This window comes from Ruegeria sp. CDSB029 (genome assembly GCF_059611125.1).
This window is the reverse complement of the sequence record NZ_JBXWOX010000024.1, coordinates 1-53030: the sequence shown is the minus strand read 5'-3', so window position 1 is coordinate 53030 and position 53030 is coordinate 1. Positions and strand designations below refer to the sequence as shown.

The window sequence follows — 53030 nt, the reverse complement described above, 5'->3', positions numbered from 1 at the left end:
ACTTTGACCTCTGGCTCTTTGACCGGGGCTAGAACACCGGCCTCAATGGCGGCCTGCACATGTTCCGCCGCAACATAAGCGGATGATGTTTTGATGTCGCCATTGTTGCCGACATAGAGGAACACGCCGGACAGCTTGCGCTGATCGTCAGAATAGAACGGTGCGGCATAGTCCTCGAGCGCTGCAAGCTCCTTCTCACCATCCACGTCCAGAGCCTCAGCCTCAGAGAGTTTGGCAAGTTCGTCATACCGTTCGGCCTGTTCTTCGCTGAGTTCCCGGCTCTCCATGTCCAGACGGTGCATGCCTTTGGTTCCCAAGAACCCATAAGGAATGTAGCTTTCATCATGGGTATCCACCCAGTCCCAGCCTTCCGCTTCGCGTAACTTTGCCGCTTCCGCCACCAGTTTCTCGGCAAACAGACGATCCAGTATTTCGCCTTCATTGAACAGGGTTTCATTGGCAAAGAGATCTGCGGTGACCGTGCCACCGGCTTCGACATAGGACTCCTGCCCGACAAACACGGCTTTGCGGTTGGTGCTACAAACAGCATGGGACGTCAGGGCCTGTTTGACATCATGCTCGCTGAACCACCGGCAGTCTTTGGCCCGTTCCAGAACCTCCAGAATTTTCTCTTCCTCGGTGCTGACGGTCATAGCCTTGGCCAGACCCATGCTGATCTCACCGGCTTTGAGCGCGTCCAGTACTGCAACGGGCAGATCAGCCAACGCGAGGCGGCGGCGCACATGGGCTTCGGTCACGCCAAAGGCGTTGCTGATCTTGGCGACCGACAAGGATTTCTCGGCCATCTTGCCATAGGCGCGGACCTCGTCCACGGGGTCCAGTTCCTCGCGGGCGGTGTTCTCGGCGTTGGCCCATTGTTCGGCCACAAACGGATTGTCGGTGATTTTGACCGGCACCTGTGCCAGATCGGCGCGTTCCGCCACAGCGATGTTGAGGGCGCGGAGACGGCGACCACCTGCGACGATGCCCACTTTCCCGTCACTGTCGCGCAACCCACTCAGGTTCTGGATCAAGCCACAGGTGACCAGACTGTCGGCCAGCAGGGCAATGCCTTCCTCACCAACATCCTGACGCGGGTTGATGTCAGACAGGTACAGATCGGACAGGGCAACAGTTTCGATGGTTTCCGGTGCGGTGAATGTTTCAAGTTTGCTCATGGGGCAAATCCTTGTTTCAGAGATTGAGATCGTGGTAAGGGTGCCCTACCCCCTTGGGGGTAGAGCGGAGCCGTTTAGATGGCTGCGTGTTGGATCAGGAAGCGGCGCGCGATGTGGAAATTGTCGCCCTTCCTGATTAGCTGCCACGCTTCTGCGATACGCTGCTGTAAGATTTCATTGCTCATGGATTTCACCTCCTTTCCGGTTTGGGATTGGGATCAGTATTCGCTCGGACACATGATCGTCAGAACGCGACGTGTGACCTTTGCATCAAACGGGCGCTCGGAGCCGTATTTGAACTCCGCGTCATAGAGATCGATCTTCCAGAACAGCTTCTGATCGCCGACCATCACGGTCCCAAAGGTGTGATCGCCATAGGGGTCATTGCCCTCGGCAAAATGCGTATCCGTAGCCACAGCCGCCAGTGCTGCCGCCTGAAACTCTGGCCCCTCACCCGACACGCCGGGGGTGACAAGCACCTGCCCCTGAATGCCTTTGGCATGCATTTCGATGGCGGCAACCGGGTCAATCAGCGCTTTACGGAACAGGTCATTCTGCTCCGCAATTGCTTCCGCCTGTTGGTCCGCGTTGTTCTCAATGCTGTGTGTTGTTTCAGGTTCCAAAACCGTCATTCCTTCATGCTGTGCCCTCCGGGGTTGATCCCCTTTGGTGCTGGTTTTGAGCAAAGCCCTGAAAGGGCGTCGTCTCTAAAACCTGCCACGTGGCGAACGCGGAGAGGGGCGAGACAGGACAAATCGACAAGAGTGGTGCGGCCCGCAGGCGCAGCCGAGGACACGGTCTGGTCTATTTGTCTTGTCCGAGGGGGGAGGCCGCGCCTTCCCCCTGACGTCGGGTGGCGTTTGGCTTGTCCAAATCCCGCCTGACCCATCAGGAAATGGCAAAGGATCTCTGATCCTGTGCGAAGCAAAAGGGACCGTCACCCGAATGGGCAGATCACCACGGCATGAGGCGACCATGACCCAAAGCCCCTGCCCCGGCTCGCAAGAGACGGGTCTGGGGCTACTGCGTCAGGGAGATTATGCTGGGGTGTTCTGGGTGGAAGCCGGCCCGCCGGCTGGAACCTAGAGCCCGCTCACGAGCCGACAGGCTTGGGATTTGCAACAGAAACAGACTGCAACCCGAAGTCACGCACCAACCGGAACATACCCTCGACGGAGCTTTTGTTTTTCGAGATTATGGAGCGCTTCACTAGCCTGGGCTTCGTCATCATACGTCACCATCATGGCTTGCCCGTTTGTGCCAATACGTCCCCAGGTACGAAGGACGGACACTTCCCCAAACAGCGTCGGCTGCAATTCTATTCCATAGAACCGCGCCATGTTAACGTCCGGGTCAACATGGATCAGGTGGACAGGTGTGGTGTCTGTCAGCTCCATAACGCGATTGTCGGTCAATTCAGCTCGTCTGTCCAATGACATTACCAGAACGATTTATAGGAAAAGATTCTGAGCCTGAATGGAAAAGGACATCGAATAGATCCGCTGTTATTGTCACACTCTCCTAACCAATATGCAGGTATGAGGATTGGCCATGTTTCGTCTTTTTCTTTTTACATTCGTGACAGGTCTTGCCACCAACGCGGGCATGGCGCAGACGCCACCTTCGGCCGGAGAGATCGCGGATTACGATGACCTCTTCGCAGCCGCTCACACCGGCAACGTAGAAATGATCCGGCAGCTGGTGGCGGCGGGGGCAAACGTCAACGAGCTTGACTCTCGAGGCCGCACGCCAGCCCATGTGGCAGCCTTTGCTTCAGAGGACGAAGCGTTGCGTGCGCTGGCTGACGCCGGCGCCGACATGAACGCGCTGGAAGGTCAGGCCTACGACGTGGTCACGATTGCGGCCGTGGCAAATGATCCGGAACTGATGACGCTCGCAATCGAGTTGGGCAACGATTCCGGCCTAACGACCAGTCCCTATGAAGGAACGGCTCTCATAGCGGCCGCGCATCTCGGTCATGTTGAAATTGTCCGACAGTTGATCGCCGCTGGCGCGCCTTTGGACCATGTGAACAATCTGCACTGGACAGCCGTTATCGAAGCCGTTGTGCTTGGTGACGGCGGCCCGGATCATCTTGCAGTTCTGGATGCGTTGTTGGCGGCGGGTGCTGACAGATCGCTTGCCGATCGAAACGGAACCACGCCACTCGAACACGCCGAACTACGCGGGTTTTCTGAGATGGCGAAGCGGCTACGAGAAAAGGACTGAGACCAATCCAACATGCTTTAGCGGTGAGTTTCACCTTAGAGGCACCGATGGCAGCCGGGTTGAGACCGACCTCAGATCAGGGTTTCCTCGTGATAGGGTGGTGGCAAAGAAAAATGCATCTCACGGATGTCGGCAAAATGGACAAGATTAAAAAACATGAGCAGGACTGCCATGGCCCACTCGGTTTCGCGAGGCGTGGTTTTCTCGCTGCGTCAGGCTTTTGTGCACTGGCAGTCGGATTGAGTGGCTCCGTCGTGGGCCAAACTTCTCCGAGCGCCGACGGCGTGATACCACAACCAAGTGATCCCAGCGGCGCCACATTCATGGAACGCGCTTTCGAAATGCGTCAGTACGCAATTGACCATGGAGATCAGGGGTTTGGTGCAATTATTGTGCGCGACAATGTCATTATTGGCCAATCATGGAGCAGGGTCATCTTGGATCAAGACCCCACTGGCCACGCTGAGATGGCGGCGATCAGGGACGCGGCGCGCCGTCTCAATGATCGGGATTTGAGCAGAGCGGTCATGTATTCATCGTCCAGGCCATGCCCCATGTGTGAAGCCGCGGCTTTTTGGGCCGGGGTTGATCACATGTTCTATGGCCGGGAAATAAGGAACGCAGGTTCTCCGAAGCTTTGCCGCTAGAAAGGTTATCAGCCATCAGCGAAGTTTCCTATCGCATGCGCTTTCCACAATGGGAAGTCTCGGCCCAAAGCCGCAGTTGACCACCACACTCGGTCGCTGCGCTGCAGCTCGTCAAACCTGCTGTTCGCTGCGCCTGCGAGTTATCCTGCAAAATGAATTCTCGCAACGCGCAACAAAGCCATATTTCCCTTTCCGGGGACCCGGAATGGGAGCCCGACCAAGTTGATCGTGGCCTGGCCAGCCTGACCGTAAACATCACGAGATAGAATTGAACTGGCCGCCTTCAGTTCGGGGCGGCCAGTTAATTTTTTTGCCTATCGGCACTCAGAACATGCCATTGTCATGTTTACTGGTCTTGGGAATGACCTGCAGCACATCCCAATGCTCGACAATCTTGCCTTTGTCATCCAGCCGGAAAATATCGATCCCGGCATATTCCAGATCGTCAGGCCAAATTTGATGGCAGTGCAGGACCACCAGATTACCCTCGGCGACAGAGCGTTTGATCTCGACACGCTTGCCAGGATAATCGCGTGCCATTTCCTCAAAATAGGAAATGAAGCCCTCTTTGCCCGACACAACTTCGGGATTGTGCTGGATGTAGTCGTCTCCGACATAGGTCTCAATCGCGTCACGCGGTTTGCAGTCGTTGAACATCATTTGGTAGAACGCTGCGACGTTGCGCTTGTTCGTTTCGAGATCTGGCATGGTAACTTCCTCAGAACGGGTAATGCTGGTGCGGATCCTCGATGGTCACCCAGCGGATTGACGTGAAAGCATCTACAGCGGCCTTACCTCCGAACCGACCATAACCAGAATCCTTGACGCCCCCAAAAGGCATCTGGGCTTCATCGCCCACAGTGGGGCCATTGATGTGGCAGATACCGCTTTCGATCCGATCCGCCACGGACATCGCGCGTTGGATGTTCGAGCTATAGACCGAAGCCGAAAGACCATATGCGGTATCGTTGGCTACGCGGATCGCTTCCTCGTCATCCTTTACGCGAATGATCGGTTTGACCGGGCCAAAGCTTTCTTCGGTGTAGATGATCATGTCGGATGACACGCCGTCGATCAGGGTTGCCTCGACAATCGAACCATTGCGACCGCCACCTGCGATGACATTCCCGCCCTTGGCGGTTGCGTCGACAATGATCTGGTCCATTTTTTCGGCTGCTTCAGGAGTCACAAGAGAGCCCAGCACAACCTGGTCACGCGGATTACCGGCGGGCAGTGCGTTTGCCTTTGCCGCGAAGGCCTCAATGAATTTGTCTGCTATGCCCTCATGCACGATGACGCGTTCTGTCGACATGCAAATCTGACCCTGGTTCATAAACGCACCAAAGGCGGCACCATTGACGGCACCTTCGATGTCGGCATCGTCCAGCACAATCATCGGTGCCTTGCCGCCCAGTTCCAGCAGAACCGGCTTCAGATTCTCGGCAGCCTTCTGCGCAATGATGCGCCCTACGCCGGTCGATCCTGTGAAGTTGATATGGCGAACTTCGGGTGCGGCGATCAACGCCGCTACGACGTCCGCAGCAACTTCAGGTGCGTTGGTGATGACATTCAGCACGCCATCCGGGAATCCCGCCTGACGGAACGCCTCACCGATTGCGAGATGAGTTGCGGGGCACATCTCGGATGCTTTTAGAATCGCGGTATTGCCGCAGGCAATAGCCATCGCGACGGCGCGGGTGCCCAGAATGATCGGCGCGTTCCAGGGCGCGATGCCAAGGCAGACACCCAGGGGTTTGCGTTGTGCCATGGAAAGGGTGCCCGGCTTATTGGCCGGGATGATCTCTCCGGTGATCTGCGTCGTCATCGAAGCCGCTTCGCGCAGCATGCCCGCCGCCAGCATACAATTGAACCCGGTCCAGGGGGCAGTTGCGCCCGTTTCCTTTGTTGCTGTTGCGATTACCTCGGGGGCCATGCCTTCGAGCGCATCCGCAGCTTTCAACAGCAACCCCCGGCGCTCAGCCGGGCTGGTTTTTGACCAGGCAGGAAAGGCGTCACCTGCAGCCTTGGCTGCCGCCTGTGCATCCGCAACTGAAGCCGCGGGAGCCGTGGTTGCAACTTCACCTGTCACCGGGTCGCGCCGCTCGTAGACACGCCCATCCTGTGCGGCGACGTCAGCGCCGCCGATCAACATCGAAATTTTCATTTTTTGTACTCCTGAAGTCTTACGAAATCCCGTTAGTTGTCGCGTCGATATGAGCGCGCATGCCGCCATCAGAGGCAATATTGATACCGCGCAACCACACCGAGCCGTCGGACAGCAAGAATGTGACGACCGGTGCAATGTCCTGAGGCGTTCCCGGGCGATCCATGATCTTCATATCTTCCTCGGCCCGTTCACCCAGAGTCTCGAGGAAATCGCAAAGGATCGGAGTGTCGACCGGCCCGGGGCTGACAGAGTTCATCCGGATACCGCGGTCGCGCCAGGTCCAGCGGTTTTCATGAGTCCAGGCCACCAGCGCCTGCTTGCTGAAAAAATAGCTGTTTTCGGTTGTGATTCCGTTGTCCGCGCAGAAATCGGCGATACCTGCATGGTCCAGATCGGCCACCGCCTGAATTTTTGCAACCTCACCTTCCCAGCCGATCCCGGCCAGTGAAGCCAAATTGACGATCGAGGCATTGTCGGCAAGGCTGTCAACCAGACCAAGCGTCAGCCGTTTCAGCGCCACCAGATTGACCGCGATCACCACCTCGACCGGTGCCGTCGGCGGGACACCAGCGATGTTTGCCAGCCCGTCCGCCTTGACGTCCTTCAGCGTTTCGATCAGCGCATCAAGCGCCGCTTCATCGGTCAGATCGACCTGGTGAAACGCGTCCACTTCGACCTTAGGTGTGTTGCGGTCGACGCCGATGACCGTTGCACCCTGGGCCTTTAGAACGCGGGCGGTTTCTTCACCGATGCCCGACGCTACGCCGGTGACGATAATCTTTTTTCCTGTCAACATCAGGTTATCTCCCGTTAAGATTTGCGATTGACGATATATCCGGTGGGGATGGCCTCCCCCGGCAGACGGGGGCCAATCCAGCCCCAAAGCCCTTTCGGCAGGAACAGGGCGAATAGCACTGCAATGGCCCCCAACCCGACAAGATACCAGGCACCGTAAGCGCCGAACCAGGTTTCGATCAGGAAGAACAGGACCGCGCCGATAATGGCGCCTTCGATCCGACCCAGACCGCCTACAAGCACCATGAACAGCATGTAGGCCGTCCAGTGCACGCCAAAGAACGCGCGCGGCTGAAAGTTCGAAGCGGAGGCCAGCCACAGCGCGCCTGCGGCGGCCGTGCCAGCGGCTGCCAGAACAAACACAACCCGTTTGGTGCGCATCACGTTGACGCCGATGGACCGCGCGCCAAGCTCGTCATCCCGAATGGCGGTGATTGCAGCGCCCATACGTGATCTGAGCAGCACGATCAGCGCGAAAAAAACGGTGATCGTCACGGCCAGCGCCAGCCAAAGCGTGATCGCAGAACGTGTCTGAATATCATAGACATTCATCTGGATCAGCGAGATCCCGGTTTCGCCTTGGATAAGCGGATCGAGGTTCACGCACAGATGCGCCAGCGATGACAGAACCCACATGCCAATTGCGAACTCGCCATCTTTCAGAGTGAGCATGAACAGCGATGTTACCCAGCCCAACCCTGCGCCAAGAGCAATGGATACCACGATAGCCAGATATGGGTCCAAACCTGCGTTCGACAGGCGAATGGTCGTATAAGCGGCAATGCCGAAAAACAGCGTCTGTCCGATAGAGACCAGCCCGGCAAAACCAGCAAGCGCGTTCCACATCACGGCCAGAAGGATGTAAACCAGCAGAGCCACGGCGCGACCCGCGCCCCCGACACCCAGTACAAAGGGAACGGCAGCTACTACGATTGCCGCGATGACCAGCAGCGCCATTGTCATTCGCGCTGTTGGACCGCCGCGCGTAACAGTCAGATGTGCAGAGGTCATGCCGTTGCTCCTTTTTGGTTCAGGCCCAACAGGGTTTTGAGATTGAATGAGCCACCACGAAGCCGGATAAACACGGCCGCCAGGAACGCGAGGTGTCCGCCGATCAGGAAACCCTGCGGGTGGATCATGGCCGCCAGAGATTGCGCAAAGGCCAGGATCATCGCGCCTGCCATGACGCGCCACAACGATCCCAGGCCACCGATAACAACGGCTTCAAAGGCAAACAGCAATTGAGCTGACCCCCCATAGGGTCCCCAGGCGCTGCGCAATCCCATTGCGGCAGCAGCTATCACACCCGTCGCAAGTGCGATGCCAGTCGCGATGGCAGCGGTTCGGGTGGTGTCAATGCCCAACAAGGATGCAGTTGCCCGATCCTGACTGACGGCCTGAATGCGGTGGCCAAGCGTGGTGTGGCGCAGCATCCATTCCAGCCCGGCGATCACCACAAAGGCGGCGATCAGGATGTAGACGCTGAGCTTGCCGATGAAGATGGATCCGGGAAGTTCAAAGGACGCCCAGCTTAGATCCCCGACCAGCGGTGCCAGCGAAAGGCTGTCGGCCCCGAACGTCTGAAATATCAGGTTTTCGAGAATGATGGACAATCCAAACGTGGCAAGGATCGGCAGAAGCTCGCCACCACCCGACGCACGTGACAGCACACCACGGTGCAGAACGATACCGATACCAAACATGACAACCGCCATGACGACGATCCCGACGGGCAACGGCAACCCAAAGCTATCGCCAAGAAGCCACAAGCCGTAAGCCGCGAGCACGATCAGCGCGCCATGGGCCAGATTGATGATGTTCATGACCGAGTACATAAAGGCCAGACCGGTGGCCAGAACGGCATAGTAACCACCCAGCAGGATGGCGGTGATCAATTGCGAGGTCATTGAGGGCCTCCTTGTTCATGGCCAAAGCTGGCTGACGCGAGCTGTTCCAGATCGGTGTCCTTGGGTTTGGTTTTCAGGGTGACATGGCCTTCGCACATCACGACCAGTTCGTCGGCCAGGGACAGCGCCCTGTTCAGGTCCTGCTCGACAATCAGCAGGGCCAGCCCCATCTCGCGCAGCCTCAGCAATGTTTCATAGGCGAATTCAACAGCTGCAGGTGAAAGGCCCAATGACACTTCGTCCAGCATAATTGCGACCGGGTCCCCCATCAGAGCCCGCCCGATGGCCACCGCTTGCTGCTCACCACCCGACAGTTTACCGGCCGGAGACCGGTCGAGCTTGGCAAGGTTGGGGAACGCTTCGTATACGGCCTCGATATTCCACGGCCCTTCCCGCGACGTGGAGGTCCCCAGCATCAGGTTTTCACGAACGCTCATTTTCGGGAACAGCCTGCGCCCTTCTGGTACCAGCGACAGGCCCGAACGGGCACGGTGATGGGCGGAAAGGTTCGACACATCCACGCCGGACAGAGCCACACGGCCCGATGCCGCCTTGTGATCACCCGCGACCGACCGCAAAAACGTGGTCTTTCCCGCCCCATTCGCGCCAAGCAGGAACATCATTTCGCCGGGGCGCACCGAAAGCGAGACGCCATGAACCGCTTTCAACTGCCCATGATTTGCATGGATATCTTCTATCTCAAGGGTACTCATGCGGCGGCTCCGAAATAAGCAACCTGAACTTCCGGAGCGTTGATCACATCCTGCGGATCGCCGTCGGCCAGCACTTGGCCTTCGGCCATGCAGACCAGCCGCGTGCAGGTTTCCAGAAGAAGGCGCATGATATGTTCGATCCACACGATTGTAACGCCACGCGCGTGGATGGACTTGACCAAAGCGACCAGCGCATCCCCTTCGGTGTCGGTCAAACCCCCACCGATCTCATCCAGCAACAGCACCTTGGGATCCGTGGCCAGAGCTCGGCTCAGTTCCAACCTTTTGCGATCCAGCAGCCCCAGCGTTTCAGCGGGCCGATTGGCGACATGGGCCAACCCGGTTTCTTCAAGCACCGCCCAGGCTTCGTCAATCGGATCTTCGGCATGGGTTGTGCGGCCGTGATTTACAGCCACCAGCACATTTTCAAAAACCGTCATATGACTGAAGGGCTTTGGAACCTGATGGGTTCGCGCCAATCCGCGATGACAGCGCTCAGCGGTGTCGAGTTGGGTGACGTCCTCTCCCATCAGGTACACACGACCACCCGTTGGGAGGAGAGCACCCGTGAGCAGGTTCATATACGTTGTCTTACCCGCGCCATTCGGACCGAGAATTCCAACAATCTCACCGCTCTCGAGATTGAGTGAAATGTCGTCGAGCACTTTGTATTCGCCAAAAGACATAGCAATGCCCTCCGAGCGCAGAATTGAGGAAGAGGACGTCATACCGGGCCTCACGCGTTATAGGGACGCAGTTCGCCCGTTACTGGAACATTGGTATCGGTGGCATTTTCGGTGATCACATAGTCAAAACTGTGCTGGCCACCGTCAGATGCCTGCCATTGCGTTCCAATGATCGGACCATTGGCAACGTTTTTAACCGGACCAGAGCCGAAATCGACCACGCCACCGATGCTGTCGGCCTTAAGGGTCGGCAGCGCCTCAGCGACCGCTTCCTTGTCCTTCGGATTGCCCGCTGCGGTCAGGGCCGCCATGGCAACGTCGATGGCCGACAGTGAGGCACCAAGCTGTTGGGTCCACTGCTTGCCGGTGGCTGCCTCGTAGCCATCGCACAATTCCGCCCCGGTCTGGCCAGTCGTCGGTGAGGTGTAGGGGAAGTCACGGTGCCAGTAGCAAGCCGAAGACATGTTGTTGCCCAGGCCGCCAAGTGCTTCGATGTCCGAAGGGAACAGACCCGTCTTGGCGAGCTGCACAATTTTGACCTGACGGTGCAGACCCTGCTGAGCTGCCTGCCTCCAGAATGCGGCAAAATCCGGTGGAATCGGGAAGGTATTAAAGATCTCCACGCCTTCTTCGCGGAACAAACGGATTTGCTGCGAATAATCGGTCGTGCCAGTTTCATATGCACCCGGGTCGATGATGGTGTAGCCCGCCTCGGTCAGTTTTGGGGCCAAGACAGCTCGAATAGCGTTGCCGTCGGCATCGTTGGGATACATCACGCCGACTTTCTTATTGGTTTCCATCAGATCCCATTGGGAAATATAGGCCTGGTAAAATTCATCCACGCCAAAGCCGAAATGGTAGGAATACTTGAATGGCGAGGGCTCGCCCGGTTTCGCACCGCGACCAAAGTACCATGCCTCCCAGGGCATCACAGTCGAAATACAGGGCACACCAGCCGCTTCACAGGCATCGGAAACCGGATTGATGGTCTCGGGCGTGGACACCGCGATCATGATGTCGACGCCGTCGTTATTGATCAGGTCTCGCGCCAGCTGGCCGGCGCGGGCCGGATCCGACTGAGTGTCACGATCAAGAATTTCGACGGCATAACCCTGACCATTGATTGTCACGCCGCTGGCCAGAGCGTTGCGGGCCTGTTCCAGAACATATCCGTCAGTCTGGCCAAATCCTGCAAGAGGTCCGGAAACCGGGCTGATAAACCCGACCTTCAGGGGTGTCGAAGATTGAGCCCGGGCCTGGCCCCGGCCCAGTGCAAAACTGCCCAAGGCTGCTCCTGCACCCATAAGCAGGTTGCGGCGTGAAAGGTCAAAGGTCATTGTGTTATCTCCCGTTTCCATAGAGATTTTGGTTCAAGGTGAACTCTTGCTGGTGATCCAACGGAGTTCTGTGAATTCATCCAGCGCCCAGCGTCCACCAAAGCGGCCATAGCCGCTTGACTTGACGCCACCGAACGGGGCGTGAGGATTGTCGTCGATCGTTGGGCTGTTGATGTGGCAGATGCCGGTATGAATACGCCTTGCGATGCTTTCCGCACGATTGATATCGCGGCCAAAAACTGCCGAAGACAGGCCATATTCACTGTCATTGGCGACGGTAACCGCCTCCAGATCGTTGCCGACGCGCGTCACTGAAAGGATCGGACCAAATACCTCTTCCCGGTAAAGCCGCATCTCGGGTTCGACATGGTCTACAAGCGCAGGCTCGAAAAAGGCGTCACGCGCTTGCCCGCCGCCTATCAATGTTGCGCCTTTTCCGATTGCATCGCCTATCAGCCCCGAAAGCCGCTCGGCCGCTGCGATGGAGATCACCGGACCAACCTGAGTGGTCTCATCTGTCGGATTTCCCAGTTTGAGTGCCCGGCGCCCTTGCTCAATCTTCTGAACCAACTCGTCCGCTACAGCCTCGTCGACGACAAGGCGTTCAGTGGACATGCAGACCTGCCCCTGATTGACATATGCGCCCCAAAGCGCTGCCTCTGCTGCGGCATCCAGATCGGCATCTTCCAGAACGATCATCGCCGCCTGCCCGCCCAGTTCCAGTAGGGACCGCTTGAGATGCTTTGCGCAGAGTTCGGCAACCCGCCGTCCAACCCGCGTCGAGCCCGTGAAGTTCACTCGGCGAACAACCGGTGAAGCAATTAGTGCCTCGACAATCTCTTCACTGTCATCAGGGCGGGTCAGCAGCACGCGCGCAACGTCCTGCGGAATACCGCCATCCCGCAGCGTGTCACCGAGCAGTCGAAACGTTCTGGGTGCAAATTCGCTGCCTTTCAGCAGAACTGTGTTGCCACACAGCAAAGGCGCTGCGATGGCTCTGACACCAAGGATCAAGGGTGCATTCCAGGGCGCGATCCCCAGGCACACGCCGCACGGCACTCTTTCAGCGCGGCTGGAATAACCTCTGTGGTCCGGAATAGGTTCCTGCTGGTTAAACCTGTCCTGATACGATGCAACTTCGCGCAGGATTTCGGCGGCGAATGCCACGTTATGGCGCGCCCATTCCGCCGGCATTCCCAGCTCCTCAGCCATCGCAACGCGAAAGAGCTCAACCTTTTCTTCGATTGCGCCGGCAACTGCTATCAGCAATTGCGCGCGCGCCTGGATCGGCTGTGCCGACCAGGCCGGAAAGGCAGAGGCAGCCTGCCCTGCAAACCTGCGGCAATCGCTTGCGGTGACAGCCTGCTCGGCACTTAACGTCTGTCCCGTTGCCGGGTTGACGTGTTCAATTACCGGTCCGTCTTCGAGGTTGATTGTGGTTGTGTCTGTGGTCATTCACACGTTACCGGGCATGTCCCGGCCTCCCTTGCTATTCATTATGAACGAAGTATAATCTCATTAAATGTAAAATTCTGGGCATTTATTGTCCATTTCTGGCGAAAACTGATGAATGAACGATACGCCACCGTGCAGGAAGAGCCTGAGGCCCTTCATGACCGCATGATTCGCCGCCGATTCCCGGATAGCTGTAGTGCCCTGCTGTTTCTCGAGCGCGGACGGCTGAGTTTTGAAGAGACTGGCACCGAGGTTTTAGCGCCCGCTCTTTGTTTCTGGCCGCAAAACGATCACACGGCGATCAATCTCGGCGCGGGTTCCCATGCATGGATTTTCGGGCTGAGTGGCACCATCATTCTGGACGCAATCGGGGCAAGGTCGGAATCGGTTCACCTCAGAATGCTGATTGAAAAACCATTTCAGGCGGAACTGTCCGATGCACGCATTTTGGGGCAGATTGTGGCGCTTTGCGAGTGGTTGGTGAGCGAAATCAACAACACCAAAAATCAGTCCCCAATGTCCATGGCCGCCTTTCTGAGGTTGATGCTCATCGGAGCCTTGCGGGTCCACAGCCCGCAATCACAAACCAACAAGGCTGAGCAAACCGATCTCTTGCGTCGGTTTCGGCATTTAGTCGAATTGCACTATCGCGATCATTGGCAGGTTGCGACTTATGCCGATGATCTCGGCATCGCATACGACCGGTTGCATCGTATCTGTAAACGCGAGACGGGCCGCAGTCCGGCTGAATTGGTGCATGAACGCCTGACCGCCGAAGCAAAGGCCCGACTGGAAAATTCAGGCTTTCCGCTGAAGAAAATTGCTGAGGATCTGGGTTTCCCGGATGCCAGTCGCTTTAGCCACTTTTTCAAGCGCCGCACGGATATGTCTCCTGGTGCCTACCGTGCGATTGTTTCTCGCCCTGATGGGGAAGATCTGGGCGAGCTGCGCCGGGGTTTTGCAGACTGGCCCTGAAAGCGCCTCTTCGCTTCAGGTCTCCAGTCCCATTCTGTCCAGGGCGTTATTGACCGCAATGCCGAATACCTGCGCCTGAGGGGAAAGCACCTCGTCAGGCCGGTGCATCAACCCCACCGGACCGCGCGTGATGGACGTGTCGAATGGCAATGCGACAAGTTTGCCATCCGCGATTTCGTTTGCGACTACCCCGGCCGATATGATCCAAATAGAGTCAGATCGACGGGTATAAACCCGGCCAAAAGCACCCGAAACGGTTTCAATGCGGTTATCGATATTTCCAACACCGTGCGCGATCAGAAACCTTTCCACCAAAGGTCGGATGGCCGATCCTTCAGGGGGATATATCACCTGCCAATCGCCAATTCGTTTTATGTCCGGAGCGTCAAGCAAGGGATGTCCTGCGCGCACTACAAATTGAACACGCTCTTCATAAAGCTGCGTAAACGATACGCCTTGCATTGTTTCCGGCCGCCCCAAGCGCCCGATTACCAAATCCAAGTCTCCAATACGAAGACGCTCCATCAGATACCCATGCGGCCCATCCATAATCCGCAGGGTCGTATTGGGCGCCAGCTCCGCGAAATCAGCGGCGACAACTGGCATCAGACGTGCGGCGACGGACGGCAAGGCTCCCACCGAAAGCCGGGTCTTGCCCTGCATCCCGACCTGCTCAACCCCGGTCAGACCCTGCTGTAGCGCCGCGAGCGACATTTCTGCAAAATGCAGAAACACTTCACCCTGACGCGTCAGTCCGACACCTGCGCGATTGCGCGTTAACAGCGTCGTTCCCATGATGTCTTCGAGTTCCTTTAACGTCTTGGATATAGCTGGTTGGGTCAGAAAAAGCTTCTCAGCCGCAATCTTGAAGCTTCTCTCCCGGCAGATTTCGATGAAACACTGAATGTGACGAAATTTGATACGGCGGTCGATCATTTACTTTCCTCTTTTGGAAACTAAATTCGATTTATCTTCATTTTACTTTGCAAATTCAAGCATTCAATATGCTGCCAAGAAATTTCACGGAGGAAACCATGCGTACTCAAGTCGTCATTATCGGCGGTGGCCCGTCCGGGCTTCTTCTTAGTCAGCTGCTACATCGCAAGGGTATCGATACGGTCGTATTGGAGCGGAAAACCAAGGACTATGTTCTGGGCCGTATCCGTGCCGGTATTTTGGAAGTCGGCTTTGTTGATCTGATGCGCGAGGCTGGTGTGGCCGAGCGTATGGACAAAGAGTGCTTTGTTCACAACGGCACTGTTATTTCGTACGGCGAGTCTAAGTTCAGCATTAACTTCAAGGAATTGACCGGTAGCCATGTCGTTGTTTACGGCCAAACGGAAGTTACGCGCGACCTGTACGAAGCGCGAGAGGCGGTGGACGGAAAGATTGTATTCAACACTGAAGACGTCCAGATTCATCAGACCGACAGTGATACGCCCTATGTCACCTATGTGGTGGACGGAACCGAACACCGCATCGATTGTGATTTTGTCGCCGGGTGCGACGGCTTCCACGGCGTCAGCCGACAAACCATTCCTCTGACCGTCCGCAAGGAGTACGAAAAACTCTATCCATTCGGCTGGCTGGGCGTTTTGTCGGAGACACCCCCGGTTAATCACGAACTGATCTATGCCGGTTCGAACCGTGGTTTCGCCCTGTGCTCAATGCGCAATGACAACCTTAGCCGCTACTACATCCAGTGCTCACTGTCCGATGCACCCGAGGATTGGACAGACGCCGCCTTCTGGGAGGAACTCAAACGGCGAATTCCGACCGAGTATGCAGAACAGTTGGTTACAGGTCCGTCAATCGAAAAGTCCATCGCACCATTACGCTCTTTCGTGACCGAGCCAATGCGGTGGGGGCGTTTGTTTCTTTGTGGTGACGCTGCCCATATCGTTCCGCCGACTGGGGCCAAAGGGTTGAATACCGCGGCAAGTGACATCCATTATCTCTACAATGGGCTTCTTCAGTATTTCGAAGAAGGCGACAGCGAAGGCATTGATCGCTACTCGGAAAAGGCATTGGCGCGCATCTGGAAGGCCGAGCGTTTCAGCTGGTCGACTACCAACTTGCTGCACCGCTTTCCGAAGCAGAACGATTTTGACCTAAAGATGCAACAGGCTGACATCGACTTCCTGAGGGAAAACCGCGAGGCCCAATCTGTTTTTGCCCAAAACTATGTGGGACTTCCCTACTGATGCAGGTTGCGTCGCTGGATAAGGTGCGTCTGCACTGGCGTGAGGATGGTGATCCCGACGGGTTTCCTGTCGTGTTCGCCAGCTCGCTCGGCACCGATTTGAGGTTATGGGACAAGGTAATCCCACTCTTGCCGAAAGGCCTTCGGCTGATCCGCTTTGACCATCGGGGGCATGGATTATCGGAATGTCCAACCGGACCTTACACAATGGATATTCTTGCGGATGACGCGGTGGCATTGCTGAATCATCTTGAAGTCCGGGATTGTGTCTTCGTTGGTCTGTCGATCGGTGGCATGATCGGGCAAGTGCTCGCTGCGCGACGTCCGGATGTTATCCGCGCACTTGTACTGTCCAACACCGCTGCGAAGATGGGTGAGGCGCAGATGTGGAAGAACCGCATTGCCACAATCGAGGAAGATGGCATCGGATCCATAGCCGATCAAATCATGGATCGCTGGTTTTGCCCGGAATTTCGCGCCACAAATGAAGTGATTGCCTGGCGAAACATGCTGACCCGAACCCCTGTCGCCGGTTATCTTGGGTGCTGCCACGCAATTGCAGGCACCGATTTGACGCAGTCGACAGCGAAAGTCTGCCTTCCTGTTTTGGGCATCGGCGGGTCCGAAGACGGAGCCAGCCCGCCGGATATAGTTCGGGCCACTACAGAGCTGATACCAGGTGCCCGATACGTAGAAATACCGGGGGCGGGGCATCTGCCTTGCGTGGAAAATCCCGCTGAATTTGCGAAACATTTGACGACATTCTTGAGGGAGCTTGTGGAATGAGCAACCGATACCAAAGAGGTATGGCCGAACGCCGGAAAGTGCTGGGCGACGCACATGTGGACCAGGCCGAAGCCACCAAGACAGAGTTCGAGGCGCCATTCCAGACCCTTATCACTGAAGGCGCGTGGGGAACGGTCTGGGCAAGCGATGGGATCAGCGACCGCGAACGGTCGATGATAACGCTGGCATTGCTGGCGGCTTTGGGAAATTTCGAGGAAATCCCAATGCACATCCGTGCTACGGCAAACACCGGTGCAAGCAAACAAGACGTTCTGGAAGCCTTTCAGCATGTGGCCATCTACGCGGGCGTTCCACGTGCCAATCACGCGCTGAAACTGGCCAAGAAAACTTACGATGAAATGGAACAAGATTGATGGGGAAGCGCGCTCAGACCCCCAATGTTTTAAAAGGAGTGATCCGACCATGTTGAACCCCGGTGAATTCTACCAACGCGACCGCGAGTGGCAGCCACCCGCTCTGACACCAGACTACAAAACTTCCGTAGCACGTTCGCCGCAATATTCGCTGATCAGCCTGCAAAATTCAGCAAGCGAGATCACTGGCCCGGTATTTGGCCACAATGATATCGACCCGATCGACAACGATCTTATCCTGAACTACGCCAAGCCAGGCGAAAGCCCGATCGGCGAGCGGATCATCGTGCATGGTCGCGTGCTGGATGAAAATGGCCGCCCTGTCCCGAACACGCTCGTCGAGGCCTGGCAAGCCAATGCCGGCGGGAGATATCGTCACAAGAAAGATACCTACCTTGCCCCGATAGACCCAAATTTCGGGGGCTGCGGCCGGACCCTGACCGACGAAAACGGATACTACTTTTTCCGAACAGTCAAACCCGGCGCCTATCCGTGGCGCAACTGGGTCAACAACTGGCGACCTGCACATATTCACATGTCCATCTTTGGCACCGGATTTGCACAGCGACTGATCACGCAGTGCTATTTCGAAGGCGATCCGCTGATTGACAAATGCCCCATCGTCAATGTCATTCCGGACAAGGTGGCTCGGGACCAGTTGGTCGCCGCGCTGGATCTGAACGCCACCATTCCGCTGGACACAATTGCCTACAAGTTCGACATCGTTTTGCGGGGGCGCCGTTCAACACTCTTTGAAAACCGTCTGGAGGGGAATTGATCCATGGTCCAGAAACTCGACTATCTGAAAGAAACACCGTCGCAGACAGCCGGTCCCTATGTGCATATCGGTCTCGCGCCTGGTGCCGCCGGTTTTAAGATCTACGATCAGGAACTGGGCTGGGACATCGCCGGGCCCAACGCCAACGGTGAACGCATCCGCGTCGAAGGCGTTGTGATCGACGGTACGGGATCACCAATCAAGGACGTGCTGATAGAGGCGTGGCAAGCAAATAGTGAAGGCGTTTATGCCCACCCCGAGCATCCCGGCGAAACCGAGGAAGGATTTCGTGGCTGGGGACGCATAATCACCGACTTTGAAACCGGTGAATGGGGATTTGATACGATCAAGCCCGGTCAGGTTCCTGGGCGATCGGGCACAGTCATGGCCCCGCATATCAATCTGTGGATCGTGGCACGTGGCATCAATGTTGGCCTCAATACACGCCTCTATTTCAGTGACGAAGAAGAAGCGAACGCCAAAGATCCGGTCATCAACCTGATCGAGTGGGAGAACCGCCGACAAACCCTTGTTGCTCAGCGTCGTGAAAGAGACGGTCAAATTGTCTATCGTTTTGATATTCGCCTGCAGGGCGAAAATGAGACGGTCTTTTTTGACATCTGAGCACCCGGCCTGCCCCACCCTTCTCTCCCCGGGGCAGGCCGCCCAAACAGAATAGGTCAGATCCATGACTAAGCCCTGTATTATTTGCGTCGCAATCACCGGCTCGTTGCCCACAAAGGAAAACAACCCAGCCGTTCCGATTTCGATCTCCGAGCAGGTCGAAAGCACGCAGGAAGCATTCGAAGCTGGTGCCAGCATCGTGCACGCACATGTGCGCAATGATGACCAGACGCCCAGCAGCGACCCGGATAAATTCGCCCAGCTCAAAGAAGGGCTGGAAAAACATTGCCCGGGTATGATCATCCAGTTCTCAACCGGCGGGCGTTCGGGCGCAGGCCGGACACGTGGAGGAATGCTGCCGTTACGCCCCGACATGGCTTCGCTCTCTGTAGGGTCCAACAATTTTCCCACCCGCGTCTATGAGAATCCACCGGATCTGGTCGACTGGCTGGCGGACGAGATGTGTACATACGGGATTACGCCGGAAGTCGAAGCGTTTGACCTTTCTCACATCCTACAAGCCATAAAAATGCATCAGGATGGCAAGTTGTTCGGCAAACTATACGTGCAGTTCGTAATGGGCGTGAAAAACGCAATGCCGGCAGATAAGGCGGTATTCGACTTTTATGTAAAAACCCTGAAGGATCGCGCGCCCCAGGCCGAATGGTGTGCTGCCGGGATCGGCCCGAACCAGATAGTTCTGAACGAGTGGGCCATAGCAGCAGGAGGCCATACGCGCACCGGCCTCGAAGACAATGTCCGCATCGACCGTAACACGCTGGCCCGCTCCAACGCCGTCCTGGTAAAGCGTGTCACCCAGTTGTGTGATAAATACGAGCGGCCTGTCGCCACATGGCAGCAGGCGAAGGAGATATTGCGACTGTCAACACCCGGAGTGTGATCCGATGAGCACCAAAAACATCCTTTGCGCCTATAACGGTTCGAACACCGCTGTCAGTAGCCTGCGCTATGCAATCAGGATTGCCAAACATCACAATGGCTGGCTGACCGGAATAGTGCGACACGGACGACCCGTGTTGGAAACCCGATTTGGAGGCCAGTTCCCAAAAGAGGTCATCGACATCATGCATGAAAATGATGCCAAGCGGATCCGGCAAGTTGCAAAAAGCTTTGAACGGGAAACATCGGTCGGCGGTATTTCAGAACGCTCGGATTTCATTGAAATCGAAGATGAAATGGATCTGGCTCTCGGTGAAGTCTCGCGTACCTTTGACCTGATCGTAACGGGCGTCCCGGAACGCGAAATGAAGGTGGAACACCTTGCAGCTCACCCCGACACGATTGCTTTGAGAAGTGGCCGACCGGTCCTGGTCGTTCCAGACGCTTATGCTCGAGAACGCCTGGCAGATCACGCATTGGTAGCCTGGGACGGCAAACGTTCGGCCGCCCGAGCGATTGGGGATGCAATGCCAATTCTCGAAGAAAAGGCCAGGGTCAGCATACTGTGTGTGGGCAAATCGGCACCTGCAAATACAGATCAGCTTTTGCGGAACCTCAGTCGCCACGGTATTCAATCAGAGTTACTCATCAGGGCAAAAACTCATTCAGTTGGGCAAACCGTTCTGGACACAATACGGGAAGTCGGCGCACAGTTGATCGTGATGGGTGCCTATGAACATAGTAAATTCTCGCATGACCTGTTCGGCGGTGCGACCACCGATGTGTTAGCTGGCACGCACGTGCCGGTTTTCATGTCGCACTAATCAACCATGAGTGATGTGTTTTCACACCCCTGGCTTGGCGGTTTGTTTGATGACCCGCAAACCCGCAATCTTCTGTCTGCTGAGGTGCGGTTCAGGCACATGTTGGAAACCGAAGCGGCCTATGCCAGTGCGCTGGGGCACGTCGGAAAAGTATCCGCAAGCGTGGCTGAACAAACGGCCAACCTTATCAAAGTACTGCAACCGGATTACCCAGCGCTACGCGATGGAACAGCACAGGATGGTGTTGTCGTACCGGCACTGGTTCGCATGCTTCGGGAACAGCTGCCGGAGGAATGCCAGGACTCCCTTCACCACGGCATGACTTCGCAAGATGTGATTGACACCGCATTGCTCCTGACGCTCAAAGATATCTTTCCCCTGTTCGCCCGGCGAATTTCAGATCTGATCGCAGGCCTGAAGTCGCTGGAAGAAACACAAGGTGCGAACAGGCTGATGGGCAGAACGAGGATGCAAGCCGCCTTGCCGATATCGGTGGCTGATCGCCTGCGCAGTTGGCGAAAGCCGTTTGATGATCACCTGGAACGGCTGACCCAGATGGAACCGAGGGTTCTCAGGTTGCAATTGGGTGGGGCCGTGGGGGATCGCGCGGCATTGGGAGGAGAGGCAGAGGTGATTTCCGCCCATATGGCGGCATCGCTCGGTTTACAGGATTCTCAGAGCTGCTGGCACAGCCGTCGTGACAGTATCGCTGAGTTTGCAGGATGGTTGTCGCTGGTTACAGGAAGCCTTGGCAAGATGGGTCAGGACGTTGCCCTTATGGCGCAACAGGGTGTGGATGAGGTGTCATTGGATGGCGGCGGCGGGTCATCGGCCATGCCGCACAAGCAGAACCCCGTAACAGCAGAGCTATTGGTGTCGCTTGCACGATTCAATGCGGTTCAGCTTTCGGGTATGCATCAGGCACTGATCCACGAGCAGGAACGGTCAGGTGCGGCCTGGTCTCTCGAATGGATGATCCTGCCGCAAATGATCATGTCCACAGGTCGGTCCCTGACGGCTGGAGCCGTATTGACCTCCCAGATATCGCGGCTTGGCAGCCAAGGTTAAGAAAAAGGTTGTGGGAATGTGCCACGTTTCACGCTCATATCACATTACTGCCCGGACCGCCTGGCTCGCAGTACGCACTTTGTCCTTGCGCCTCATGCGGGGCAAAATAGCCTAAATTGGGAAATCAACATTCGGCGACCGAGTTGAGAGAACTGAAGAAGAGGTACCATGATAACCAGCTGGGATCCTTTTCACTTTCATCCGGAATTGCGGTCAGAAATAACCGACCCGGAACAATCCTTTTTCCGTTCCTTCACCACCGAGGTTCTGGCCATAAAATCTCGGGAACTCGGACTGCCACAATGGTGGTTCCCGAACGAAGTGCGTGAAGCGAAGCGACTGGAAACCCTGGCCGGTCGAAGGTGCGGCGACCTCTGGGTTTTCGCTTATGGATCACTCATGTGGGACCCGGCATTCGAATTCGCAGAAGTTCGAAGGGCATATTTACCCTTCCATGCACGGAAATTCATTCTCAAGGACATTTACGGAGCGCGAGGCACGGTCGATGCGCCCGGTTTGATGGCCGCGCTGGATATAGGTTCCGGATGTAGTGGCCTGTTGTTCCGAATTTCCCAGAATAAAATTGACGAAGAGACCGAAGTAATCTGGCGGCGCGAACAGGTCGGACCTGCGTATCTACCGGCGTTTGTCACCGCTCAGGTTGATGGCATGGCGATTGAGGCGCTCACATTTTTGGCGGATCATGATGCAGAAGGGATCGAAACAAACATTTCCCGAGACGATCAGGTTCGATACGTGGCAACGGGGGCAGGGTTTGCCGGTTCGAGTATCGAATATCTAAGAGGAATTCAGAGGAAATTCACCCTTCTGGGTATCTACGACGAAGAAGTCGAAACCCTACTTCGTGATGCAGAAGCTCATTTGTCTTTCAACTAAGGCGACGTTTCGAATTGGGACGGTTTCACCATCCGAAACGCTGCCCCCGAACACATTGGTTCCCCCAACGTTAATCCCACCCACATTCGCGCGGGGGCATTCAGCACCCGAAATCCACTGGCGCAAAGGTCGTGTTACATCAACCCGAAAGCACACCCGGCAACCAAAGGGTCAGTGCGGGGAACGCGATCAACACGCCAACCCGCAGAATTTCCGCGCCGAAGAATGGAAGAACCCCGATAAATGTGTCACGCATCGGAACATCCGGGGATTGAGCGGAAATGATAAAGACATTCATTCCCACAGGTGGTGTTATCAATCCCAGTTCGACCACGATCAGGGCGAGGATTCCGAACCAAATCTTCAAATCCTCGGTGTCCATTCCAAAAGGCGACATCTCGGCTGTGACATAGTCGCCGCCATTGATCTCAACCAGCACCGGCCAGAAAAACGGAATGGCCAGCAGGATCATCGACAGGCTGTCCATCAGGCAGCCCAACAGGATCAGAGCCAGCAGCAGCACCAAGAGGGTCATCATTGGCGTTAATGTGGAGTTGGCCATCATTTCGGCCATGGCCTGCGGCACGCCCCCGCGCGACATGAATATCTTGAGCAGCTCGGCCCCAAGCAGGATGAGATAGATCATCCCGGCAGTGCGGGCGGTTTCCAACAGCGCCTCACGACCGTCGTTAAGTGTAAATTGACCGCGTACCAACCCGAACAGAGTGACCATAACCACACCAACGGCCGCCGCCGGGGTCGGGTTGAACAATCCCAAATAAATTCCGCCGATTACCACACCAAACACCAGCCCCACCGGCAACACGTTCAGTGTCGCAGAAATCAGTTCGACGCGTGAAGCAGCATCGCCTTTTGGGCCAGCGTCAGGTTTGACCAACACATAAATGAGAATAGTCAAAATGAAGAACGCAACCGCAATCAATCCAGGTATCAACGCCGCCATGAACATTGTGACCACGTTGGCCTCGACAATGATTGCGTAGATGATCAGTACCACCGAAGGCGGAATAAGGATGCCCAAAACCCCGCCGGCTGCTATGGTCCCGGTACCCAGCGTCGAGGAATAGTTGTACTTTTTCAGTTCTGGCAGCGCGACGCGACCCATGGTTGATGCGGTTGCCAGTGATGAACCGCAGACCGCGCCAAAACCTGCACAGCCGGCAATGGCGGACATGGCCACTCCCCCGCGCATCCATCCAAGCCAGGCATTCGCGGCACGGAACAAATCTGCACTCAAGCCCGAACGTGACGCGATTGCGCCCATCAGCACAAACAGAGGCACAACGGACAGGTCATAGATCGAGAATTGCCCGTAAGCGAGATCCTTAAGCTGACTCAGAACGATCATGGGACCATTCAACAGGGCAATTCCAACGCCGCCAACGACGATCATTGCATAGGCAATTGGCATACGAATGGCGATCAGAAACACAAGGGTTCCGAGCCCCATCAAGCCGATAGTAATGCTGTCCATTGTTTCAGACCTCGCTTCGGGTAAGCGTTCGCAGTGCTTCTCCCAGCGTGATCAACGCCGCCAGAAACAAAAGCGCCAGGGATATCAATGCGGGAAGGAACGCCCACCAGATTGGAATTTCCAGGATACCTGTGAATTCCTCATACTCACGATAATCCGATAGCCCCGCACTCATCCGCCAAATGAGAAGAGCAGCAAACAACAGTGCTATGATTGCAGCCACCACTGACATCAGCGCGACCGACCGGGGACCTGCACGCATCGTAAAAATATCCGCGGACACGTTGGCGCCGACCAACTGGCAATAGGGCAAGAAACAAAATGCTGCTATTGCGGCCCCCATCTCGGTCAGTTCGAAATCCCCTGGGAAGGGTTTATTGATTATCATCCCGGCCAGGATTGACCAGGCGTTTACCAGAACCACCCCGACCAAAACCAAGCCGCCAACCAGCGCCCAGCCAGTAATCAGGTGGCGCGCAAGATCCACAGACCTTGCGACACCAGATGTTTGCGTCCCAGACATTGTTCAGTTCGAGGCCATGTTTTCGGACACAAGCGCAACCGCGCGATCGTAAAGCGCCTGTCCGTCGATGCCTTTTTCATTCATTTCAGTGATCCAGCGTTCAACCACCGGTTCCATCGCAGTTTCGAACTCGGCCCATTCAGCGTCGCTTAGCTGAATATGTTCGTTGCCGGATTTTGTAGCAATTCCAATCCCGAATTCCTCGGCCCCGTCCCAGATGCGTCCCACTTCAGCATGCCATTCAGGGCCGGAAGCATCTATGAAAACCTGCTGGATATCTTCGGGCAAGCTCTCCCAGCGATCCTTATTCATCACAACGGAAAAGGACGTCGTGCCCAGACGTTTCCCGTCCGGTCCTTCGATCTGGTACCGAGTTTGCTCCTGCACTTTCAAGGGCGGGATAATTTCAAATGGGATGAGAGCGCCATCAATAACTTTTTTTGACAGCGCCACAGGAATTTCCCCAACCGATGTTTTAACCGGGCTTGCTCCCAGTGATTCAAGAACCCATGCACCGGTTCTGGAAGGAATGCGGATTTTCTTGCCGGCCACGTCCGCTGGCGTTCTCACGGGATCCGTTGCCATGTGCAAAGCGTTGCCGCCGTGTACATGCTGGAACAAGGCATGAAGTCCCTTGAAATCCTTGCTCAACTCGTCTGCGTACATCGCCTGCATTGCCTTATTTACCGCGGCGCTATCTCCCTGATGGACGCCCGGCAATTCAAACACTTCGGTGCGCGGAAACGAACCGGCGGCGTAGGCATTGACCATCCAAACCATATCCACGACCCCATCACGCGCTTGACGAGGAAGCTGCGGGGGCTTGCCACCAAGGGTCATCGAGGGGAAAATCTCGATTTTGATGCGCCCGTCGGACGCCTCCATGATGCGTTCGGCCCACGGTTCCAGCATTTGCGAATGTGCTGGAGCTTTGGGGCTCAGAAAGTGATGCAATTTGAACTCAAACTCTTCGGCAAAGCTCACTTGTGCTCCGGCGAGTGCAACAATCATGCCAGTAGCGGCGCCTTTAACAATCCCTGTGAATTTCATTGGACCTCCTCCGTCAAAATTCCAAGAAATGGATTAGCCTGGAACTCATCGGAGAGTTTAGTTACTGAATGTTGGCATTCAAAATGAATTCTGCGGCTTTTTAGTTTCCGTTATTAGCATGTTTGAGCAGATTGCCTGCAGCCAGACTGGTCCGTTGACAGGGATCTCGGGACAAATGGCAGCGGGATCTAAGAGGAAGCCGCCAATATGTCAGACAACGCGACATCTGCATCAGTTGGCAGCGATAGCGCGCCTGCCGACGCTTCGGGGTAATCACGATTGATGCGAATGAACCGGGCGTTTTGGAAATGAGTTCCTATTCTCTCCATCGGCCACCGAATAACGCTGGGTGTATTGAAACCTGCACCGATCTCAACCACCGCCAGCCTCCGGCCATTAACACTCTGCAACCAGTTGGCGAAGGTCTTTGATTGCGAAAAGTAGGGGGTCTCTATAAACCATCCACCCCCTCGCACGTTCATGAACACCGGCCCTCCGCAATTGGGGCACACCGCGAGAGACGATTTGTCCTCAACCTTTTGAGTTTGTCGGTTGACGGATGGCAGCATTGCGTCGACCAGAGGGACCCCATCCCAGGTTTGGTCTGTGCACGGCGTCAGACATTGGAACAATTCATAATCGCCCTGAGGTGTATAGATGCGCGCCGGATCAAACCCATTTTTATAGAAATACCGGTCGACATTTGAAGTCACGACAAAATAGTCCTTGTCGCCAACCAGCTTAAGTAAATCCCGATACACTTTTGTCTGGCGCGCCCTGTACACGTGGTCCAGAGCAACCGACAGGTAACCCCATTTGAGCGCTTCGTCTTTGAACGGGAAACCCATCATTTGATATTGATTGCGGGCACCGTACTGCAGCATTCCGGGGAACCGGTTGGCAAACGTAACTTCGTCGGTGTAGTCCAACCCGGCCGCAGCAGACATCCCCGCGCCAGCTCCGATCAGTATTGCATCGGAATCCCTTAGCGTTTGCGCGACCGTTTCGACGGTATTCAAAGCAGTTCCCATTGTCTCGCTTCCTGCTCATAAATCCTTGTGGCGGCGTTGCCAAAGGTATTGAAAATCACGTGACTTAGCCCTTTGGGGTTCCTGCCGAGCCAATCAATCACTGTTGCAAGCGCAATCTTTGCAGCGGCTTGGCCCGGGTATCCGAAAACACCAGTCGAAATGCCGCACAGGGCCACCGAACGGGCCCCGGCCTCGGAGGCCAAGGAAAGACAAGACTGATAGCAATCCGCCAATTGAGTTTCTTGTCTTGTCGTCGGTCGCGACCCGGATTGGACAATGGGACCCACGGTATGCAGGACGTATCGGGACGGCAGATTGTACGCGCGCGTAATTTTGGCGGCACCGGTCACCTCACCATGCCCCTGCAATTGCATTATCCGATGGCAATCTTCCCTCAGCTGCGGGCCAGCCGCACAATTAATCACATTGTCGATGCAGGCATGGAACGGCTGAAAGCATCCAAGCAATTCTGAATTGGCAGCATTTGTGATGGCATCGACGCGCAGCGTTGTTGTGTCACCGTCCCAAATGCTGATCCGCCCGCTGACATTGGAACCTCCGCCCAATCGCTGCAATGCTTCTGAGTCCGTTACGGTTTTCTTCGACAGCTCGTGCTGAAGCAGCCGGTCAGTCGTATCGAGCAAGTTTGACGGCAGGTTTCCCGGACTGCGAACCGTCAACGCTGCCTGCACCCACCTTCGGCGCACTTCAACGGGCTGAGGAACGGCATATCTTTCAAGAAATCGCGCGGATTGGCTATCGTGCTTAAGGGCGTCCACGACATCGTTTAACGCAACGTGTGGATTCCCAGTCGCGGGAACAAACGCTTCGTAAAGGCGTATCACTTGCTCATAAGCAGACAGTTTCAATTCATAACCCCGGGTGTTTTTTGGTGAGCTCAGCAGGCCAGTAAGCCTGCTGAGACTAAGTCGGGCGTTCAGAACTTGCCGTTATCGTGTGCCATCTCTGATGGGATTTCCGAGATCACGTCCCAATGTTCGACGATTTTGCCATCCTCAACACGGAATAGATCGAAAAACGCAGTCGGGGTTCCAGCCAGGGTGCCTTCCGACGCGGTAAAGACAAAGCTGCCTTCGGCAACGACCAGATGGGTCTCATCGTATTCCATGGTGACGCCCTGCTCGGCCCAGGCGGTCAGAGCTGCACCCAAACCATCCAGACCGTCAGCAATCTGGCTATTGTGTTGGGTATAGGTTTCCGTCGAAATGAAGTCGGTGATTTGATCACCTTTGCCATCACGCAGAATCGTGTTTACGAAATCGACTACCAACTCTTTGTTTGCTTCGGTCTTATTCAGATCGACGATCTCGACTGCACCATCGGTTTGCGTGTGACCAGATGGGTTGGGTTCGGTAACGGCCGCCAGATTGTCCCAATGCTCGACAACTTTGCCGTCCTCGACACGAAACACGTCAAATCCAACCAAAGCGTCGGCACCAAAGGCCTGAGCATTGGTATATGTGTTGTGCAAGACGACCAGATCACCCTCTGCCAATACTCGGTGCGTGGTTACCTCTATACCGCTTTCTTTCAGACCGGGGATAAAGCCCACAATTGGTGCCGCACCGGTCGGAACCGCCGGGTTGTGCTGGATATATCCCGACGCAAGAAGCTGCTCGGCGGCTTCGGGGTCGAAGTTGGTGAAAATGGCAGCGACGGCGTTCAGGACGATTTCTTTGGGGGTCATTTCCGGTTCCTTTGATTCTCGGTTGCGTTGTTGTGCGCTTTAGGTATCATTTCCGCACCAAGTATCAATTACGCACTATAAAGGAACCAGGTATGCTCCCGGTAACTGCGACGACCGACCAAGAAGGCAAATTGTGTCCGGTTCGAAATGTCCTCGCCAACGTGACAAGAAAATGGCAGACGTTGCTGCTGCTGGCGCTTGAAGATGGTCCGATGCGTTTTGGCGAGCTAAAACGGATAATTGGGGACATCACCCAAAGGGTACTGACTGAAAACCTGCGTTCAATGGAGCGCGATGGCTATATCACACGCACTGTGCATTCCGGACCACCCCTGGCAGTCACTTACGAACTGACAGAATTGGGCAAAGATCTGGTGGATGTCATGAAGCCCCTCGTTTTATGGGCTCAGGACCATTTCGAAAGGGTTGAAGAAGCTCGCGCCTTGTATGACGGCTGACATGCACTTGGTTAGTAGAAAACGAAACTACGCATCGAAATGCTTCCTATATCGATCGACTCGTTGGTGAACATGAGTTGATCTTTGACATCTGCGGCTCCGGCGATTGTCAAGGCCGGAACATAATGGTCTACAGTTGGATGTGCGCGGGACAAAAGAGCACCCAACGCACTTCGATCCGCCATGGCCCGGAAATTTCTGTTTTCCAGAAACGCGGAGACGCGCGTGTCGAACTCCGTCGCCCAGTCATATGGAGCGGCCCCCATCCGCATGTCGCGAAGGTTATGCACGATATTTCCGCTACCCAGGATCAGCACCCCCCGGTGACGCAATTCGGCAAGGGCCTGCCCAACCGACAAATGCCAATCCAAATCCCGTGTCATATCGATCGACAACTGAAAAACCGGTACGTCAGCGTTGGGATACAACCAGTTCAGAACCGACCAGGCTCCGTGATCCAGACCCCAGGTTTCGTCGCCTTCGGCATGGTGGCTGGCCAGCAGAGAGATCACCTCTGCCGCCATTTTCGGATCGCCACTTGCCGGATATTCCTGCTGGTACAATTCGTTCGGAAACCCGAAAAAGTCATGTATTGTGCGCGGTGCCGCTGACACGTCCACCAAGGTCGTGCCTCGTGTCATCCAATGGGCTGAGACCACCAGAATCGCCTGAGGCCGTGGCAGGGAATGACCAAGGGCGGCCCATTTGCGCGAATGAGACGTTTCCTCGATAGCATTCATTGGATTTCCGTGTCCCAGGAACACAACCGGCATTCGATCAGATGTCGCAAAAGCATCTTTCAGTCTTTCCAATTTCAGATCGATGCCCATAACGGGGCCTTTCTTGTTACGGTGGGGATTAGTGTGCCACCAATTCGGACGGCCCTCCGCCGAACTTATTGCGCTACTGTATAGCGCGTCATAGTCATGGAATCGGCGTCCAGCTTGGCAACAAAGTCCGCTGCTGCGGCAGCATCCATGAAGGATGCCATGGATGCGTCGGCCGCATCGGTGCTTTCCCAATAAACGACAACCAGCCACGCGCCATTCTCGCCTTTGGCAGACTGACGAGCCACAAAACCGGGTTGTTTCGAAACGTGCTGCTCTTCTACAGCTTGATCAAGCGCGGAAAACTCTTCGTAAGTAACGCCGTCCTTGAGATTGAAATTCACAATCTCAATTATTTTGGCGCCCCCCAGATCCTGGGCGTCAGCCGGAGCCGCCGAAAGCAGTGCTGACGCTATAAGTGCCGTAACCACTACAACTTGACGAATTTTCGAACCGAAGGCTGAATTGACTATAGTCATGGTCGTGTCCTTTCAATTGGAATATTTTCTGGCAAAGCCGCCAGATGACGAGGTAAACAAGAACAAGCGTCCTTCCCGTCCGACGAACTCGGCTAATTCTGCTTAGCTGACAGGATGGATTGTTCTAAGTCTTCTGGTCCTTTCGGGACAATTCCCGATGGATTGAGAGCGGATAGTGAATTGTAACCGCCCTTGATGTGATCGAGGTGTACGGTTTCAGCCACGCCTTCCACGTTCAACACATTGTGCATGTGCTCATGCAGATGCGGGTAGTCCGCCAAACGTTTCTTGTTGCATTTGAACAGACCGTAATATGCCGCGTCGAACCGAATTGACGTGACAAAAACCCGGATGTCCGTTTCGGTCAGAAAATTGCCAAACAGAAATTTGCGCCCGCCGGACAACTGTTCTTCAAGTTCGTCCATTTCACTAAAGAGCTGATCAAAAGCTTCTTCATAAGCCTCCTGGGACGAAGCGAAGCCACATTTGTAAACGCCGTTACTGTAGAATTTGTAAACCCGGGCATTCAGGCTATCGATGTCTTCTGCCAGATTTGCAGGATACAGGTCGGGAGTGCCGGGGGCGAATTCAGCAAAGGCACTGTTGAACATCCGCACGATATCTGCACTTTCATTGTTCACAGCCTGCCCAGTATTGGTGTCCCACAACAGCGGAACAGTCGCACGTCCTGTAAATCCAGCGTCAGCGCGCGAGTATATTTCGTGTAGGTACTTTGAGCCAAACAAGTGATCGTCTGTTGCTCCGGGGAAAGCACTAAAGGCCCACCCTTCGTCAGTCATTTTTGGTGAAACTATGGAAACGGAAATCAGATGCTCGAGCCCTTTGAGCTTTCTCGTTATCAGTGTCCGCGATGCCCAGGGACAGATATAGCCAACGTACAGATGATATCTTCCGGGTTCAGCTTTAAAACCACCTCTGCCGGTCGGGCCGGCACTACCATCCGGAGTGATCCAGTTTCGAAATGTCGAGGTCTGTCGGACAAAGCGCCCCTTTTCGTCCGCTTTTTGGACAGGATCCCAGGATTTTGACCATTTTCCGTTAATCATCATGACAGCACCTCCGTGGGGGTGAAACGCCGACACTAATCGCTGGCGCAATCAGTACGTTCAGGAGTTCTTTGCGCGCCGAGTTGTCAGGACGTATTTCCCCTCATCCAACAGAGCCACTCCCAGCATGACTGCTGCCCAGAACACAGGAAATTCCCAACCGCCACCTTCATTTGCAAACATCCAACCGTTTGAGCCATGCGCGGTAAAGGCCGCACCCAAAAGAATTGGAATCGTAACCAGTGCGGCGATCCGCGAATAAACACCGAGTATCAGCGCTGCCGCAGCACTCAGCTCAACAAGAATTACCACATATCCCAGAACTCCGGGCAATCCGAGCGAAGCGAAATAACCTGCAGTTCCCGCTGGTGTGAAAACCAAGACCTTCAGCAGTCCATGTGCCAAAAAAAGAATGCCAGTACTCAAGCGCAAAAGAAGTGCCGCCAGATCGGTTCCGTTTTCGAGTTTCATTTTCGTCTCCTGTTAAATCGATCACTTCGCCGGCATCTGTTGCTGGTTCACTTGCAGGAAGCAGCTGAACCGGCCGTAGCCATATTGGGTCGGCTATGAGTTAGACCCGCTTTAATTCCCAAAAAAGGTACCTATTGGCGAATAACTGTCACCGTAGTATTCACAATCATGGACTTGATCGATGGCATGAAAACTTTTGTGGCGACTGTGGAAAGCGGGTCCTTTACGGCTGGCGCGGAACGGCGCGGAATCTCAAAGAAACTGGCAAGCAAATACGTGGCTGAGTTAGAGACGCACATTGGTGTAAGGCTGCTGAACCGAACCACCCGAAGTCTGTCCCTAACGGAATTAGGCCAGCAGTATTACTCCGGATGCATCAATCTACTCACGTCATTGGAGAGCCTGGAGAATGATCTTAAAAGTGGAAGTAATCTACTGACGGGCACATTGCGCATTGCTGTACCGTTGGATTTTGGACGTGCTGTCATCGTTCCGATCGTAGATGAATTCAGCAGGCAAAATCCGGACGTCACCGTCGAGATCAACATGAGCGACCGCTTTGTCGACATCGTTAACGAGGGCTACGACCTCGCTATTCGGGCGGGCGTTCACCAGGATTCCTCGCTTGTATCCCGACTGCTGGGAAGGATGGACATCTGGCTGGTCGGAGCGCCGTCTCTGTTTGAAGGCAAGCCGCTTCCAATTGCCCCCACGGACCTAAATCAATTCCCGACCTTGCAAGATTTAAACTTTCGTGCCGGAGGCTTGTGGCGATTTCGCAAAGGCAAAAATGTAACGAAATTTGCGCCCAACCCCAGTATCCAGATCAACAGCGCCCAGTCCATCCGAGACTTGGCACTATCTGGCCGGGGTCTTGCATGTTGCCCGGATCTTTTTGTGGCCCGCGATGTGGAGGAAGGGCGATTGATACGTCTTCTGCCTGACTACAAACTTCAGACCAGCGAAATCAGAATTCTCTTTACCAGTGCCCGGCATGTTCAAAGAAAAACACGCGTGTTTGTCGATTTTCTGGTTCAGAGGTTTCCTGCCAGAGGTCTCATGAAATGACTGATTAGGTCAGGATTCCTAACCAGTAAAGGTTCTGTTGCGAAGTTTCTTGCTGAGTGCAGGTACCGCGCTGCCCCTGCGGGTTAAGCAGCCAATTCCGCAAATTGACGGAACGGACAGGTTCCAGGCGTGAACATGACCTTTCAGGTTGTTTGCAAACCCACGATGGCACACCGAGGCCAGTGGGGGCGTCTACATCATCAGAACCGCTCACTATACTGGGTTGTCCACAAATTTGAGTGTCCGCTTTACGCTGCCGATTCAACCGATCGCTGCAACACACTCTTCGAACTTCTCTGCCGGTGAGAAGTAATTCAAGGTCTTTCTGGGCCGCTCGTTGAGTTCGCGAGCGACGGCATCGAGATGCTGTTGGGTGTGCACGGAGAGGTCAGGTTCTCGATAGAATGCAGTGATTGCTGCAATCTTAGGAGAACGAGATGGATTACTTTGTTGGTTTGGACGTATCGCTGCGGTCGGTTGCTGTCTGTGTTATCGATGTGGATGGCCGAACGGTTTTTGAGCGTGCGGTCCCGTGTGAGATCGATGACATCACAGGTTGTCTGGCGGACTTCGCTGCCCGTGATCTTCGGATCGGGTTCGAAGCTGGCGCCATGAGCCAACACCTATTCTTTGGATTACGGGAGGCTGGGTTCAGCGTCGTCTGCATGGAGGCTCGGCAAGTGAATGCGGCGCTTTCGGCCATGCGCAACAAGACCGACAAATCAGATGCACGCGGGATCGCCAACGTGCTTCGGTCTGGCTGGTTCAATCCTGTCCACATGAAGAGCCGGGAGGCGCACGCCGTGCGTGCGCTGCTCAGCAGCCGCAAAGCAGTCCAGCGAAAATGCATCGATCTGGCAAACGAGATACGCGGGCTGTTCCGGATCTTTGGGTTGCGCCTGCCACCTCGTATCGACCAGGCGTCCTTTGATGAGAAGGTGCGTCCCATCATCAAAGCAGACCCAGACCTATCACATGCATTGCTGCTGCTTTTGGATGCCCGAGCGGTTCTCTTCTCCACCTACCGGGAACTGGATCGACGCGTGAAGCGGATCGCCAGCAATGATGAGACCTGTCTGCGCTTCATGGCAATCCCCGGCGTCGGGCCAATAGCAGCTCTGACCTTTAAAGCGGCAGTGGATGATCCCAAACGCTTCACCAGTTCAAGAACAGTCGCCGCGCACTTTGGCCTGACACCGAGGCGCTACCAGTCAGGGGAGATGGACAACCCCGGCCGTATCTCGAAGGCAGGCGACGCCGATGTTCGATCCGCGCTCTACGCTGCAGCGAACGCGATGATGATGCGATCGGTTGCCAGCTCAGAGATCAAGTCGTGGGGTTTGCGGCTGATGCGTCGGAAAGGCCGTCGGCGCGCCGTCGTCGCTGTCGCTCGAAAGCTCGCGGTCGTGATGCACCGCATGTGGGCCGACAACACCGAATTCCGTCAACGACCTTTGGAGGGTACCGCATGAACTGAACCTCCAAAGATCAATGACGGGATCGTCCCTCACCGGACGAGGTCCGCGGATGACGCCGAAAACGGCTGCTGCGCCACTTGAAGCGCGAGACTAAGCTGGGCGCTCCGCGACCGATCCGACACATGCATGCAGCGGTCCAACCGAACCGGACCAGTAATGACTGCGAAGAGAAGCTTGACCCGGATGAGAGACATGATCCCAAATGACGGAAACGAAACGATGAAATGAACTTGACCCGAACGCCCGATTAGAGAAACTGCCGTTCGTTCAAATCTTCAACATCTGGACTTCAGAGCAAAGCTGACTCATTGTGAACGCAGGTTTTGTTGCGAAGTTTCTTGCTCACCGAAAAGATCACGCTGTACCTGCGGGTTAAGCAGCCAGTTCCGCGAATTGACGAAACGGACAGATTCCGGGCGTTAGTTGACCTTTGCGGATCATGTGTGCCACTTCGATTCCGTCCAGCGTTGCCGCTGCTGAATCGAAGGCTTTGAACCCCAACATTGGTCGAGTGCGTCTCTTGATAAAACGATGGTCCTGTTCGACGATGTTATTGAGGTATTTCCGCCTGACCATCTCGATTGGTATCGGGCAACCAAAGCCTTTCAGCATCTTGTTGATTGCTTTGATACCAGCGGTGTTGGCGCCACTTTTGTCGATGACGATTTTTCGTGGAAGACCATTGCATTCCAACATTCGGGCAAAGAATTTCGTGGCGGCAGGTTTGTTACGACGTCGTGAAAGCATGAAATCAAGTGTCTTGCCGTGTTTGTCGACGGCTCGGTAGAGATAGGCCCACGCACCTTTTACTTTGATGTAAGTCTCGTCCATTCTCCAGGAACGGTCGCATGGCCCTTTGCGGCGACGTGCTGCTTCAGCGATTGCGCCGGAATACCGTGTTACCCAACGGTTCAGCGTGGTGTGATCCACTGAAACACCACGTTCTAACATGATTTCCTCAAGATCACGGTACGACACGCCGTATCGAACATAGAAGAAAACCGCGAACAGGATCACGTCCTTCGGATATTGCGCGCCTTTAAAGGAGATCATGAGCTGGCTTTCAACTAATTAGGATCGAAAGCCATTCACGCGCTAAACCCAAGTGCGTCAACAGTCAAAAGTTTGCAACAGAGCCAACCCCGCCTGGTTGATCACGCGGTCGAGCTCCTGGAACAGCGAATCGAGCGCATCAGCCTTGATCAACGCCTCGCGGAAATCCCATAGGGTATTCGCGTCAGGCACGGTGTCCGCGATCCCGAGCCCACAGAAACGCATCCAGCTGAGCCGGTCCCTGACCATGCGTTCGGTCGCCTCGAGGCTGAGGCCGTGCAGGCTTTGCAGCACCAGCATTCGGAACTTTAGCACAACGTCCAAAGCGGGACGCCCGCCCTTGGCGCTGCGTGCTTCGCCTGCCGCCCGTTCAAGGATTGGCCGGAAACGTTCGAAATCCACCGTGGCATTCAGCGTCTCAAGCGGGTCGCCGCCCGCCGAGATCTCCGCCAACCGGTCATCCACACTCCAGAACCCTGCTTGCTCGGCCATGAACCCCTCCTCCCGTCTTCAGAAGTGAATCATGACCGAAGCTCGTCAGCCAGAGGTTTTCGGAGCTGTCCAATTATCGAATCAAATAATGAGAAGGTCGGCACCCAAACAAGTATTGGTGTGATGGCACTGTACTGCTGGGGCGGCCAGATGCGACGTTCTGGGTAAGCGATTGACCAAAGTATCGAACCAAGCGTGGCCGCAGCAATTCCTAAACCCAAGAAAACCAAGTTAGTTTCCATCAGGTTCCTGCCTTCTCATGCCCATAGAGTTTCGCGCCCTCGTGCGCATTTTTCTGATCTTCCAATTCGAGCGTGGAGTGCCGGATACCGAACTCTTCGGCAAGGCGCTCCTTCACAACAGCTTTGATCTTTTCGCCGGACGCGTCATCAGCTGTCACGACATGGCAGTCCAATGCCGCTTCGTTCTCTTGCATCTGCCACAGATGAACGTGGTGGACATCATGGACCCCGTCGACCTCCCTGATTGCAGCAACAACGGCATCGTTGTCGATGTCGGGTGGGCTTCCGAGCATCAGGATACGAATGGGGCCACCAATTTCAGTGACGGCGAGATAAAGTATGTAGAGCGCGATGCCGATGGTGATCGCCGGATCGACCCACCACATATTATAGAGCAGGATGAGCGAGCCGCCGATGATCACCGCAACAGAGGCCAACGCGTCTGACAGATTGTGCAGGAAAAGCGCCCGGATGTTCACGCTGCCCTTTTGCATCGAATACGTCAGCAGCGCTGTCAGCGTGTCGACAACCAGCGCCACCGAGCCCAGGATCACCACGGTCCAACCGGCCACTTCGGTTGGCTCGATCATGCGCATTCCGCCCTCGTAGATGAGATAGACACCAACGAGGATGAGGGTGGTGTAGTTGATCAAGGCAGCGACGACTTCGATCCGGCCATAGCCGAAGGTCATGCGTTCGTCGGCGGGGCGTCTGGCGATCTTTCGCGCAGCAAAGGCGATCACTAAGGATGCCATGTCCGAGAAATTGTGCAGCGCATCCGCAATGAGAGCGAGGCTGCCGGACAAGATCCCGCCGATGATCTGCGCAACGGTTAATAGCGCGTTGGCCCAGATCGCGATGGAGACACGGCGGTCCCCCGAAGCGGGATCGATATGCGCGTGGCCGTGATCATGAGGCATGACGGGATTCTTCGTGTTTATGGTTGGGCAACGCCAAGCCAGGAATTTGCGGTACGCTACCGGACCGAATATGGCGCACGCGGGCATTCATCCAATGGCGGATGATATGACGATACGGCAAGTCCTTTACCAAACTAAACGACTGCCGATGGTTGACGTAAAAATCGTCGGGCGCGTTGAAGGTACCGAAGTCCTGAACGATGCCTGTTTCCTGGATATAGGTGTCGCCACCTGTCCACTCCACTGGCGGGGCCTGCAGGGAATCAGTCCCTGCCCCGTATCCGCAAAGGCTGGTGGTCCCGGAAAATGTGGATTGGAGAGATGACAGGAACGCAGCGTCGAGAATAAACCCCTCGAGGTTTACCCAACCTGTCTCGGTCTCCACCTCGACCCAGGAATGAATGATCTCTTCCGGTGCGAGGGGAAAGACCAGTTCCGGAACGACACCGCGTTGCAGCGCCTTGTGAATAGTGAAGCCGTGAAGACGGCAGCGGACACCAACCGCGCGCAACAGCGCCATCAAAAGCGTGCCTTTGGTGTTGCATTGACCAAAGCCATCAGCGAGCACCTCGGCGGCTGAGATATCGTCTGAGCGGTTGTAACCAAAGGCAATTTCATTGCGCACGAAATCGTAGACAGCCCCGATCCGATCATGTGTCGACGGGGTGTTCCAAGCTCTAGCCTTGACCAGTCGTGCAATTGACGGATGGTCGAAGTTCAGGATTGGGGTTGGTGCAAGTAACGGTTCAGCGATTGTCATCGGCACTCTCCTTGATTCGATTTAGGAGAGTTGTAATTGCTATAGTTACTGTAGCTTCAAGTACCAAATTTGCTAGCTAATCCAGCGTCAATGTCAGGCAGTGCCCTACGGAAAACCCGCGCGCATGTATGCAATTATTTTCCAGACGTCGTCTTCGCTTAGTACTTCTTCAAAAGCTGGCATATCAGTTCCAAAACGCTCACCGCCTTCGAAGATCGCCCAGAGAAGGTACTCGTCTCCCGCCATAGGCATTTGCACGAATCTTTGCAGAAGAGCCGGGGACGGAACCAAAGAGCGTCCGGCCTCACCATCTCCGAGGCCTTTTGCGCCATGGCAACTTGCACAGGAATTCGAATAGAGCGCCTTACCGTCCGCGATGATCTGTGCCGTGCCCCGCACCGTACTGCGGGCACCGCGATAGGCTGTGGGAACCCCTTCGTTCATGTACGTCCAATGCCGCTGCATGCGCATTTGTTGTCCGGGCCCCATGTTGCCCCAACCCCAACCTTGCATGTGATCGGACCCCATTTGGCCGGAACTCATCCGACCGTGCCCCCACCAGCCGCCATTATTCTGTTGGGCCAATGCGCCAATTGACCCGACACTAATTGCCGCGACTACGGCGAGACTAAGAAATGTTCTCTGCTTCATGGCGGGTCGCTCCTATGGTTGGTAATTCCTCTCGACAAAACTGACACCGAAACTGATCTACGTCATTGAGACAGATCAACTGCGGGCAAAGAGCGAATGCACAGCGTTGCAGAGTTTAGGCGCCAATCTCATCGTGATCAGTCAGACACTCCGAGTGATCGCGCAAAACCTCGAGAACCTTACAGTCGGCCGTATTGCCCCCGCTGCATTCGTGGATCATGCGCTTCAGCTCGGTGCGCAGCGCCTTCAAGCGGTCCATCCGCAACTCGACCTGCTTGAGTTGCCGGCGCGCGATGGAATCGGCCTCATGGCATGAGCGATCCGGATTGTCGCTGAGATCGAGAAGTTCGCGGATCGCTTCGAGGGGAAACCCTAACTGTCGCGCATGCCGAATAAAGGACAGGCGGTCGACTTCAGCATCGCCGTAGCGCCTCTGTCCCCCCTCTGTCCGACCGGGCTCAGGCATCAACCCGATTTGTTCATAGTACCGGATGGTCTGAACCTTCGTTCCGGTCTTCTTTCCCAGGTTTCCGATTGTCAGCATGCAACCTCCATATCTATAGTTTTGGTAGCTATAGCTATTGGTATGCGCAAGCCAGTCTTGCAATCACGGGTCCGTGACGCACCGTCTCTGTGTAAAGAAACAGCTTGAACCTCTAGCTACTAGAACATTTACAAGGCTCAAAAAATGGATGGAGTCAGGCGCAATTCTAGCAATGAGATTATCAGTATTTCAGAAAGTACTATGGGTCCTCGCCGCGATCGCGATCGTGGGGTTCGTCTGGCTACAAGTTTCTTCCAAAGGCGAACAGCGAACGGGTGAGCCTGCGTTCCGCGCAGATTTTGAACTGACCGATCACCATGGCATGGTGCAGACGGACGAAGATTTCGCGGGACGCTGGATGCTCGTTTTCTTCGGATTTGCGAATTGCCCCGATGTGTGCCCAACGACCCTAGCCGAAGTTGCCGCCGTAATGGATGCACTCGGTTCAGATGCGACCCAAGTCCAGCCGCTCTTCATTTCGATTGATCCGGAACGTGACACGCCGCAAAAACTAGCGGAATTTGTCCCAGCGTTTGACGCAAACATAATTGGGCTGACCGGTACACCCGATCAGATCAAACGCACGTCTGAGAGTTTCCGCGTTTACTTTGAGAAGATCGAGGAAGCCGCCTCCCCTTACGGCTATACGATGGGGCATTCCTCCCAGCTCTTTCTCTTTGACCCGCAAGGCGGATATGTCGGGGCCTGGACATACGGCACGCCAGCGGAGGAGATCCTTTCCGATCTAAAGGCGCGGATGTCGATATGAGCCGGGTGATGTCAAAAGTTACGGCTTTGACCGCCGCCTGGATCGTCGCTTTGGGGAGTTCCCTGGCCGTGCTCTATATCGGTGAGGTTTTAGGGCAGGCTCCGTGTCATCTATGCTGGTTCCAGCGCGCCTTCATGTTCCCTCTGGCCGTCATTCTGGGCCTCGGTCTCTGGTGGGAGGATCATCGAGTCGGTCGCTACGGTGTTGCGCTCGCCGTTGGTGGGGCCGCCATCGCACTCTGGCATCTGGGCCTTTATACTGGAATTCTCCCGGAACGCATCCAACCCTGCACGGCGACCGGTCCATCCTGCACCGATGACAATCAGGTCTTTCTCGGCATGCCGATCCCGCTTCTGTCGTTAACCGCCTTCGGGCTGATCGCGATCCTGTCAATTCTCTCCCTCAAGGAGGAGCGCAAATGAAAAACAAATCCATAGTTCTATCGGTCCTTCTCGTTGGCCTTGCGATCTTTGCCGCCGCCATTTGGTATCAATCCCGCCCTGCCCCGGTGGCTCAAGTCGAGCCGGTCCAGCCCGAAATCGCAGAGGCGTTAACCCGGCCCTATTCTCCGATCCTCGGCCCGGAGGAGGCCCCTGTCACCATCGTCGAGTTCTTCGATCCGGCTTGCGAAGCGTGCCGCGCCTTCCATCCGATTGTGAAGGGCATATTGGCCGAACATGACGGCGCAGTCCGTGTCGTGCTGAGATACACGCCGTTTCACGGAGAAGGCTCAGAAGAAGCCATTCGTGTCCTTGAGGCCGCACGGATGCAAGGCGTCTTCGAGCCGGTGCTAGAGGCGCTCCTCGAGTATCAGCCGCGTTGGGCGTCACATGGTGCGCCGGCCCCCGGCCTGATCCTTGGGATTGCAGAGCAAGCTGGCCTGGACCCGGAAGCTGCTAAAACCCAAATGATGGCGCCTCAGACCGTTGGCGTCCTCAATCAAGATCGCGCGGATGTGGAGGCGGTTGGCGTGCGCCAGACCCCCACCTTCTTCGTAAACGGCAAGGCCCTCGATCCTTTTGGCGCTGACGAGCTGCGCGCCCTTGTTGCAGCGGAAGTCGCGGCGAGCGGATCGTGACCAGAGAATTTCAAGGAACAAACCGATGAAATCATCTTCCGCCATTGGCATTGTATTCAGTATCTTGGTCGGGCTCCCTACAGCCTCAATTGCAGGGTCGGAAGACGTCGTGGTCGAAGACGCGTGGGCTCGCGCGTCCATCGGCACCAACCGTCCGGGCGCGGCCTACATGACTGTGCGCAATACAGGCCCCGATCCGGTAACATTGGTGGGGTTGGAAACGCCGCTCGCCATGATGCCGGACATCCATGAGACGACGACCGATGCAAATGGCGTCAGTTCCATGGGCCCAGTCGGTGAAATCACCATCCCAGCGGGCGAAAGTGTTTCGCTGGAACCAGGTGGCATGCATGCCATGCTGATGCGGTTGCAAACGAAGATGGTCGAAGGCGAAACCTTTCCGCTGACGTTGCGCTTTGCCGATGGCGGGATGTTGACAGTTGATGTGCCCATTCTGGGTATCGCAGCGCGTGGGCCGGAGGGTTGATGAACCGAAGAACCCTTTTCACTTATGGTGCCGCAATAAGCGGGGCGCTTGCGCTCACGCTATTTATCGGCTGGTGGCAGGTGGACGGTCCTGGCGCGCCTGAACCTGTAGCTCAGCGACCCTTGCCGCTCACCCAGATGGAATTCCAGATGACCGATCAAGGCGGTGCAACCGTCGGACCCGCGTCGCTTCTGGGCAATCCATCCATGGTGTTTTTTGGCTTCACATACTGCCCCGATGTTTGCCCCACCACATTGTCGGATATCTCTGGCTGGCTTGACGATCTTGGGGACGACGTCGCGGAGATGAATGTCGTGTTCATCACGGTCGATCCGGAGCGCGACACCGTGGACGCCATGGCAGAGTATGTCAGCTATTTTCACCCAGCGATCCAGGGGTGGACCGGAACGCTGGATGAAACGGCACGCGCCGCAGCAGGCTTCCGCGCAAGCTATGAGAAAGTCGCCGTTGAAGGTGGCGACTACACGATGGACCACACAGCGAGCGTTTTTCTGTTCGATGCTGAGGGACAGTTTGCCGGTACCATCGACTACCATGAATCACGAGAATTCGCGGTGCCAAAAATCCGGCGTGTTCTCGTAAAACCCGGAGAAAAAACGTCATGAAGCTGTTCGCGCTCGCAACTATGCTTTCACTCGGCATCGCCTCAACTGCTTTCGCCGAAGCAACGCCAATCGATGTCAAGAAGACCAACGGCTGTGGGTGCTGCCTTGCGTGGATGGAGCACCTTGAAGAGAACGGCTTTGCGCCCACCGGCGAAGACATGTTTGCTGGGCTTCTCGTCCGCTTCAAACTCGACATCGGCGTTCCGCAACGCATGGTGTCCTGTCACACGGGCCTCATCGAGGGGTACGTGATCGAGGGCCATGTGCCCGCAGATGATATTCGCAGGTTGCTCAGCGAGAGACCGGACGCTGTCGGCCTCGCGGTGCCAGGCATGCCGCTTGGATCACCCGGCATGGACCAGAGCCGCTGGCGCGAAGCCTATGACGTGTTTCTCATCAACAACGACGGATCGACGGAAGTCTTCTCCAGCTATCCTGGCAACTGACTTCAACAATGTAGAAAGACCTGAATTTGGATACTCTCTCCCCCATCATGCTCGGATTTCTGGGCAGCCTGGCTGCTGGATCACTGACAGCCGTTGGCGCCATACCCGTGCTCTTTGGGCGGATTCCATCGCGTGCAACACGTGACCTCTCGCTAGGATTTGCAGCGGGTGTCATGCTCGCGGCGTCGTTCTTTTCGCTGATCATTCCCGCCCTAGACGCCGCTGACGCACGCTACGTGAACGGAGCAGCGCCGGCAGCCATCGTCTGCGTGGCTATTCTGCTGGGAATGGGTGCCGTTGCCCTGATGAACGAGAAACTGCCGCATGAGCACTTCAGCACGGGTCGTGAAGGGCCGGAGGCGGCATCGCTCCGCCGCGTTTGGCTATTCATTATTGCCATCACGATCCACAACTTCCCCGAAGGACTGGCCGTAGGTGTTGGCTTTGGGGCAGAAGGTGTTTCTGGCGGTCTGCCGCTTGCAATCGGGATCGGACTACAGAACGCACCCGAAGGATTGGCCGTAGCTGTATCGCTTCTTGGGGAGGGGTACTCGAAATTCCGCGCTTGGGGGATCGCCGCTCTGACAGGCATGGTCGAACCTATCGGTGGTCTGCTCGGGGCGGGGATTATCACGATCTCTGAACCGCTTCTGCCCTGGGGACTGGCCTTCGCAGCAGGTGCGATGCTCTACGTCATCAGCCATGAAATCATCCCCGAGACGCACAGAAGCGGGCACCAGAACAAGGCCACGCTGGGCCTGTCGATAGGACTCGTCTTGATGCTATTCCTTGATGTCTGGCTCGGCTGAGGCGATGAACATGATGAGGACCCGCCTTATCGGACTTCTCAGCGCCTCAGTCGCACTTCTGGCAGATCAAGTCACAAAAATGGTCGTCGTTGGAAATGCCTCGGTGCTCGCAAGAGGCATCGACGTTTTTCCCGGATTTGACCTAGTGTTCTGCATCTGACATATGGTTCCCGATGGAAGCGGGGCATCCGACACGGGTCCGGTATTCGTGAGCAAAACCGTCAGATGACGGCTAAGAGCCCAAAGCTGCCGAAAACTGACTCCGTCCTAAGATGCTTTGTCAACCACGGGCGCGCATCTCCAAAGCGTCTTTTGTTGTTAGAATGTTTCCCGCGTAACCCCATGAGCCGCTGCTCACTTCTAGCAACCGGACAGACGTTCCATTTTGTATTGTTTGCCCGGCGACTTCTCCAAAGGCCTTGGTGACATTTTGTATTATCCTGCCTTTTTCTTCTTCCGAAAACACGCCTTCAAGCACCTGAATTTCAATTGAGGGCATCGCACACTCCATTTCATAAGACTTACCAAAATGCTGATCTATACTTGGCCGATTGTTCCACAAGATGACATGCAATGCCCATTCTAGTAAGAAACCAACGCAGTTCGAGAGGAGCATCCGCATGTCAGCAATGGTTTCATTTCGCTCGGTCGTTGATCCAACGGATTGCGATTTTCTTGGACATATGAATGTTTCGAGGTACTTCGCCGCATGTTCCGACGGTGTACTAGCCATTCAATCTGAAATGGGGTTAACCGCAAACGATATGCGAACGGGACGCCGGGTTTCATTCGCCGTAGTCAACGCAAAAAGCGATTTCCGCGCAGAGCTTACCGCTGGCGATTCGATACGGCTGGAGACGGAAGTTGTAGCGATTGGTTCTAAATCCATGACCTTTAGACATCGGCTTTTTCGAGCTGACGGCAACAAGATGGCGTTTGAAACCGAATTCAAATGCGTACTGCTAAGCCTCGAAACCCGCCAAGCTACAGAGATACCCGACGATGTTCGCGAACGTGCAACCAAATGGTTGGAGAACCCAACCTGAATGACCAGAAAGTCCCGAATTGTCGTGGTTCACTCGGACCAAACCTAGTGCCGTACATCAAACGGCGGCTTTGTCCCGCATAGCCGACACCCGGAAGTACGCCCAAAGCGCCGAGACCGCATAACACGCAAGCTGGGACTCTTGCGTCAGGTGCAGAACACTAGTGTTTTTTCGAAACGATGGCGTGACCTTTGGTATGCTTGCGGGTTTCCCTTGGCGGGGACTGACTTTGCTTGCACTTGGCATCTGCTGCGGGTTGTTCCTGTTGCTTTTGCGAACCCAAAGCCAGCTTGAGGCAATTGCCTATGGAGCGATCATCGGTGGCGCGCTTGGGAATATCCTGGACCGTGTCCAGTTTCGGGCTGTGACAGACTTTCTGGATTTCCACATAGGCGACCTACACTGGCCTGCGTTCAACCTTGCGGATGTTTTCGTCGTCGGTGGTGTTGCTATTTTGCTCCTGGCCCCGTTCTTACGGTCAAACCGTCAAGCGTAAATATCAATTGGCGTGCCATCGCGTACCATCGCGTAGACATCTTCGATTTGTCGATCCGTGACGGCGATGCAGCCGGCCGTCCAATCCTGCTTGTTCGTCGGATCGATACCTTTTCGGGGGCCTCCATGGATGAAGATGTCGCCGCCGGGCGACTTGCCTTGCACCTCAGCAAAGGCAACGTCCGCTTCGTTTGGGTAGGAAATGCCGACAGACAGATGAAACAGGCTATCGGGATTGCGGCGATCGATGGTGTACGCCCCCTCAGGAGTGCGGCCATCGCCCTCGAATTGCTTGTGTCCTTCCGGCGCGAAGCCAAGGCCGACCGGGTACATTTTTAGCACGCCTTGCGTGCCATCAAGGACCAGAAGTCTTTCCGACTTGTAAAGGCGCACGCGCGTGACTTCCGGACCGTTGTACGAACGGAATTTGCTCGCACATCCAGCAAGGAATGCGGCTATACCGCTCATGAGAAGAAAGCGCCTTGGAAACTTGAAACTCATCGCTGCTCGATGTCCTTTGTGGACGAATTATTTTGTTAAAGACTATCGTAATACTGAATTCAGATCAATCGCAGCCGATACCCGCTGCATGAGTCACCGCTGGATCAATTGCGGCGCATCCGCATCCCCAAGGGACATTTCAGGCAGCCAAGTGATAAGCTGAGGAAACGAGATCAGCGCCACGATCAATACAATCTCAATGGCAACAAGAGGTACCGCTCCGCGATAGATATCGGATAGGTTGATACCCTTCGGTGCCGCCATCTTAGCAAAAAACAGGGCATAGCCGAAAGGAGGCGTCAGGAAGGACGTTTGCAAGGCCAACGCAATCAGGCCAGCGATCCAGATCTGCGCAAAGTAGGCAGAGCCGACGTGATCTGCGAAGTCGAGCTCTGAAATAATCGGCATCAGTACGGGTACAAAGACCAGCAGCACCTCGATCCAGTCAAAAACAAACCCAAGTATGATGATCACGCCAAGGAGGATCGCCAACAGTTCCCACCGGGTGAGATCGAATGCGGATATCCACTCGAAGATGACGTCCGGTCCACCGACCAGGTGGAAACTGAGCGAGAATACCGATGCGCCCAATACGATGAAGAAGACCATCGACGTCATCGTGCTTGTCTGCACCGTGACAGAGTTCAACGATGAGAAAGACAAGCGCTTTCGCGCCAGCGCGACCAATAGCGCGCCAAAAACCCCTACTCCAGCCGCCTCTGTTAGTGTCGCAAAGCCCAGAATGATGCTGAGCGGAATGGATGCGATGACCGCGACAGACGCGAGTACAAACAAGAGGTCTGACACAAGATTGGTCTTGGGTGTGTCCAGCGGGATTTCGACCGTTTTTCTCAAGGTGACCGCAAAGTAGACCGCGAAGGCCATGACCATCAGAAGCACAGGTACGATGAGGGCCACATACATCAATCCGATGCGCAGATAGAACACGTTCGAGATGAAGAACAGCATCACGGCTGGCGGGAACACGACACCCAATGCTCCAGAAGCTGCGACAGCGCCTCCTGCGGTTCGCGGTGCGTAGCCCGACGCCATCATCGGGGCATAGGCCACCAACGCCACAGTTATGACGGAAGCACCGATCACCCCGGCGGCGGGCGCAAGAACGAGGCCGATCAGCAAAGTCGCAATGGCGTAGCGACCGGGAACGCCTGTCAGAAGACGCCCCAGCAAGCGAAACATGGTTTCGGCAATCCCGCTGGCATTCAGGATCAGGCCAAGAAAAATCAACATTGGAACGCTGGTGAATTGGACTGATTCATTGGTCAGTACACCACGGGCCCGCAGGTAGATCAGCCCCAGATGCTGAAAATCAGTGATCCCCACCCAAACCGCAGCGACAAACCCCAAGAAGCCTGTCCCCGCGAGCACCAGCGCCACCGGAAAGCCACTGAAAACCCCAATCGCCATCACGACAAGCATGGCAACCGTGAGGACCTCATTCACCATTGTGCAGGCCGCTTGCTTGTTCCGGTGCACCTTGCGCACGTCTCCCTGTCAGAAAGGCGATGTTGCGAAGGGCTACGATCATCCCGGCAAGAGCCAGCAAGATGGGGCCGATGACCCCGGCAATGCGTTGTGCCCACAACTGGGTTTCCGCGTATTTCGTGGTGCGCATCAAACCGTCCCATCCGTAGTAGGTCAGGATGGCGGCGAGCGGCAGAAGGACAAAAAGGCCGCCAATCAGTTCGATCCAAGCAATGCGGCGGGCGGACCAATGTCTGCGAAGAACATCAACGCGCACGTGACCGTCGCGCAGATAGGTATACCCAAAGGTCAAGAAAATTAGGATGAACAGCAGTGACGTGGACAGGTCCGGCAAATAGCTCGACACGCCAAGTTGTAGCTTGCGATCCAGCATCTGAAGCGCGCCATAAGCAGCAATCGAAACAACTGTCAGCCACGCAGTCACGACGCCGATGCCGCGAATGCCACGGTCAATCCAATCCAAAAATCTCAAGCCGAATTCCCTCCCAAAGTTCTTTGCCTGTTAGCTGTTATCCCCCCGTGACATCTCCCTTGCGATTGTCTTGTTCCCGATTTTCCGGCCTGACTTTCGAGGTGCGAAAGCTGTCCCAGAACAGCAATGCTGCCCCACAAAAGATCGCCACGTCAGCCAAGTTGAAGGACGGCCAGTGGTATGACCCGTAATGGAAGTCGAGAAAGTCAGGGACGGCCTGATAGCGCAGACGGTCAAGGATATTGCCAAGCGCGCCTCCGATGATCAGACCGAGCGCCGCACCTGTCAGCCTGTCCGGAGCCTTCCACAGCCAGATCAGCAGCCATGCCACGACCACGGCAGCAAGTGCGACCAGACCCCACCAGGGTACGACCCCGCCGAGCATACCGAAGCTGACCCCATCGTTCAAAACCCGCACGAGGTTGAGAAAGGGCAGAACCTCGACCCCGTTCTCAAGCGCCGGGGAGTTCAGGGCAAGAGCCTTGGTGCCCTGATCAACACCAAACGCGGCGATGGCGCAAAGCCCACCGAGAACGCGGCTGTTCATGCCACCGCCTTCAGATCGGCCCGCGCGTCGCGGATGATCGCCCATGACGAGTGCAGGAACAGTCCGGCGATCCCGAAGGCTACGATGAGATCGGGCCATGCGCTGCCTAGCCAAACCACCAGCCCGGCGGCGATAACGACTGCGGCGTTGCCGATGGCGTCGTTGCGCGAGAACAGCCAGACAGCGCGCATGTTCGCGTCGCCCTTGCGGTACCGCAGCAACGGCAGCACGGAGATGACATTTATCACAAGAGCAATCAGGCCCAGAATCCCCATCAAAGTGGCGTCTGGGGTTGTCGGCTCGAATGCCCTTATGATGGTCGTGCCAAAGACTCCAAGACCAAGCAGGCCGAGGAAGATGCCCTGGATCAGGGCCGACCGCGCTCGCCAAGCGAGGCTCCAGCCGATGGCCAACAGGCCGAGGAAGGTGATTGCGCCGTCGCCGATGAAATCCAACGCGTCGGCCTTCACGGCCTGTGACCCGGCAATGAACCCGCCGATCATTTCAAGAACGCCATAACCAACATTCAGGATCACAACGATCCAGAGCGCGCGGCGATAGCCAGGGTCCTGATGGGCCGCACCTTGCTGAATATCTTCGTCGCTCTCGATGCGGTCAAACCCATACCCTGTTGTCTCGACGGCTTTTTCAATTTCCGGCAAGCGCGCTTCGGGAGCTGTCAAAGTCATTATGTGCGTTGCAGTAGACACTTTCACGGCGTCAGGCGCGATACCTGCAGATTGCGCCGCCCGCTCGATCTGGGCGGCATCCTTGGCGCAATCCATACCGGAAACGCGGTAACGGAAGGATGGGATATCTGCTATCGCGCTTTCTGCGTTGGCCATGATCGCAGTTCTCCTGCTAAAGTGGGAAAAGAAATAATATATCAGTGAGTAGTGATATGGATCAAATTGTCGCCTGCTGCAATAGTGGGACAACCGCTATTGAGAGAAGAGCGAAGCTGTTTCGCGGTTTTGCGGACCCAAGCCGCCTCGCGATCCTCGACGCCTTGCGCGAAGCGCCGTTGGCCGTTCATGAGATTGTGACGTGCACGAAGTTATTGCAGCCAAACGTCTCCAACCATCTCAGGTGTCTTCTGGATTGTGGGCTTGTCGCCAGCGACCGCGACGGACGTTTTATCCGCTACCGTATAAGCAGTCCGCGCATTACAGCTCTCTTGAATGATGTGGACGTCCTTCTCGACGTGGTCGCAGAAGGTGTTGATGCTTGTGACAATTATCGCGGGACATAAGCGACCTTTTTTGCTGCTCTGCCCTAACCCACCCCATGCCAGGTCAATTGCTTAGTCTGGACAAAACCCCGGCAAAACCCTTGAGGATTTGGCGGTTTTTTTGCCCTTGCCGGTTCAGGGTACGATAAGGTCGGTAGTTCCAGACAGACCGAACTCTAGCTACGGCGGGACCATTTGCCGCTTTGGTCGGTCAGGGCACCATTGACCGAGGGGCAATAGTCTGCACCCAACGTTCAATCCAATCTAACAGTTGCAAACCGCCTGCTCCCACTGGTTCTTGCCAGTCACATTGCTAGTGACCGTGCGCCAGTGCCGCCTTTGCCATTTCTTCGCCAACCTCATCGCCACCACGCGGTTCATCGTCGTTGTCGCGCGCGCGCAGCAACCGCAAGGCGTTGGCGACAACGAGAAGGGAAACGCCAACATCGGCCGCGATCGCGCCCCACATCGAGGCCATGCCGAAGGCTGTTGCCACCACGAATGCAGCCTTGGTCGCAAGCGACAGCCCGATGTTCTGCTTAATAATTGCCATGGTCCGGCGGGAATGCCCGATAAGCCATGGCACTTTGCCAATGTCGTCTGTCATCAGCGCGATATCGGCCGTTTCAATTGCGGCGTCGGATCCCACGGCTCCCATAGCGATGCCGTAATGCGCGCGCGCCATCGCCGGAGCGTCATTCACACCATCCCCGATCATCGCGACAGTGCCATATTGTGTCACCAGTTCCTCAATGGCGGTGACCTTGTCCTCGGGCAGGAGTTCGGCGCGCACCTCGTCGATCCCCACATCAGCGGCAACCGCCCTTGCCGTTGCCGCGTTGTCGCCGGTAAGCATCACGATCTTCTTGACCCCCTGCGCATGCAGACGTGCAACGATCCCCTTGGCATCGGGCCGGATCCGGTCGCGCAGCTCCAGCACACCGCTCACCCCATTGGCATCGCCGATCGCAACCAGTGTGCTCCCCGCCCCTTCGATCCGATCGCGCAGGTCTGTCGGGATACCCCCGCCAAGGCCCTTTTCCTCGGCAAACCGGTCCGAACCCAACCAGATCAATTGGCCATCAAGCTCGCCCTCAAGACCCCGACCGGGCACTGTTCGGGTCTCATCGGCGGCAGTGATTTGCATCCCGTCCTGCTCCGCCCGGGCAAGAATGGCGCGCGCAAGCGGGTGCGATGAGCGCGCCTCGAGGGCTACGGCCCGCACCATCAGATCGCGCTCGGTTGTACCGCCAAGCGGGTATATGGCGGCAACCTCAGGTTCTCCCATGGTGATCGTGCCGGTCTTGTCCATGGCCAGTGCCGTCGTGCGACCGGGCGCTTCGACATAGGCCCCGCCCTTGATCAGAACGCCATTGCGCGCCGAGGCGGCAAGGGAGGCGACGATAGAGACCGGCGTGGAGATCACCAGGGCGCACGGGCAGGCGATGACCAGCAAAACCAGCGCATTGTAGAACCAGAAACCCCAGTCGCCGCCCATAACAAGCGGCGGGGCCATGGCAATGAGGATGGCGAGCACCATCACGACCGGCGTGTAGATGCGGGCGAACTTGGCCACCCATTGTTCGACCTCGGCACGGCGCGAATGGGCATCACCCACCAGACGGATGATCTTTGACAACACCGTGTCCGTGGCAGCCTTGGTAGCCAGCACAGTCAAAGTGCCCTCGCCGTTGATCGTGCCGGCGTAGACGTCATCGCCTGTTTCTTTCGGCACCAGGGCGCTTTCGCCCGTAATGGGGGCCTGATCCACGGCCCCTGCCCCGTCGACAACTTCCCCGTCGAGGGGAATACGGTCGCCACCTCGCACGATGAACTGCGCACCAACAGCGACGGCTGCCGCGGGAACGTCGGCTTCAGAGCCATCGTCATAGAGCACCCGGGCTGTCGGTGGTGCGAGATCGAGAAGCGCCGACACAGCATTGCGCGCGCGGCCCACGCTCCAGCTTTCAAGATACAGCGAGAGCGAAAAGAAAAACGCCACCGTTGCGGCCTCGAAAAACTCGCCAAGGCCGATGGCACCGGCCACAGCGACCACCATCAATAGATTCATATCCGGTGAAAAACGGCGCGCAGATGACCACGCCTTGGGTGCGACAAGCCAGACGCCAAACAGGATCGCGCCGCCGAAAAGGGCGACTTCGACCATCGGCATTGCTGCCTCACCATGACCGGAAAAGAGACCAATGGCGCCAGCAATCCCGGTTTCGATGAGGTGGTAAACGAACCCGGCAGCCCAGAAGCCGCCACTCAACATTGTGAATAGCTTCTGCTTCTTCAGATGAGCCGCCTGATCCGCGCTGGCATCTTCAGCATCCCAGGGCTTGGCAGTCATGCCCGTTGTCGCGACGATATCGATGATTTTGTCGGAACTTGGATTCGTTCCACTATCCAGAACTGTCATCCGGGCGTTGATGACATCGAAAGCGAGATATTCACTGCCACCGACCTCGGGGCCCACGACCCGGTTCAGAATTGAAACCTCTTCGGCACAATCCAGACCGCTGACATGAAAACTGCGGCCCTCGACCACGTCGGCCTGCGCCAGCTGTGCGGCGTTCCCGCTGCCGCAACTCCCGCAGGCATCGTTGTCTGCAGGCGGATGATTGTGAGCGGTTTTAGCTCCGTCATGTGGCATGAAATATCCTCGGATTCGCATTCGTGCAAAGTGCATACGCCCTACAGTAACTAGAGGTTCAAGCAAAAAGTTCCCGTTTTGAGACAGTCGCACGATTTATGGAACGAACGCAGCCGGTCTGGACCGAACCCATTGAGTTTCTGCCACTTTTCTCAGGAAACCCGCCTATGTTCCTGCATTTGCATTGCTCAACATGCCGCTGAATGCGAGAATGGTGCATCAAGGAATTCCAACCAGCAGGTCCGTCAGACTATGTACACACGAAGCGCAATTCTTCTCACTACCGTTTTGGCGCTCGGGGCCTGCTCGGAGACCTTCTCGAATTCACAAGGCGCGTCGTCACGCCCGCCCTTGCCGGAAAACATCTTGGAATTGGCGGCACCAAATCAGGACCTCGCGACCGCTTATCTGCGGTCGGAGGACAATTGTTACTGGTACATGCACGCTGGTCCGGTTGAAACAACGCCACTGCCACTCAGGACGGCTGGCGGCAATCCAATCTGCATCAAGCCGGCCGCGTAGCTTTGGCGGTTCAATGGGCTTTTTCGCGAAGCTGGAGGCTAACTGCGCGCTGTAACGCTGTCTTCAGCGGAGTAGAGATATGCTGTCGAACCGATCGCAACCCGGGGATAGAGCTCGTTGATATGCGCCATGACCATTCGAACACATCCAGAGCTCGCCCGCCCGCCAATTGACCTCGACTGTGGTGATCCGTGGATTCGCAGATACGTGTCGCGTTGTCCGACAAACAGATATAGTGCACGCGACCCGAGGGGGTTCGTTGGTCCCGGCTCCTGGCCGTCTTCGAACTGGGCGTATTCCGGATTGCGCTCGATCATGGACTTGGTTGGCGTCCAATGCGGCCACTCGACCTTGCGTCGGATCGTGTAGGTCCCCGGCTCGTAAAGATTGCCGCGGGCAATCGCCACGCCATAGCGCATCGCTGTCCCGCCCTCTTCGATATGATAGAGATACCGCGCCACCGCATCGACATGGATGTCCCCGGGCGTCAGACCGGCCCGGGCTTCAACCCGACGCGGCAAGAAACGCGGTTGCAAACCCCAGGGGTTCGAGGTCTCGAGATCGAAATTCGCCGGTGTCACCTGCGCATCCCAGGCCGCTTTTTGCGACGCTGTCGGCCAAGTACTCGCGAGCACGGGAGATGCGATCGGTGTCGAAAAGAGTGCCGCGCTGGTCGCGATGAAATGTCGTCTCGTAAGCATTTGGTCCAGTCCCGGTTTTCTTGGTCAATTGGCGAGCCCGCGGCGCGCTCGGTTCAACCGATGGTACATTCTACATGTACTGGTAATTCAAGAAGAAAGTCTGTTTCACACGCGCTTGTGTAACGTCGGCAGGATCTCAAAGCGCGCCGTGCAGGCATTTCCAGTGAACGAGACGAACCATGCCGGTCACAAGTGACAGCTGGGTATTGCCAAGTTGTTCGCCCGGTTTGAGCAAGCTATGTCGGCGCCATGATTATCCCGAGCCACATGTCGCGCCT

63 protein-coding genes and 2 pseudogenes (1 of these 65 running past the window's edge) are annotated in these 53030 nt (G+C 55.9%); 27 read left to right on the top strand and 38 right to left on the bottom strand.

Features of this window, described 5'->3' with window-relative positions; genetic code table 11:
• The 3 genes from AC2FI8_RS21205 to AC2FI8_RS21195 all read right to left on the bottom strand — a co-directional run.
• Positions 1–1178, bottom strand: the 5' portion of a protein-coding gene (locus AC2FI8_RS21205; RefSeq protein ID WP_496780876.1) for a ParB/RepB/Spo0J family partition protein. The gene continues 688 nt to the left of window position 1, outside the view; 1178 of the gene's 1866 nt are visible here — the first part of the coding sequence; its start codon is at positions 1176–1178; its stop codon lies beyond the left edge, outside the window.
• Positions 1179–1396: 218 nt separating this feature from the next.
• Positions 1397–1810, bottom strand: coding sequence for a DUF3768 domain-containing protein (locus AC2FI8_RS21200; RefSeq protein WP_496780875.1), 414 nt, complete (start codon positions 1808–1810; stop codon positions 1397–1399).
• 513 nt (positions 1811–2323) lie between these two features.
• Entirely contained in the window at positions 2324–2611 is a 288-nt protein-coding gene (locus AC2FI8_RS21195) for a WGR domain-containing protein (RefSeq protein WP_496780874.1), read from the bottom strand.
• 118 nt (positions 2612–2729) lie between these two features.
• Between AC2FI8_RS21195 and AC2FI8_RS21190 the strand changes: the two genes are divergently transcribed.
• Together AC2FI8_RS21190 and AC2FI8_RS21185 are read left to right on the top strand one after the other, a co-directional pair.
• Entirely contained in the window at positions 2730–3407 is a 678-nt protein-coding gene (locus AC2FI8_RS21190) for an ankyrin repeat domain-containing protein (RefSeq protein WP_496780873.1), read from the top strand.
• 137 nt (positions 3408–3544) lie between these two features.
• Positions 3545–4054 carry a nucleoside deaminase gene (locus tag AC2FI8_RS21185; RefSeq protein ID WP_496780872.1) on the top strand — a complete coding sequence of 170 codons (510 nt, stop codon included), beginning with the start codon at positions 3545–3547 and terminating at the stop codon, positions 4052–4054.
• 324 nt (positions 4055–4378) lie between these two features.
• On the opposite strand, the gene AC2FI8_RS21180 is transcribed toward AC2FI8_RS21185, so the two are convergent.
• From AC2FI8_RS21180 to AC2FI8_RS21140, 9 genes are read right to left on the bottom strand one after another with little or no spacing between them, the layout of a single operon-like run.
• Positions 4379–4762, bottom strand: a complete 384-nt coding sequence (locus tag AC2FI8_RS21180) for a nuclear transport factor 2 family protein (RefSeq protein ID WP_496780871.1) — start codon at positions 4760–4762, stop codon at positions 4379–4381.
• Between the two features lie 10 nt (positions 4763–4772).
• Positions 4773–6218 (bottom strand): aldehyde dehydrogenase, encoded by a 1446-nt coding sequence (locus AC2FI8_RS21175; RefSeq protein WP_496780870.1) that lies wholly within the window; start codon positions 6216–6218, stop codon positions 4773–4775.
• Positions 6219–6237: 19 nt separating this feature from the next.
• A complete protein-coding gene (locus tag AC2FI8_RS21170; protein WP_496780869.1) occupies positions 6238–7017 on the bottom strand; it encodes a coniferyl-alcohol dehydrogenase in 780 nt (259 codons plus the stop codon).
• A gap of 14 nt (positions 7018–7031) precedes the next feature.
• Positions 7032–8027 (bottom strand): branched-chain amino acid ABC transporter permease, encoded by a 996-nt coding sequence (locus tag AC2FI8_RS21165; protein WP_496780868.1) that lies wholly within the window; start codon positions 8025–8027, stop codon positions 7032–7034.
• Entirely contained in the window at positions 8024–8923 is a 900-nt protein-coding gene (locus AC2FI8_RS21160; RefSeq protein WP_496780867.1) for a branched-chain amino acid ABC transporter permease, read from the bottom strand. The genes AC2FI8_RS21165 and AC2FI8_RS21160 overlap by 4 nt, the downstream gene beginning before the upstream one ends.
• Positions 8920–9636, bottom strand: coding sequence for an ABC transporter ATP-binding protein (locus AC2FI8_RS21155; RefSeq protein WP_496780866.1), 717 nt, complete (start codon positions 9634–9636; stop codon positions 8920–8922). Before AC2FI8_RS21155 ends, AC2FI8_RS21160 begins: the two co-directional genes overlap by 4 nt.
• The gene (locus tag AC2FI8_RS21150; RefSeq protein ID WP_496780865.1) at positions 9633–10322 is read right to left on the bottom strand and encodes an ABC transporter ATP-binding protein; all 690 of its coding nucleotides are present in this window, start codon (positions 10320–10322) and stop codon (positions 9633–9635) included. The genes AC2FI8_RS21155 and AC2FI8_RS21150 overlap by 4 nt, the downstream gene beginning before the upstream one ends.
• 50 nt (positions 10323–10372) lie before the next feature.
• On the bottom strand, positions 10373–11659 hold the full coding sequence (locus AC2FI8_RS21145; RefSeq protein ID WP_496780864.1) for an ABC transporter substrate-binding protein: 1287 nt from the start codon (positions 11657–11659) through the stop codon (positions 10373–10375).
• Between the two features lie 33 nt (positions 11660–11692).
• Positions 11693–13114 carry an aldehyde dehydrogenase family protein gene (locus AC2FI8_RS21140; protein ID WP_496780863.1) on the bottom strand — a complete coding sequence of 474 codons (1422 nt, stop codon included), beginning with the start codon at positions 13112–13114 and terminating at the stop codon, positions 11693–11695.
• On the opposite strand from AC2FI8_RS21140, the gene AC2FI8_RS21135 reads away from it, so the two are divergent.
• Positions 13061–14089: a helix-turn-helix transcriptional regulator gene (locus AC2FI8_RS21135; protein WP_496780862.1), complete on the top strand. Its 1029-nt coding sequence runs from the start codon at positions 13061–13063 to the stop codon at positions 14087–14089. The genes AC2FI8_RS21140 and AC2FI8_RS21135 overlap by 54 nt on opposite strands.
• Positions 14090–14104: 15 nt before the next feature.
• Here the strand turns inward: AC2FI8_RS21135 and pcaQ are convergent, their stop codons facing one another.
• Complete coding sequence (gene pcaQ, locus AC2FI8_RS21130) at positions 14105–15025, bottom strand: pca operon transcription factor PcaQ (RefSeq protein WP_496780861.1); 921 nt, start codon at positions 15023–15025, stop codon at positions 14105–14107.
• A gap of 98 nt (positions 15026–15123) precedes the next feature.
• Between pcaQ and pobA the strand changes: the two genes are divergently transcribed.
• The 9 genes from pobA (at position 15124) to AC2FI8_RS21085 (ending at position 22543) form a co-directional block, all read left to right on the top strand.
• Positions 15124–16293, top strand: coding sequence for a 4-hydroxybenzoate 3-monooxygenase (pobA, locus tag AC2FI8_RS21125; protein ID WP_496780860.1), 1170 nt, complete (start codon positions 15124–15126; stop codon positions 16291–16293).
• Positions 16293–17078 carry a 3-oxoadipate enol-lactonase gene (gene pcaD, locus AC2FI8_RS21120; RefSeq protein ID WP_496780859.1) on the top strand — a complete coding sequence of 262 codons (786 nt, stop codon included), beginning with the start codon at positions 16293–16295 and terminating at the stop codon, positions 17076–17078. The genes pobA and pcaD overlap by 1 nt, the downstream gene beginning before the upstream one ends.
• On the top strand, positions 17075–17452 hold the full coding sequence (gene pcaC, locus AC2FI8_RS21115; RefSeq protein ID WP_496780858.1) for a 4-carboxymuconolactone decarboxylase: 378 nt from the start codon (positions 17075–17077) through the stop codon (positions 17450–17452). The genes pcaD and pcaC overlap by 4 nt, the downstream gene beginning before the upstream one ends.
• A gap of 49 nt (positions 17453–17501) precedes the next feature.
• Positions 17502–18230 (top strand): protocatechuate 3,4-dioxygenase subunit beta, encoded by a 729-nt coding sequence (pcaH, locus tag AC2FI8_RS21110; protein WP_496780857.1) that lies wholly within the window; start codon positions 17502–17504, stop codon positions 18228–18230.
• Positions 18231–18233: 3 nt separating this feature from the next.
• A complete protein-coding gene (gene pcaG / locus AC2FI8_RS21105; protein WP_496780856.1) occupies positions 18234–18854 on the top strand; it encodes a protocatechuate 3,4-dioxygenase subunit alpha in 621 nt (206 codons plus the stop codon).
• A 64-nt stretch (positions 18855–18918) separates the two neighbouring features.
• Positions 18919–19755, top strand: a complete 837-nt coding sequence (locus AC2FI8_RS21100; RefSeq protein ID WP_496780855.1) for a 3-oxoadipate:acetyl-CoA acetyltransferase — start codon at positions 18919–18921, stop codon at positions 19753–19755.
• A gap of 4 nt (positions 19756–19759) precedes the next feature.
• Positions 19760–20578: a universal stress protein gene (locus AC2FI8_RS21095; RefSeq protein ID WP_496780854.1), complete on the top strand. Its 819-nt coding sequence runs from the start codon at positions 19760–19762 to the stop codon at positions 20576–20578.
• Positions 20579–20584: 6 nt separating this feature from the next.
• The gene (locus tag AC2FI8_RS21090; RefSeq protein WP_496780853.1) at positions 20585–21646 is read left to right on the top strand and encodes a 3-carboxy-cis,cis-muconate cycloisomerase; all 1062 of its coding nucleotides are present in this window, start codon (positions 20585–20587) and stop codon (positions 21644–21646) included.
• A 168-nt stretch (positions 21647–21814) separates the two neighbouring features.
• A complete protein-coding gene (locus AC2FI8_RS21085) occupies positions 21815–22543 on the top strand; it encodes a gamma-glutamylcyclotransferase (protein ID WP_496780852.1) in 729 nt (242 codons plus the stop codon).
• Positions 22544–22682: 139 nt separating this feature from the next.
• On the opposite strand, the gene AC2FI8_RS21080 is transcribed toward AC2FI8_RS21085, so the two are convergent.
• The 6 genes from AC2FI8_RS21080 to AC2FI8_RS21055 all read right to left on the bottom strand — a co-directional run bounded on the left by AC2FI8_RS21080 (position 22683) and on the right by AC2FI8_RS21055 (position 28350).
• Positions 22683–24038, bottom strand: a complete 1356-nt coding sequence (locus AC2FI8_RS21080) for a TRAP transporter large permease (RefSeq protein WP_496780851.1) — start codon at positions 24036–24038, stop codon at positions 22683–22685.
• 4 nt (positions 24039–24042) lie between these two features.
• Positions 24043–24561 (bottom strand): TRAP transporter small permease, encoded by a 519-nt coding sequence (locus AC2FI8_RS21075; protein WP_496780850.1) that lies wholly within the window; start codon positions 24559–24561, stop codon positions 24043–24045.
• A gap of 3 nt (positions 24562–24564) precedes the next feature.
• Positions 24565–25611 carry a TRAP transporter substrate-binding protein gene (locus tag AC2FI8_RS21070; protein ID WP_496780849.1) on the bottom strand — a complete coding sequence of 349 codons (1047 nt, stop codon included), beginning with the start codon at positions 25609–25611 and terminating at the stop codon, positions 24565–24567.
• 188 nt (positions 25612–25799) lie between these two features.
• Positions 25800–26642 (bottom strand): SIR2 family NAD-dependent protein deacylase, encoded by an 843-nt coding sequence (locus AC2FI8_RS21065; protein WP_496780848.1) that lies wholly within the window; start codon positions 26640–26642, stop codon positions 25800–25802.
• Complete coding sequence (locus tag AC2FI8_RS21060) at positions 26627–27511, bottom strand: protein-ADP-ribose hydrolase (protein WP_496780847.1); 885 nt, start codon at positions 27509–27511, stop codon at positions 26627–26629. Before AC2FI8_RS21060 ends, AC2FI8_RS21065 begins: the two co-directional genes overlap by 16 nt.
• Positions 27512–27579: 68 nt before the next feature.
• Entirely contained in the window at positions 27580–28350 is a 771-nt protein-coding gene (locus AC2FI8_RS21055; protein ID WP_496780846.1) for a nuclear transport factor 2 family protein, read from the bottom strand.
• A 92-nt stretch (positions 28351–28442) separates the two neighbouring features.
• Here AC2FI8_RS21055 and AC2FI8_RS21050 point away from each other — a divergent pair, with 92 nt between their 5' ends.
• Positions 28443–28808, top strand: a complete 366-nt coding sequence (locus tag AC2FI8_RS21050; RefSeq protein ID WP_496780845.1) for a winged helix-turn-helix transcriptional regulator — start codon at positions 28443–28445, stop codon at positions 28806–28808.
• 11 nt (positions 28809–28819) lie between these two features.
• On the opposite strand, the gene ygiD is transcribed toward AC2FI8_RS21050, so the two are convergent.
• From ygiD to AC2FI8_RS21030, 4 genes are all read right to left on the bottom strand, one after another.
• Positions 28820–29638, bottom strand: coding sequence for a 4,5-DOPA-extradiol-dioxygenase (gene ygiD, locus AC2FI8_RS21045; protein WP_496780844.1), 819 nt, complete (start codon positions 29636–29638; stop codon positions 28820–28822).
• A gap of 65 nt (positions 29639–29703) precedes the next feature.
• Positions 29704–30114, bottom strand: a complete 411-nt coding sequence (locus AC2FI8_RS21040; RefSeq protein WP_496780843.1) for an antibiotic biosynthesis monooxygenase family protein — start codon at positions 30112–30114, stop codon at positions 29704–29706.
• A gap of 92 nt (positions 30115–30206) precedes the next feature.
• The gene (locus AC2FI8_RS21035) at positions 30207–31184 is read right to left on the bottom strand and encodes a glutathione S-transferase family protein (protein ID WP_496780894.1); all 978 of its coding nucleotides are present in this window, start codon (positions 31182–31184) and stop codon (positions 30207–30209) included.
• A gap of 57 nt (positions 31185–31241) precedes the next feature.
• Positions 31242–31652, bottom strand: coding sequence for a DoxX family protein (locus tag AC2FI8_RS21030; RefSeq protein ID WP_496780842.1), 411 nt, complete (start codon positions 31650–31652; stop codon positions 31242–31244).
• Between the two features lie 168 nt (positions 31653–31820).
• Between AC2FI8_RS21030 and AC2FI8_RS21025 the strand changes: the two genes are divergently transcribed.
• The gene (locus tag AC2FI8_RS21025) at positions 31821–32720 is read left to right on the top strand and encodes a LysR family transcriptional regulator (protein WP_496780841.1); all 900 of its coding nucleotides are present in this window, start codon (positions 31821–31823) and stop codon (positions 32718–32720) included.
• Between the two features lie 261 nt (positions 32721–32981).
• On the opposite strand, the pseudogene AC2FI8_RS21020 reads toward AC2FI8_RS21025, so the two are convergent.
• Positions 32982–33125 (bottom strand): annotated as a pseudogene (locus AC2FI8_RS21020) (IS30 family transposase); the annotation flags it as partial.
• 32 nt (positions 33126–33157) lie between these two features.
• Here AC2FI8_RS21020 and AC2FI8_RS21015 point away from each other — a divergent pair.
• Positions 33158–34192 carry an IS110 family RNA-guided transposase gene (locus AC2FI8_RS21015; RefSeq protein WP_496780840.1) on the top strand — a complete coding sequence of 345 codons (1035 nt, stop codon included), beginning with the start codon at positions 33158–33160 and terminating at the stop codon, positions 34190–34192.
• A gap of 378 nt (positions 34193–34570) precedes the next feature.
• Here the strand turns inward: AC2FI8_RS21015 and AC2FI8_RS21010 are convergent, their stop codons facing one another.
• From AC2FI8_RS21010 to AC2FI8_RS20985, 6 genes are all read right to left on the bottom strand, one after another.
• Positions 34571–35251: an IS6 family transposase gene (locus tag AC2FI8_RS21010; protein WP_496780839.1), complete on the bottom strand. Its 681-nt coding sequence runs from the start codon at positions 35249–35251 to the stop codon at positions 34571–34573.
• A gap of 57 nt (positions 35252–35308) precedes the next feature.
• Positions 35309–35743 (bottom strand): transposase, encoded by a 435-nt coding sequence (locus AC2FI8_RS21005; protein WP_496780838.1) that lies wholly within the window; start codon positions 35741–35743, stop codon positions 35309–35311.
• Between the two features lie 241 nt (positions 35744–35984).
• Positions 35985–36905 (bottom strand): cation diffusion facilitator family transporter, encoded by a 921-nt coding sequence (locus tag AC2FI8_RS21000; RefSeq protein WP_496780837.1) that lies wholly within the window; start codon positions 36903–36905, stop codon positions 35985–35987.
• Positions 36895–37665, bottom strand: a complete 771-nt coding sequence (locus AC2FI8_RS20995) for a transglutaminase-like domain-containing protein (RefSeq protein WP_496780836.1) — start codon at positions 37663–37665, stop codon at positions 36895–36897. Before AC2FI8_RS20995 ends, AC2FI8_RS21000 begins: the two co-directional genes overlap by 11 nt.
• A 105-nt stretch (positions 37666–37770) precedes the next feature.
• The gene (locus tag AC2FI8_RS20990) at positions 37771–38316 is read right to left on the bottom strand and encodes a c-type cytochrome (protein WP_496727249.1); all 546 of its coding nucleotides are present in this window, start codon (positions 38314–38316) and stop codon (positions 37771–37773) included.
• A gap of 115 nt (positions 38317–38431) precedes the next feature.
• Positions 38432–38860: a MerR family transcriptional regulator gene (locus AC2FI8_RS20985; RefSeq protein ID WP_323804412.1), complete on the bottom strand. Its 429-nt coding sequence runs from the start codon at positions 38858–38860 to the stop codon at positions 38432–38434.
• A 172-nt stretch (positions 38861–39032) separates the two neighbouring features.
• On the opposite strand from AC2FI8_RS20985, the gene AC2FI8_RS20980 reads away from it, so the two are divergent.
• From AC2FI8_RS20980 to AC2FI8_RS20945, 8 genes are read left to right on the top strand one after another with little or no spacing between them, the layout of a single operon-like run.
• Positions 39033–39629, top strand: coding sequence for an SCO family protein (locus tag AC2FI8_RS20980; RefSeq protein WP_496780835.1), 597 nt, complete (start codon positions 39033–39035; stop codon positions 39627–39629).
• 8 nt (positions 39630–39637) lie between these two features.
• Positions 39638–40051 carry a disulfide bond formation protein B gene (locus AC2FI8_RS20975; protein WP_496780834.1) on the top strand — a complete coding sequence of 138 codons (414 nt, stop codon included), beginning with the start codon at positions 39638–39640 and terminating at the stop codon, positions 40049–40051.
• Positions 40048–40707, top strand: a complete 660-nt coding sequence (locus AC2FI8_RS20970) for a DsbA family protein (protein WP_037210200.1) — start codon at positions 40048–40050, stop codon at positions 40705–40707. The genes AC2FI8_RS20975 and AC2FI8_RS20970 overlap by 4 nt, the downstream gene beginning before the upstream one ends.
• Before the next feature lie 25 nt (positions 40708–40732).
• Positions 40733–41194, top strand: a complete 462-nt coding sequence (locus AC2FI8_RS20965; RefSeq protein WP_052071533.1) for a copper chaperone PCu(A)C — start codon at positions 40733–40735, stop codon at positions 41192–41194.
• Positions 41194–41820, top strand: a complete 627-nt coding sequence (locus AC2FI8_RS20960; RefSeq protein WP_496780833.1) for an SCO family protein — start codon at positions 41194–41196, stop codon at positions 41818–41820. The genes AC2FI8_RS20965 and AC2FI8_RS20960 overlap by 1 nt, the downstream gene beginning before the upstream one ends.
• Positions 41817–42266, top strand: a complete 450-nt coding sequence (locus AC2FI8_RS20955; protein WP_496780832.1) for a DUF411 domain-containing protein — start codon at positions 41817–41819, stop codon at positions 42264–42266. The genes AC2FI8_RS20960 and AC2FI8_RS20955 overlap by 4 nt, the downstream gene beginning before the upstream one ends.
• Positions 42267–42292: 26 nt before the next feature.
• The gene (locus AC2FI8_RS20950) at positions 42293–43075 is read left to right on the top strand and encodes a ZIP family metal transporter (protein WP_425046811.1); all 783 of its coding nucleotides are present in this window, start codon (positions 42293–42295) and stop codon (positions 43073–43075) included.
• A gap of 10 nt (positions 43076–43085) precedes the next feature.
• A complete protein-coding gene (locus AC2FI8_RS20945; RefSeq protein ID WP_496780831.1) occupies positions 43086–43235 on the top strand; it encodes a hypothetical protein in 150 nt (49 codons plus the stop codon).
• A gap of 120 nt (positions 43236–43355) precedes the next feature.
• Here the strand turns inward: AC2FI8_RS20945 and AC2FI8_RS20940 are convergent, their stop codons facing one another.
• Positions 43356–43574, bottom strand: coding sequence for a tautomerase family protein (locus AC2FI8_RS20940; protein WP_496780830.1), 219 nt, complete (start codon positions 43572–43574; stop codon positions 43356–43358).
• Between the two features lie 121 nt (positions 43575–43695).
• On the opposite strand from AC2FI8_RS20940, the gene AC2FI8_RS20935 reads away from it, so the two are divergent.
• A complete protein-coding gene (locus tag AC2FI8_RS20935; RefSeq protein WP_496780829.1) occupies positions 43696–44121 on the top strand; it encodes an acyl-CoA thioesterase in 426 nt (141 codons plus the stop codon).
• A 160-nt stretch (positions 44122–44281) separates the two neighbouring features.
• A pseudogene (gene lspA, locus AC2FI8_RS20930) lies at positions 44282–44617 on the top strand (signal peptidase II); the annotation flags it as partial.
• Here lspA (AC2FI8_RS20930) and AC2FI8_RS20925 read toward each other — a convergent pair.
• From AC2FI8_RS20925 to AC2FI8_RS20905, 5 genes are all read right to left on the bottom strand, one after another.
• Positions 44608–45084 (bottom strand): L,D-transpeptidase family protein, encoded by a 477-nt coding sequence (locus tag AC2FI8_RS20925; RefSeq protein ID WP_496780893.1) that lies wholly within the window; start codon positions 45082–45084, stop codon positions 44608–44610. The pseudogene lspA (AC2FI8_RS20930) and the gene AC2FI8_RS20925 sit on opposite strands and share 10 nt — an antisense overlap.
• A gap of 126 nt (positions 45085–45210) precedes the next feature.
• Positions 45211–46614 (bottom strand): TRAP transporter large permease, encoded by a 1404-nt coding sequence (locus tag AC2FI8_RS20920; protein WP_496780828.1) that lies wholly within the window; start codon positions 46612–46614, stop codon positions 45211–45213.
• Positions 46574–47095: a TRAP transporter small permease subunit gene (locus tag AC2FI8_RS20915; RefSeq protein WP_232279250.1), complete on the bottom strand. Its 522-nt coding sequence runs from the start codon at positions 47093–47095 to the stop codon at positions 46574–46576. Before AC2FI8_RS20915 ends, AC2FI8_RS20920 begins: the two co-directional genes overlap by 41 nt.
• A gap of 37 nt (positions 47096–47132) precedes the next feature.
• Entirely contained in the window at positions 47133–47642 is a 510-nt protein-coding gene (gene lspA / locus AC2FI8_RS20910; RefSeq protein WP_058314162.1) for a signal peptidase II, read from the bottom strand.
• On the bottom strand, positions 47639–48487 hold the full coding sequence (locus tag AC2FI8_RS20905) for a cation efflux transmembrane domain-containing protein (protein WP_037207713.1): 849 nt from the start codon (positions 48485–48487) through the stop codon (positions 47639–47641). The genes lspA (AC2FI8_RS20910) and AC2FI8_RS20905 overlap by 4 nt, the downstream gene beginning before the upstream one ends.
• Before the next feature lie 56 nt (positions 48488–48543).
• Here AC2FI8_RS20905 and AC2FI8_RS20900 point away from each other — a divergent pair, with 56 nt between their 5' ends.
• Positions 48544–48894: an ArsR/SmtB family transcription factor gene (locus AC2FI8_RS20900; RefSeq protein ID WP_058314138.1), complete on the top strand. Its 351-nt coding sequence runs from the start codon at positions 48544–48546 to the stop codon at positions 48892–48894.
• 292 nt (positions 48895–49186) lie between these two features.
• On the opposite strand, the gene AC2FI8_RS20895 is transcribed toward AC2FI8_RS20900, so the two are convergent.
• A complete protein-coding gene (locus AC2FI8_RS20895; RefSeq protein WP_496780827.1) occupies positions 49187–51529 on the bottom strand; it encodes a heavy metal translocating P-type ATPase in 2343 nt (780 codons plus the stop codon).
• Between the two features lie 252 nt (positions 51530–51781).
• Between AC2FI8_RS20895 and AC2FI8_RS20890 the strand changes: the two genes are divergently transcribed.
• Positions 51782–52051 carry a hypothetical protein gene (locus AC2FI8_RS20890; protein WP_496780826.1) on the top strand — a complete coding sequence of 90 codons (270 nt, stop codon included), beginning with the start codon at positions 51782–51784 and terminating at the stop codon, positions 52049–52051.
• A 38-nt stretch (positions 52052–52089) separates the two neighbouring features.
• On the opposite strand, the gene AC2FI8_RS20885 is transcribed toward AC2FI8_RS20890, so the two are convergent.
• The gene (locus AC2FI8_RS20885; protein ID WP_496780825.1) at positions 52090–52752 is read right to left on the bottom strand and encodes a L,D-transpeptidase; all 663 of its coding nucleotides are present in this window, start codon (positions 52750–52752) and stop codon (positions 52090–52092) included.
• Positions 52753–53030 lie beyond the last annotated feature (278 nt).

What these genes read in the sequence shown, in the direction of transcription:
- AC2FI8_RS21200 (WP_496780875.1), bottom strand. Translation starts at nt 1,810, where the DNA reads ATGACGGTTTTGGAACCTGAAACAACACACAGCATTGAGAACAACGCG.
- AC2FI8_RS21190 (WP_496780873.1), top strand. Translation starts at nt 2,730, where the DNA reads ATGTTTCGTCTTTTTCTTTTTACATTCGTGACAGGTCTTGCCACCAAC.
- AC2FI8_RS21185 (WP_496780872.1), top strand. Translation starts at nt 3,545, where the DNA reads ATGGACAAGATTAAAAAACATGAGCAGGACTGCCATGGCCCACTCGGT.
- AC2FI8_RS21180 (WP_496780871.1), bottom strand. Translation starts at nt 4,762, where the DNA reads ATGCCAGATCTCGAAACGAACAAGCGCAACGTCGCAGCGTTCTACCAA.
- AC2FI8_RS21175 (WP_496780870.1), bottom strand. Translation starts at nt 6,218, where the DNA reads ATGAAAATTTCGATGTTGATCGGCGGCGCTGACGTCGCCGCACAGGAT.
- AC2FI8_RS21170 (WP_496780869.1), bottom strand. Translation starts at nt 7,017, where the DNA reads ATGTTGACAGGAAAAAAGATTATCGTCACCGGCGTAGCGTCGGGCATC.
- AC2FI8_RS21165 (WP_496780868.1), bottom strand. Translation starts at nt 8,027, where the DNA reads ATGACCTCTGCACATCTGACTGTTACGCGCGGCGGTCCAACAGCGCGA.
- AC2FI8_RS21160 (WP_496780867.1), bottom strand. Translation starts at nt 8,923, where the DNA reads ATGACCTCGCAATTGATCACCGCCATCCTGCTGGGTGGTTACTATGCC.
- AC2FI8_RS21155 (WP_496780866.1), bottom strand. Translation starts at nt 9,636, where the DNA reads ATGAGTACCCTTGAGATAGAAGATATCCATGCAAATCATGGGCAGTTG.
- AC2FI8_RS21150 (WP_496780865.1), bottom strand. Translation starts at nt 10,322, where the DNA reads ATGTCTTTTGGCGAATACAAAGTGCTCGACGACATTTCACTCAATCTC.
- AC2FI8_RS21145 (WP_496780864.1), bottom strand. Translation starts at nt 11,659, where the DNA reads ATGACCTTTGACCTTTCACGCCGCAACCTGCTTATGGGTGCAGGAGCA.
- AC2FI8_RS21140 (WP_496780863.1), bottom strand. Translation starts at nt 13,114, where the DNA reads ATGACCACAGACACAACCACAATCAACCTCGAAGACGGACCGGTAATT.
- pcaQ (WP_496780861.1), bottom strand. Translation starts at nt 15,025, where the DNA reads ATGATCGACCGCCGTATCAAATTTCGTCACATTCAGTGTTTCATCGAA.
- pobA (WP_496780860.1), top strand. Translation starts at nt 15,124, where the DNA reads ATGCGTACTCAAGTCGTCATTATCGGCGGTGGCCCGTCCGGGCTTCTT.
- pcaD (WP_496780859.1), top strand. Translation starts at nt 16,293, where the DNA reads ATGCAGGTTGCGTCGCTGGATAAGGTGCGTCTGCACTGGCGTGAGGAT.
- pcaC (WP_496780858.1), top strand. Translation starts at nt 17,075, where the DNA reads ATGAGCAACCGATACCAAAGAGGTATGGCCGAACGCCGGAAAGTGCTG.
- pcaH (WP_496780857.1), top strand. Translation starts at nt 17,502, where the DNA reads ATGTTGAACCCCGGTGAATTCTACCAACGCGACCGCGAGTGGCAGCCA.
- pcaG (WP_496780856.1), top strand. Translation starts at nt 18,234, where the DNA reads ATGGTCCAGAAACTCGACTATCTGAAAGAAACACCGTCGCAGACAGCC.
- AC2FI8_RS21100 (WP_496780855.1), top strand. Translation starts at nt 18,919, where the DNA reads ATGACTAAGCCCTGTATTATTTGCGTCGCAATCACCGGCTCGTTGCCC.
- AC2FI8_RS21095 (WP_496780854.1), top strand. Translation starts at nt 19,760, where the DNA reads ATGAGCACCAAAAACATCCTTTGCGCCTATAACGGTTCGAACACCGCT.
- AC2FI8_RS21090 (WP_496780853.1), top strand. Translation starts at nt 20,585, where the DNA reads ATGAGTGATGTGTTTTCACACCCCTGGCTTGGCGGTTTGTTTGATGAC.
- AC2FI8_RS21085 (WP_496780852.1), top strand. Translation starts at nt 21,815, where the DNA reads ATGATAACCAGCTGGGATCCTTTTCACTTTCATCCGGAATTGCGGTCA.
- AC2FI8_RS21080 (WP_496780851.1), bottom strand. Translation starts at nt 24,038, where the DNA reads ATGGACAGCATTACTATCGGCTTGATGGGGCTCGGAACCCTTGTGTTT.
- AC2FI8_RS21075 (WP_496780850.1), bottom strand. Translation starts at nt 24,561, where the DNA reads ATGTCTGGGACGCAAACATCTGGTGTCGCAAGGTCTGTGGATCTTGCG.
- AC2FI8_RS21070 (WP_496780849.1), bottom strand. Translation starts at nt 25,611, where the DNA reads ATGAAATTCACAGGGATTGTTAAAGGCGCCGCTACTGGCATGATTGTT.
- AC2FI8_RS21065 (WP_496780848.1), bottom strand. Translation starts at nt 26,642, where the DNA reads ATGGGAACTGCTTTGAATACCGTCGAAACGGTCGCGCAAACGCTAAGG.
- AC2FI8_RS21055 (WP_496780846.1), bottom strand. Translation starts at nt 28,350, where the DNA reads ATGACCCCCAAAGAAATCGTCCTGAACGCCGTCGCTGCCATTTTCACC.
- AC2FI8_RS21050 (WP_496780845.1), top strand. Translation starts at nt 28,443, where the DNA reads ATGCTCCCGGTAACTGCGACGACCGACCAAGAAGGCAAATTGTGTCCG.
- ygiD (WP_496780844.1), bottom strand. Translation starts at nt 29,638, where the DNA reads ATGGGCATCGATCTGAAATTGGAAAGACTGAAAGATGCTTTTGCGACA.
- AC2FI8_RS21040 (WP_496780843.1), bottom strand. Translation starts at nt 30,114, where the DNA reads ATGACTATAGTCAATTCAGCCTTCGGTTCGAAAATTCGTCAAGTTGTA.
- AC2FI8_RS21035 (WP_496780894.1), bottom strand. Translation starts at nt 31,184, where the DNA reads ATGATGATTAACGGAAAATGGTCAAAATCCTGGGATCCTGTCCAAAAA.
- AC2FI8_RS21030 (WP_496780842.1), bottom strand. Translation starts at nt 31,652, where the DNA reads ATGAAACTCGAAAACGGAACCGATCTGGCGGCACTTCTTTTGCGCTTG.
- AC2FI8_RS21025 (WP_496780841.1), top strand. Translation starts at nt 31,821, where the DNA reads ATGGACTTGATCGATGGCATGAAAACTTTTGTGGCGACTGTGGAAAGC.
- AC2FI8_RS21015 (WP_496780840.1), top strand. Translation starts at nt 33,158, where the DNA reads ATGGATTACTTTGTTGGTTTGGACGTATCGCTGCGGTCGGTTGCTGTC.
- AC2FI8_RS21010 (WP_496780839.1), bottom strand. Translation starts at nt 35,251, where the DNA reads ATGATCTCCTTTAAAGGCGCGCAATATCCGAAGGACGTGATCCTGTTC.
- AC2FI8_RS21005 (WP_496780838.1), bottom strand. Translation starts at nt 35,743, where the DNA reads ATGGCCGAGCAAGCAGGGTTCTGGAGTGTGGATGACCGGTTGGCGGAG.
- AC2FI8_RS21000 (WP_496780837.1), bottom strand. Translation starts at nt 36,905, where the DNA reads ATGCCTCATGATCACGGCCACGCGCATATCGATCCCGCTTCGGGGGAC.
- AC2FI8_RS20995 (WP_496780836.1), bottom strand. Translation starts at nt 37,665, where the DNA reads ATGACAATCGCTGAACCGTTACTTGCACCAACCCCAATCCTGAACTTC.
- AC2FI8_RS20990 (WP_496727249.1), bottom strand. Translation starts at nt 38,316, where the DNA reads ATGAAGCAGAGAACATTTCTTAGTCTCGCCGTAGTCGCGGCAATTAGT.
- AC2FI8_RS20985 (WP_323804412.1), bottom strand. Translation starts at nt 38,860, where the DNA reads ATGCTGACAATCGGAAACCTGGGAAAGAAGACCGGAACGAAGGTTCAG.
- AC2FI8_RS20980 (WP_496780835.1), top strand. Translation starts at nt 39,033, where the DNA reads ATGAGATTATCAGTATTTCAGAAAGTACTATGGGTCCTCGCCGCGATC.
- AC2FI8_RS20975 (WP_496780834.1), top strand. Translation starts at nt 39,638, where the DNA reads ATGTCAAAAGTTACGGCTTTGACCGCCGCCTGGATCGTCGCTTTGGGG.
- AC2FI8_RS20970 (WP_037210200.1), top strand. Translation starts at nt 40,048, where the DNA reads ATGAAAAACAAATCCATAGTTCTATCGGTCCTTCTCGTTGGCCTTGCG.
- AC2FI8_RS20965 (WP_052071533.1), top strand. Translation starts at nt 40,733, where the DNA reads ATGAAATCATCTTCCGCCATTGGCATTGTATTCAGTATCTTGGTCGGG.
- AC2FI8_RS20960 (WP_496780833.1), top strand. Translation starts at nt 41,194, where the DNA reads ATGAACCGAAGAACCCTTTTCACTTATGGTGCCGCAATAAGCGGGGCG.
- AC2FI8_RS20955 (WP_496780832.1), top strand. Translation starts at nt 41,817, where the DNA reads ATGAAGCTGTTCGCGCTCGCAACTATGCTTTCACTCGGCATCGCCTCA.
- AC2FI8_RS20945 (WP_496780831.1), top strand. Translation starts at nt 43,086, where the DNA reads ATGATGAGGACCCGCCTTATCGGACTTCTCAGCGCCTCAGTCGCACTT.
- AC2FI8_RS20940 (WP_496780830.1), bottom strand. Translation starts at nt 43,574, where the DNA reads ATGCCCTCAATTGAAATTCAGGTGCTTGAAGGCGTGTTTTCGGAAGAA.
- AC2FI8_RS20935 (WP_496780829.1), top strand. Translation starts at nt 43,696, where the DNA reads ATGTCAGCAATGGTTTCATTTCGCTCGGTCGTTGATCCAACGGATTGC.
- AC2FI8_RS20925 (WP_496780893.1), bottom strand. Translation starts at nt 45,084, where the DNA reads ATGAGCGGTATAGCCGCATTCCTTGCTGGATGTGCGAGCAAATTCCGT.
- lspA (WP_058314162.1), bottom strand. Translation starts at nt 47,642, where the DNA reads ATGAACAGCCGCGTTCTCGGTGGGCTTTGCGCCATCGCCGCGTTTGGT.
- AC2FI8_RS20905 (WP_037207713.1), bottom strand. Translation starts at nt 48,487, where the DNA reads ATGGCCAACGCAGAAAGCGCGATAGCAGATATCCCATCCTTCCGTTAC.
- AC2FI8_RS20900 (WP_058314138.1), top strand. Translation starts at nt 48,544, where the DNA reads ATGGATCAAATTGTCGCCTGCTGCAATAGTGGGACAACCGCTATTGAG.
- AC2FI8_RS20895 (WP_496780827.1), bottom strand. Translation starts at nt 51,529, where the DNA reads ATGCCACATGACGGAGCTAAAACCGCTCACAATCATCCGCCTGCAGAC.
- AC2FI8_RS20890 (WP_496780826.1), top strand. Translation starts at nt 51,782, where the DNA reads ATGTACACACGAAGCGCAATTCTTCTCACTACCGTTTTGGCGCTCGGG.
- AC2FI8_RS20885 (WP_496780825.1), bottom strand. Translation starts at nt 52,752, where the DNA reads ATGCTTACGAGACGACATTTCATCGCGACCAGCGCGGCACTCTTTTCG.